This window comes from Streptomyces sp. Y2F8-2 (assembly GCF_014905555.1).
GTDB classification, from domain to species: domain Bacteria; phylum Actinomycetota; class Actinomycetes; order Streptomycetales; family Streptomycetaceae; genus Streptomyces; species Streptomyces cynarae.
Map to the genome: position 1 here is coordinate 1 of NZ_BNGS01000009.1, position 57403 is coordinate 57403.

Genomic DNA, 57403 nt, shown 5'->3' on the forward strand with positions numbered 1-57403 from the left:
CTGCTCTCCTTCTGGCAGGGCAAGCTCTTCGTCCTCACCCTGCTCGGCTTCGCCGCCACCGACTTCCTGATCACCATCACCCTCTCCGCCGCCGACGCCTCCACCCATCTGGTGGAGAACCCGCATCTGACGGGTCTGCTGCACGGGAAGGAGATGGTGATCACCCTCTTCCTCGTGGCACTGCTGGGCGCCGTCTTCCTCAAGGGCTTCCTGGAGGCGATCGGTGTCGCGGTCGCCCTGGTGGTGACCTATCTGGGCCTGAACGCCGTCGTGGTGGCCGTCGGCCTGTGGCACGTGGTCACCGCCGGACATGTGGTGACCGACTGGAGCAACGCCCTGACCGCCCAGCACGGCAACGTGCTCGCCATGGTCGGCGTGTCACTGATCGTCTTCCCGAAGCTGGCGCTCGGCCTGTCCGGCTTCGAGACCGGTGTCGCCGTCATGCCCCACGTCCAGGGCGACCCCGGCGACACCGAGGACAGGCCCGCAGGCCGGATCCGGGACACCAAGAAGCTGCTCACGGCCGCCGCGCTGATCATGAGCGTCTTCCTGATCGCCACCAGCTTCATCACCACCGTGCTGATCCCGGCGAAGGAGTTCGAGCCGGGCGGCCAGGCGAACGGCCGTGCGCTGGCGTACCTCGCCCACGAGTATCTGGGCGGCGGATTCGGCACCCTCTACGACATCTCGACGATCGCGATCCTGTGGTTCGCGGGCGCCTCCGCCATGGCCGGGCTGCTCAACCTGATGCCCCGCTACCTGCCCCGCTACGGCATGGCCCCGCACTGGGCCCGCGCGGTGCGCCCCATGGTCATCGTCTTCACCCTGATCGCCTTCCTGGTCACCTGGATCTTCGACGCCAACGTCGACGCCCAGGGCGGCGCCTACGCCACCGGCGTCCTGGTGCTGATGTCGTCCGCGGCGATCGCGGTGACCATCGCCGCGCGCAAGGCCCGTCAACGGGGCTGGACCATCGGCTTCGCGGTCGTCTCGGCGGTCCTGTTGTACGTCACCGTCGTCAACGTCATCGAGCGGCCGGACGGTGTGAAGATCGGCGCCTGCTTCATCGCCGGGATCATCCTCGTTTCGCTGCTGTCGCGGCTGGCCCGTGCCTTCGAGCTCCGTGTGACCAGCGTGACGCTCGACGACATGGCGGAACGTTTCGTCAGGGATACCGCCAGCCGACGCATCCGCTTCGTCGCCAATGAGCCGGACCGGCGCGACCTGGCGGAGTACCGCGAAAAGATCGAGCAGATCCGGGCGGACAACGACGTCACGGCCCAGGAGGACTTCGTCTTCGTGGAGGTGACCGTCGGCGACCCCTCGGAGTTCGAGGCGGGGCTGGTCGTGCGGGGAGAGGTGCTGCACGGCCGCTACCGCGTCCTGACGCTGGAGTCGTCCTCGATCCCCAACGCTCTGGCGGCGCTGCTGCTGCACGTCCGTGACACGACCGGCTGCATCCCGCACATCTACTTCGAGTGGACCGAGGGCGGCCCGTTCGCCAACTTCCTGCGCTTCTTCCTCTTCGGTCAGGGGGAGGTGGCCCCGGTCACCCGGGAGGTGCTCCGGGAGGCAGAGCCGGACCGCAAGCGGCGACCGCGGGTCCACGTCGGCTGAGCGGGGGCCCGTCGGTCCGAGGGCCGGGGCCTTCAGGGGGCGCGCCTGAGGCGGCGGACCGTTCTCGCGTTCGAGGAGTGGCCGTGCGCCACGGACCACCGCCGCATCCTCCGTCCCACCGAGCGGCATGAGGCCGATCGGGTGACGATGGACGTGTACTGACGTGACCACGCCGCTCCCAGAAGGAGGCAGGTGTCATGACATCTCCTTCCGATTCCCCGGGCCCCGTTCCCGCACGCGGCACAGAACCGCGAACGCAACAGACACCGCGAACACAAGAGACTCCCCTGGCCGAGGGCATGGCTGCCCTGGCGAACATGGGCTGGCAGATCCTGCTCACCATGGGCCTCGCCAGCATCGCCCTGGGCGTCGTCGCCCTGGTCTGGCCGGGCGCGACGCTGCGCGTCGCCGGCGTGCTCTTCGGCATCTATCTGCTGGTCACCGGCGTCTTCCAGCTCGCCGCCGCCTTCGGCACCCACGTCGCCCGGCACCTTCGTGTACTGCACTTCATCACCGGTGCGGCCTCCATCCTGCTGGGGTTGATCTCCTTCCGGGGCCCCCTGGAGTCGCTGCTGCTGCTCGCCCTGTGGATCGGCTTCAGCTGGCTGCTGCGCGGCACCACGGAGACGGCCGCGGCGGCATCCGTCCAGGACATGCCGGCGCGCGGCTGGCACGTGGCCTTCGGCATCATCGGCGCTCTGGCCGGCATCGTGATGATCATCATGCCGTTCGCCTCGATCGCAACACTCACCCTGGTCGTGGGCGTCATGGCCATAGTCCTGGGCCTGACCGAGGTGGTCCGCGCGATCAGGACGCGCATCGAGATCGGCCAACTCGCTGCGGGCACAACCACCCAGCGGCGCCCCCTCTTCCACGCCCGCCCGCACCCCCAGCACTGATCGGCGGGGCCGGTGACCAGTGGCTTTCATCGCGAGTCGGTCGCGTTCGGTGTGCGCGCCGTCGCCCGAGCACGACCGTACGGCGCCAGTCGACTCGTACCGGAGACCGACCCGGGTCGCGGGGCCGGGGCGGCGCAGGGCACGGCGCGCCGCCCAGTGGTCACAGTCCCAGGTCGCTCAGCCCCGGGTGGTCGTCGGGTCTGCGTCCCGGTGGCCAGTGGAACAGGCGGTCCTGCGCCTGGAGGGGGAGGTCGTTGATGGATGCGAGTCGCCGGCGCATCAGGCCGTTGTCGTCGAACTCCCAGTTCTCGTTGCCGTAGGAGCGGAACCAGTTGCCCGAGTCGTCGTGGCACTCGTAGGCGAACCGCACGGCGATGCGGTTGCCGTCGACGGCCCAGAGCTCCTTGATGAGCCGGTAGTCCAGCTCGCGGCGCCACTTGCGGGTGAGGAAGGCGACGATCTCGTCGCGGCCGGTCACGAACTCCGCCCGGTTGCGCCAGCGGGAGTCCACCGTGTAGGCGAGTGCGACCTTCTCCGGGTCGCGGGTGTTCCAGGCGTCTTCCGCGAGCCGCACCTTCTCCGTGGCGGTGTCGTGGGTGAACGGCGGGAACGGTGGACGGGGTGGGTGCGTCATATGACCTCCGCGAAGGTGAGAACGGTGGTCCCCACTCGGGCGACCACGGTACGAGACCGCTGGTTCTCCCGCAGCCGCGACAGTCCGGACGCGCGCAACACCCCGCCCCACCCTTCGCTCTCACACAAGCGGAATGGTCACCTCGTCCTCGACGGGCGGGTCGAGTTCCTCGCGCCGGTTGCCGGTCGCGGCGAAACAGCGCAGCCGGACCGCCTCCGGGGTGACGTCCAGGCGCAGGAAGCTCTTGAAGAACGGCGGGCTGTAAGTGGCCGAACTCGGCGAGAAGAGCTGGGTGTAGATCTTGCGGACGGGCAGCCGGAAACGGGAGGTCCGGTCGGGGCGCCCTCCGGCGCCCAGCAGACCGGCGACGAGGCGGGTGCGCCAGGTGACCCGCGCGGGTGTCGCCTGGCTGCGGGTCGGGGGGATGCCCAGGCGCTCGGCGATGACGGCGGTCGCCTCGGCCTCGGTGAGGGTGAAGAAGCGGCGCAGCCGCAGCCGGCGTCCGTAGAGCCTGCTGTAGAAGGCGAGGGAGTCGCCGCGCAGCGGGTAGCAGCGGAAGTCCTTCTCGGTGACGTTCGCGATGGACACGCGCGGGATGGTGTGGGTGGCGTGCATGAACGCGCCGCCGCCGCCGGAGACCACGTACTGGATGGTGCGGCCGTCCACCTCCACCGGGTAGCGCTGGTAGTTGTGGATGTCTCCGCCGATCGCCGCGACATAGCGGTGGTCCGGGTCGCGGACGATGTCGTCGACTGTGCCGCCGCCGTCGATGGGGCAGGGGTGGTGCTCGCCGTCCACGTACAGCGGCGAGCCGGTGATGAGGATCTTGGGGCGGGGGCCCCGGGAGACCTCCCGTAGCCAGCGGCCCTGTTCGGCGTCGATGGTGCCGAGCAGACCGGTGTCGATGCCGACGATACGGACGGGTCCGGCGTCGATGGCCCAGTACGGGCCGGGCTGCACGGCCTGCTGCTCGGGTGCGGAGCGCAACGCGCGTGCCTCGGCGAGGCGTTGTTCGTCCTGTGCCCCCGGGCGATGCCACAGCAGGGAGCGCAGCCGGGCGCGGAGCGACGGGCGGGAGGCCGGGTCGGGGGCGAGCGGCGGGGCGTCGCAGAAGACGCTCATGAACCCGTACAGGTCCTCGTACCAGTCGTGGTTGCCGGGTATGGCGTAGATGGGTGCCCGGTAGTCCTGGTAGGGGCGGAAGAACTTGGTCCCGTAGTCGGCGGTCGCGCCGACCGGGTAGATCACGTCGCTGGCCATGACGGCGAAACTGGTGTCCTGACCCACCTTCAGGAACCCCGGCACCACGGCGTACTGGGGGTCGTCCCCCTCGCCGGTGTCCCCGAGGACCATGAAGGAGAAGCGGTCCTGGTCGTCGCGCCGGATCACCCTGTCCGCGGGCGCGCCCGCCGCCTCGCACTGTTCCGCCCAGCGGCTCCGGGTACGGCCGGTGGGGTCGCCGAACCAGGAGGCCAGCACGCCGTTGCGTGCCGCCCAGAGAGTCCTCGGGTTCAGCCAGGAGAGCTTTTCGACATGACCGGGCATCAAGTCCCGGTAGCTGCCGCGTTCTACGGCGCCCCAGCCGGCGCCCTCGGCGGTATCGCGTGAGGATTCGGACACCGGTGCACCGTAGCAATGACCGCCGGCGCACCGGAGCGGCGAGGGTGCCTCAGAGGTGCGCGTGCGGGTCCGGTGGTGCGCGCTCCGGGATTCCGACGGCCCGCTGGGCGGCCAGGGCGAGGGCGCGGCGGTCCGGCGCGCCGCCCGGCGCCAGTACGGGCATCACCCGGACCTCGGCGACGAGGTCGCGTGCCGTGAGGACCCGCCACACGGAGGTGAGCAGGGAGTCGCTGCCCACGAACGCGGGGGCGGTGCTCGCCGGGCCTGAGTCGTACCGGTAGTGGAGCCGTACCGGCTGGACGGGCGCGGCCGCGTCCAGTGCCGCCTGGAAGGCGGCGCGCCGGAAGCGGCCCTGCGCCCTGCCGCACCAGGTGCTGCCCTCGGGGAACACCACGACCGCCGAACCACCGCGCAGACCGTCCGCGATGCGGGCGACCGTGTCGGGCAGCGCCCGCAGCCGGTTCCGGTCGATGAACAGGGCACCGCTGAGGGCGGTCAGCGCACCCGCCACCGGCCACTGCCGGATGTCGGACTTGGCGAGCATCCGGCCGGGCCGCACGGCGGCGAGCAGCGGGATGTCCAGCCAGGACACGTGGTTGGCGACCATCAGCAGGCCGCCGTACGGCGGGGCGGCCCCGGTGATCCGCACCCGGACGCCCGTGGCGCGCACGACCGTTCGGCACCAGGTCCGGACGGCCCGTTCGCGCGGTGCGACGGGTATCCGGCGGACGACCGGGAAGAGCGCGAGCCCGGCGACCATCAGCGTCAGGACTGCCGCGAACCGCAGGACGGCGCGCGGTACGGCGGCCGCCGACGCCACGGCCTCCACGCAGGACTGCGGCGAGCAGGGGGCGCTGGGCATCCAGGGGCTCGCCGGGGCGGGCGCCGGCACGTGCACCTCGACGCGCCGCGGCCTGGGCACCGCGACCGGGGCCGGCAGCGTCGTCGTGCTCGCGAGCACCGGGGTGCCGCGGCGCGGTCGCAGGGCGGAGCGGACACGGGACACGTTCGTCACTGCGGTCCGGGGGGTGTTCATCACGCCGGGACGAGCGAGAGGAAGTGCCGCAGATAGCGCGCGTTGATCCGGCGCATCGACAGCAGCACGTACAGGTCGGCGACGCCGAAGTCCGGGTCGTGGGCGGGCTCCCCGCAGACCCAGGCGCCCAGGCGGAGGTAACCGCGCAGCAGCGGGGGCAGCTCGGTGTGCCCTTCCGGGGCCGGCGTCCCGGGGCGCCAGGGCAGCAGCGGCCGTACCCGGTACTCCTCGGGCGCCAGGTACTTGGCCTGCACCCGCTCCCAGGTGGCCGCGGCGAGGGCACCGCCGTCGGCGAGCGGCAGGGAGCAGCAGCCGGCCAGCCACTCGTGGCCGCCGTCCACCATGTAGCGGGCTATGCCGGCCCAGATCAGCCCGATGACCGTGCCGTCGCGGTGGTCGGGGTGGACACAGGTGCGGCCCACCTCGACGAGCCCGGAGCGGATCGGCGCGAGCGGGCCGAGGTCGAACTCGCCCTCCGAGTACAGCCGCCCGGCGATCGCGGCCCGCTCGGGCGGCAGCAGCCGGTAGGTGCCCACGACCTGACCGGTCACCGTGTCCGTCACGAGCAGGTGGTCGCAGTACGCGTCGAAGGCGTCGATGTCCAGGCCGGGCTGCGGGGTGGACAGAAGGGCGCCCATCTCCCCGGCGAAGACGTCGTGGCGCAGCCGCTGCGCGGCCCGGACGTCGGCCTCGTCACGGGCGAGGGAGACGGTGTAGCGGGTGGGCGCCAGCGGCGGTGGGGGGCTGGCGAGGGCGGAAACGCCGGTCATGGCTCTCTCCTGGTCACGGGCCTTTTCGGCGGTGCGGACGCAGACCTGAGCGGTTCGGTCTGCGCGCTCCTGTTCTTCCGATGCCGATTGGCCTGCGCGTGACCCACGAAGGGAGAGCGGGTGTGAGGTTGTTGAATGCCAGGGGTGCCCGGACGGTGCCTGGCGGGACCGGGTCTTGAGCACCACACCCGGTCCCGCCCGTCCGCACCCTGCCGGCGAACGTTCCCATCTGGGCGGCTCTACCGCCTGCCCACTTTGCGGGCGGCCCGCAGCCACTCCTTGTTCATGTTCGTGATGGAGACCAGCGGGATGCCCTTGGGGCACGCGGTGGCGCACTCGCCGGTGAGGGTGCAGCCGCCGAAGCCCTCCTCGTCCATCTGGGCCACCATGTCCAGTACGCGGGTCTCGCGCTCGGGCGCGCCCTGCGGCAGGACGTTGAGGTGGTTGATCTTGGCCGAGGTGAACAGCATCGCCGCGCCGTTGGGGCAGGCGGCCACGCAGGCGCCGCAGCCGATGCACTCGGCGTGCTCGAAGGCGTAGTCGGCGTCCGCCTTGGGCACGGGGGTGGCGTGGGCCTCTGGCGCGGAGCCGGTCGGAGCGGTGATGTAGCCGCCGGCCTGGATGATCCGGTCGAAGGCCGAGCGGTCCACGACCAGGTCCTTGACCACGGGGAAGGCGGCGGCCCGCCACGGCTCGACGTCGATGGTGTCGCCGTCCTCGAAGGACCGCATGTGCAGCTGGCAGGTCGTGGTGCGCTCGGGGCCGTGCGCGTCACCGTTGATCACCAGGCTGCACGCGCCGCAGATACCCTCGCGGCAGTCGTGGTCGAAGGCGACGGGTTCCTCGCCGGAGAGGATGAGCTGTTCGTTGAGGACGTCCAGCATCTCCAGGAAGGACATGTCGGGCGAGATGCCGTCCACCTCGTAGGTGGACATGGCGCCGTCGGCGTCGGCGTTCTTCTGCCGCCAGACGCGCAGGGTGAGCTTCATGCGTAGCTCCGCTGGGTGGGGTGGACGTACTCGAAGACCAGGTCTTCCTTGTGGAGGGTCGGGGCCTCGCCCGTACCCGTGAACTCCCAGACGGCCGCGTAGGAGAACTCGTCGTCCTTGCGGGCGGCCTCGCCGTCCGGGGTCTGGGACTCCTCGCGGAAGTGGCCGCCGCAGGACTCGGTGCGGTGCAGCGCGTCGAGGCACATCAGCTCGGCGAGCTCCAGGTAGTCGACGATGCGGTTGGCCTTCTCCAGCGACTGGTTGAGCTCCTCGCCGGTGCCGGGCACCTTGATCCGCCGCCAGAACTCCTCACGGATCTGCGGGATCCGCTCCAGGGCCTTGCGCAGACCGGAGTCGCTGCGGGCCATGCCGCAGAACTCCCACATCAGCTCGCCGAGCTCGCGGTGGAAGGAGTCCGGGGTACGGTCGCCGTCGACGGAGAGCAGCAGGTTCAGCCGGTCCTCGGTCTCGGCCAGCACCTCCTGCACGGCGGGGTGCTCGGCGGTGACGGCGTCTTCATCGGCCCGGTGCGGGTTGCGGGCCAGGTAGTCGTTGATGGTCGCCGGGAGGACGAAGTAGCCGTCGGCCAGGCCCTGCATCAGCGCGGAGGCGCCGAGGCGGTTGGCGCCGTGGTCGGAGAAGTTGGCCTCGCCGATCGCGAACAGGCCCGGGACCGTCGTCTGCAGGTCGTAGTCGACCCACAGGCCGCCCATCGTGTAGTGCACGGCGGGGTAGATCCGCATCGGCACCTCGTACGGATCCTCGTCGGTGATCCGCCGGTACATGTCGAAGAGATTGCCGTACTTGGCCTCGACGGCCCCCCGGCCCATGCGCAGAATCGCGTCCGCGAAGTCGAGGTAGACGCCCTGGCCGCCGGGGCCGACGCCGCGGCCCTCGTCGCAGACGTTCTTCGCGGCGCGGGAGGCGATGTCCCGCGGGACCAGGTTGCCGAAGGACGGGTAGATGCGCTCCAGGTAGTAGTCGCGCTCGTCCTCGGGGATCTCGTTCGGCGGGCGGTTGTCGCCCTTGGCCTTGGGCACCCAGATCCGGCCGTCGTTGCGCAGCGACTCGCTCATCAGGGTGAGCTTGGACTGGTGGTCGCCGGTACGCGGGATGCAGGTCGGGTGGATCTGTGTGAAGCAGGGGTTGGCGAAGTAGGCGCCGCGCCGGTGCGCCCGCCAGATCGCGGTCGCGTTGGAGTTCATGGCGTTCGTCGACAGGTAGAAGACGTTGCCGTAGCCGCCGGAGGCCAGGACGACGGCGTCCGCGAAGTACGTGTCGATCCTGCCGGTGATCAGGTCGCGGGCGACGATGCCGCGGGCCCGGCCGTCGATGACGATCAGGTCGAGCATCTCGGTGCGCGGGTGCATCTCGACGTTCCCGGCGGCGATCTGCCGCGACAGCGCCTGGTAGGCGCCCAGCAGGAGCTGCTGGCCCGTCTGGCCGCGGGCGTAGAAGGTGCGGGAGACCTGGACGCCGCCGAAGGAGCGGGTGTCCAGCAGGCCGCCGTACTCGCGGGCGAAGGGCACGCCCTGCGCCACGCACTGGTCGATGATCTCCACCGAGATCTGGGCCAGGCGGTGGACGTTGGACTCGCGGGCGCGGAAGTCGCCGCCCTTGACGGTGTCGTAGAAGAGCCGGTGGATCGAGTCGCCGTCGTTGCGGTAGTTCTTCGCCGCGTTGATGCCGCCCTGCGCGGCGATCGAGTGGGCGCGGCGCGGGGAGTCCTGGTAGCAGAACTGGACGACGTGGTAGCCCTGTTCGGCGAGGGTGGCGCCCGCGGAGCCGCCGGCGAGGCCGGTGCCGACGACGATGATCGTGTGCTTGCGGCGGTTGGCGGGGTTGACCAGCTTGGCCTCGAAGCGGCGCTTGTCCCAGCGCTCGTGGATGGGGCCGGAGGGGGCCTTGCCGTCGACGACCGGGTCGCCGGTCGTGTAGTTCACGTAGTCGGTCATGTCAGCTCACCACTCCGGTCATGACGCCCACGGGTACGGCGATGAATCCGGCCGTGAGCAGCAGCGCGAGGACGTTGGCGACGGTCTTCAGGGCGCGGTCGCGCCTCCGGCTGCCGACGCCGAGGGTCTGGGCGGCGCTCCAGAAGCCGTGCCGGATGTGCAGGCCGAGCGCCAGCATCGCGACGATGTAGACGACGTTGCTGTACCAGTGGGAGAAGTCGTCGACGACGTTCTGGTACGGATGTCCGGGCTGGAAGCTGCCCGGGTGCACGGTGCCGGTGGTCAGGTCCAGGACGTGCCAGACGATGAACAGGCCGAGGATGATCCCGCCCCAGCGCATGGTGCGGGTGGCGTAGCTCGCCCGCGGCCTTTTGTGCACGTACTTGCTGGGCCGGGCCTTGATGTCGCGGCGGCTGAGCTGGTAGGCGGAGACGGCGTGGGCGACGACGGCCACGATCAGGACGATCCGGATGAGCCAGAGCGTCCACTCGTAGTGCATGAACGGCTCGCCGACGGTGCGCAGCCAGTGGGCGTAGTGGTTGAACTCGCCCGCCCCGAAGTAGATCTTCAGGTTTCCGATCATGTGGGCAACCAGGTACAGCAGCATGATCAGGCCGCTGACCGCCATCACGGTCTTCTTGCCGACGGTGGAGTCCCACACGGTGCGTGCCATGGACGGCCGTCGGTCCGTCCGCGTTGCCAGTGCCATGTCACAGCACGCTAGGGCCGAATGTCCTCATCGGTCCAAGACATGGTCCGGCTCGTTTCGATAGATGCTTCCTATGATGGATGAGTGCAGTTCCAGCAGCTCCAGTACTTCGTGGCCGTCGCCGAGACCCGACACTTCACCCGGGCCGCGGAGTTGGTCCATGTCGCCCAGCCCTCGCTGTCGCAGCAGATCAGGGCGCTGGAGCGGGAGCTGGGGGCGGATCTGTTCCTGCGGGCGCGCGGCAACATCACGCTCACCGACGCCGGGGAGGCGCTGCTGCCCCTGGCCCGCCGGATCCTGGCCGACGCGGACACGGCCCGGCACGAGGTGCAGGAGCTGGTGCAGCTGCGCAGCGGCCGGATCCGCCTGGGCGCCACCCCGAGCCTGTGCACCGGCCTGCTGCCGGATGTGCTGCGCGCCTTCCACGACCGCTACCCCGGCATCCGGCTGCTGATCGAGGAGGGCGGCTCCCACGACCTCGTACGGGAGCTCGCGCGCGGCGCCCTCGACCTGGCGCTGATCGTGCTGCCGCTGCCCACCCCCTCCCCCGCCCTGACCACGGTGGAGCTGCTGCGCGAGGACCTGGTGGTGGTGTCCTCCCCGGACGCGCCCCGACCCGGCGGCGGTCGCCGCACGGTCCGGATCGCGGATCTGGAGGGCGAGCGCCTGGTGATGTTCCGGCACGGCTACGACCTGAGGGAACTCACCGTGGCGGCGTGCCGCGCCGAGGGCTTCGAGCCGGTCTTCGCGGTGGAGGGCGGCGAGATGGACGCGGTGCTGGGCTTCGTGCGGGCGGGCCTGGGCGTGGCCGTGGTCCCGCGGATGGTCGCCACCCGTTCCGGGCGCGGGCTGCGGGTGACGCCGCTGGCCCGGCCCGGACTGCACCGGACGATCGCCCTGGCCCACCGCAGCGATGTGGCACCGCCGCGTGCGGCGCGGGAGCTGCAGCGGATGCTGCTGGAGCGGTGAAGCGGTCCCCGCTCAGCCGAGCACGGCCGGCTTGAGCACCTCCTCGCACCACGTGCGGAAGGCGGTGGGTGCGGTGTCGGGCGTGCTCGGCTCGGCGGCGCCGTAGAGGCCCTGGTCGTCGAGCGCTCGCACCATGTCGGCCAGGCCCTGCGCCCAGGATTCGGTCGCGCCGTGACGCACCAGCGTCGCCCTGTGGTCCTCGGCGCTGATCCGCTGGAAGCGCACCGGCCTGTCCAGCACCTCGGACACGACCCGGGCCATGCCTTCGGGGGTCAGGTCGTCGGGGCCGACCAGCGGCACATCGGCCTGGCCGGTCCAGGAGTCGTCGAGCAGCAGCCGCGCCGCGGTCGCGCCGATGTCACCGGTGGTACAGGTGCGCAGCACCCGGTCACCGTCCGCCGCCAGGAAGAAGACGCCTCCGCTGCGCATCGACTCGGCCTGGTGCAGCAGGTTCTCCATCAGGAACGGCGGGCACAGCGCCCGGTGGTGGACACCGGTGGCCCGGATGCGGTCGTCCGTGGCCAGCGAGGCGGAGATCTGCCCCGCGTTCGCCGCCACCCCGCGTCCCAGGGTGGAGACGCCGACGACGCGTTCGACCCCCTGGTTCCGGACCGCCTCGCACAGCGGCTCGGTGAAGTCGCGGAAGTGACCCTCGACGCTGTCGGCGCCGGGCGTCGGAGGCACCAGCCAGAACACCCGGTCGGCACCGGCACACGCCTTGGCGGTGACCTCGGGGTCCGCGTGCGATCCCCGGACGACCTCCACGCGGTCGCGTACGCGCGGTGTCAGGCGCGCGGGATCGCGGACGATCACCCTGATCGGCCCCACCCCGTCTCCGGCGTCGAGGAGGGCGTCGAGGACCCGGCTGCCGATCTGTCCGGTCGGGGTGGTGACGAGAATCATGGGAATCTCCGGGAAGTACGGGTTCGGAAGACGTGATCGAGACTGCTCCCCGGCCCACCGGAACTGAAGGATCGGTTCGCTCCCGGTTGTTACCCTCGAGGCAATACCGGGAGGGGGGACCGTGGAATCACGTCCGCTGCGCTACTTCGTCGCCGTCGCCGAGGAACTCAACTTCGCCCGCGCGGCCGAGCGGCTGGGCATCTCCCCTCCGCCCCTGTCCCGTGCGATCCGCCACCTGGAGGCGGAGCTCGGTGTCACCCTGTTCGAGCGGACCACGCACAGCGTGGCTCTGACCCCGGCCGGCGAGGTGCTCCTCGCGGAGGCGCGGATCGCGCTGGACGCCCTGCAGGCCGCCGCTCGACGGGCGCAGCGCGCGGCCGCCCGGGAGAGGAAACTGGTCCTGGCCGTCAAGGCCGACGGCGACGCGGGACTGCTGGAGCCGGTCCTGGAGCACTACGCCGCCGAGTCCGCTTCGGTCCCGGTGACGGTCCGTCTGTGCGGATGGCAGGAACAGCCTCGGCTGCTGCGCCTGGGTGAGGCCGATGCCGCCCTGGTCTACGAGCCGTTCGACCGCACCGGCCTGGACACCGAGACCCTGTTGGCCGAGCCGCGCGTCGCCGTCCTCGCCGCGACGCATCCACTCGCCTCCCGGGACCGGCTCGGCCTCGCCGACCTCGACCTGCGCCCCGGCGACCTGCATCAATTCATCGACGGGATGCGGCGGGAGGGCCGCGACCTCGCCCAGCTGCTCACGCTGATCGCGCTGGGCGACCTGGTCACCCTGCTGCCCGCCTCCGTCGCCGCCCGCTACCCGCGTCCGGGTGTCGCCTACCGCCCCGTCGACGACGCGCCGCCCGCGGTCCTGGCCATCGCCTGGCCGCAGCAGTCCCGTTCGACGGCCACCGCGGCGCTGGTCCGGGCGGCCGCCTCCGTGGCCGGGACCGTACGGGCACGGGCCGGGGGCGCACAGCCCGTACGGCCGTGACGGCTCAGCCCGTCGCGTCCACCAGGGCCAGTTCGTGCAGGCGCTCCGGGGGGCCGGGGCGGGCGTAGTACCAGCCCTGGGCCGTGTCACAGCCCATCATCCGCAGCTGTTCCGCCTGGGCGCCGGTCTCCACGCCCTCCACCGTGACCGCGAGGTCGAGGCTGTGGGCCAGGGAGACGATCCCCTCCACGATCTTCAGGTCGACCGGGTCCGCCGGATACTGCTGCATGCTCTGGGTGAAGGAACGGTCCAGCTTGAGGACCCGCACCGGCAGCCGGCGCAGGTTGGCGAGGTTCGAGTAGCCGGTGCCGAAGTCGTCGAGGGCGATGTCCACCCCCATCTCGGCCAGCCGGCGCAGCGGCTTGAGCAGATCGTCGTCCGCGCCGATGAGCGCCGACTCCGTGACCTCCAGGCAGAGCGCGTCCGGCTCGAGGCCGGCCCGCTCCAGGATCTCGACGGTGTCGGAGACCAGCCCCGGATGGGTGAGCTGGCAGGGCGAGAGGTTGACGTTGATGCGCAGCGGGCCGGGCTGGTCCTGCTTCTCCTGCCAGGCACGGGCCTGCCGTACCGCCTCCTGGAGCACCCAGCGGCCCAGCGGCACGATCAGCCCGGTGCGCTCGGCGAGCGGGATGAAACGGTCGGGGCCGAGCACCCCGTGCTGCGGGTGCAGCCAGCGCACCAGCGCCTCGGCGCCGTGCACCCTGCCGTCGCCGAGGTGCACCAGCGGCTGGTACTCGATGAAGAACTCGCCCCGGTTCAGGGCCGTGGGCAGCGCCGTGGTCAGCCCGTGCCGGGTGATGGCCCGGGCGTCGGCCTCGGGGTCGGCGAGCTCGTAGCGGTTGCCCCCCGCCGACTTCGCCCGGTACATGGTGATGTCCGCGCTGCGCAGCACCTCCGCCGGGCCGCGCTCCCCGACCGGGCCCTCGACGATGCCGATGCTGCCGCGCACGGTCAGCTCACGCCCGTCGACGCTGATCGGGGTGACCAGCGCGTTCATGATGCGCCCGGCGAGCTCGTCGACTCCGCGCTCGGTGTCGGGACCGGTGGTCAGCGCCACGAACTCGTCGCCGCCGAGGCGCGCGACCATCTCGCCGGGGCCGGTCGCGCAGGCCTGCAGCCGGTCGGCGACCTCGACGAGCAGCCGGTCCCCGGCCGCGTGTCCGAGACTGTCGTTGATGGTCTTGAAGCCGTCCAGGTCGAGGTAGCACAGGCCGAACCGCCGGCCCTCCCCCGCCGCCAGGGCCTTCTCCAACCGCTCGAAGAACAGGGTCCGGTTGGGCAGGCCGGTGAGCGCGTCGTGTGTGGCCTCGTACCGCAGCCGGAGGTTCAGCAGCCGCCGCTCGGTGGTGTCCTCCATGAGCGCGAGCTGGTACTGCGGATTGCCGTCGGCGTCGCGCAGCAGGGACACCGTGAGGTTGGTCCACAGGACCGTTCCGTCAGGCCGGTAGAAGGCCTTCTCCACGTGGTAGTGGTCCCGCTCACCGCGCACCAGCTCGTCGTACAGGCGCCAGACCTGCGGTGCGTCGTCGGGGTGGGTCCACTCGGCGACGTTGCGGCCGCGCATCAGTTGCTCGGAGCCGCCGAACATGCGCAGCAGGGCGCCGTTGACCTGGAGCACGTTGCCGTCGAGGTCGGCGATGCCGATGCCTATGGCGGCGCCCTCGAAGACCGCGCGGAAGCGGGCCTCTGTGGCGTGCAGGGCCTCGGCCACCTCGCCCTGGGCCGTGAGGGCGGCTTGGGCGATGGCCTCCTGTTCGGCCAGCGTGCGCTCCTTGAGCGCCGCCGCGAACCCGGCGGCCATCGCGTGCTGCAACCGTGAGCAGCGGGTGCGCTGGGCCTCCTGCGCCTCCGGGGAGGCGTCCGGGTCGCCGCAGTAGAGCACGAGGTAGGCGTCGACGCAGTCGAGGGTGCGGCTGAGGGCCTCCGGGTCGGTGCAGTGCGCGTCGATGAGCGCCGCGCCGATCCCCTTGGCCGCGGCGGCGTCGAACGCCCTGATCCGCAACGCCTCGCTCAACTGCCGGGCCAGCGGCAGCAGTCGCTCCTCGAACTCCGGCCGGGTCAGCGACGTCGAGGTCACCGGATAGACGGCCCGGCTCCAGATCGTCGCGAACCTGCGCAGTCTGTCCTCCGGTCCACCCGGTCCACCCGGTGCCGCCCTCACGCCGAGCGCCCCACGCCGGCGAACCCCGCGAACGAAAAGGGGTCCTCGTCCTCGGGTGCCGTGTCGGGCCGCCACTTCGGCATCGGCACCAGCCCGGGTTCCACCATGTCGTACCCCTCGAAGAACCGCGCGATCTCGTCGCGCGAGCGCATGATCAGCGGATTGCGGATGGTGTTGTACACGTCGACCGCGCCGTCGGCCCGCTCCTTCGGCAGCGGGATCCCCTCGTACGAGGCGTGCGTGAGAACGAGCAGGCTGCCCGGCGCGAGCGAGTCGCGCAGCTCGGCCACCGCACCGTACGGGTCGTCCGTGTCCTCCACGAAGTGCAGTATGGCAACGAGAAGGAGCGCGACTGGCCGGTTCCGGTCTATCAGTCGTTCCACCTGAGGGCTCGACAGGATCTCCTGGGGCTTGCGCAGGTCGGCCGCGACGACGTCCGCGTGCTCGTTGCCCTGGAGGACGGCCCGGCTGTGCGCGACCGCCACCGGGTCGTGGTCGACGTACACCACGCGCGCCCCCGGGTGCGCCTGCTGCGCCACCTCGTGGACGTTGCCGAAGGTCGGGATGCCGGAGCCGATGTCGAGGAACTGGGTGACGCCCTCCCCGGCGGCGAAGCGCACGGCGCGGCGCATGAAGGCCCGGTTCGCCTGCATGATCTTGGGAAGCCCCGGCATGTACTCGATGGCCCTGCGCGCCGCTTCGCGGTCGACCTCGAAGTTGTGGGAGCCGCCCAGGTAGAAGTCGTACATACGGGCGACACTCGGCACGGAGATGTCGATGCTCCGAGGGGCCCAGGCGGGGCGCTCCATGCAGCTCTCCAAGGCATTGGCGACGGTGTAGGCGATCCGGTGTTCGAGCAGAGGCTACTGATCGTCCGCCAACGGAGCGAGTAAAAACGGAAATTGACCGTCCGTTCCCGGTCACCACGTGGTGTTTCCGTGGAGAGCGGGGGCACGCGCCGCCGCCCGCGCCAAAGGGCCCACCCCCTCCGTGCGGTGCGGAGGGGGTGGACCGGTCGTGCGCGCCTGTGTCCCGTTCGTCCGGCTTGTGTGTCCACTCCCTTCCGCGTTCCGTCGCTGACTGGGTGAGGCGGTCGATCAACCTTGGGGAGGTGTGATCACTACTTCGGCGCGCCGACCGGCTTTCCGTCGGGCGAGACGGCGTACCAGGTGCCGCCCACACCCTGACCGTTGGTGTCTCCGGGGGCCTTGTCGCCGGAGAAGGTGTAGATGGGCCAGCAGTTGACGGTCATCTGCTTGGCGCCGTCGGGGCGGGTGAAGCCCATGAGGCCCTTCTTCTGGACGCCCTTGGTGTCGTCGGCCGAGACGGGGGCGACGACGGGCCACTTCTCCAGGCAGGCGCCGGTGCAGTTCGACACCGGCTCGGGCCAGGCCTTGTCCTTCAGGAAGCGGTAGACCGTCATGCCGTTCTTGTCGACGACGATCGGGCCGAGCTTGGGGTCGTTGCGGACCGACAGGCCGGGCAGGGCGGCGCCGGCCTTCTTGCCGGTGGGCGCGGTCGCGAACCAGGTGCCCTTGACTCCCTGGCCGTTGACGTCACCGGCCTTGGTGTCCTTGGCGTACCGGTACATCGGCCAGCCGGCGATGGTGAGCTGCTTGGTGCCGTCGGATCGGGTGACCTCCCCGAGCAGGGACGTGTCGATACCGGAGGCGACGGTGGCCCCTTCGGCGGGGACCGGCGGCCACGCCTTCGCGCAGTCGCCGTCGCAGGTGGACTTCGGCGGCTCGGCCGTGTCCTGGTCGAAGCGGTAGAGGGTGAAGCCGGCGCCGTCCGTGACGATCTTGCCGAGCTTCGCGTTGTCGACGACGGCGAGCTGACCCGCGGACTGCCCGCCCGCGGAGGCGGAGGCGCTCGGCGCGGCGGTGGAGTCGGCGCCGTAGCCGTTTCCGGGGAGGGAGGGGCTGGAACCCAGGCCGCCCGGGAAAGCGGTGGCCCCCACGTTCTGGCTGCCCGTCGACTGGGTGCCGCTCTGCGAACCGCACGCCGTCGTGAGCGCCAGCACGGCGGCAGCGGTCGCCACGAGGGAGGCGCTCCGCCAGGATGTCTTCATTCTCAACTCCCGCTGTCAGCTTCGGTGTTGCAGCGTCCTCTGTGCGCCGCTGTGTGGTCATGGGTACGGGCGGGAGTGCCCGGTGTGTTCAATCGGGCCGGGAATTTCTTTCCGGAACCTGTGACGCGCTTCCGGCCACCGCCCCGGCCCGCCCCCGGCACCCCTCGCACGGATGTGCCCAACTCGGCATGGAGCGGGCGTGGTTGCCCAAAACGCCTCGAAGGCGGATCTCCTTCCTTCGAGGCAATTCGCCGGGGCCCGGGCGTGCGGGGGCGCGGCGAAGCCGATGATCTCGGTCGTGCAACGACCCCAACGGCCCCGAACGGCCCTCGTCACCCGGGGGTTGGCCCTGGTGACGCTGGCGTGGTTCCTCGTGGGCGTTCCCGCCGGGGCGGCGTCGGCCGACGCGTGCGCGTACGCCTCGACCGGCCCGGGCGGCACGGAGGCGGTGGCGGTCGCGGGCGGCGACCTCTGGCCCACGCCGCCGTGCTCCGCACCGAGCCCGAGTCCCACGCCGCCACCCGGCCCCACGCCGACCCCGACTCCGACGCCCACCCCCAAGCCGCCGCCCGAGCCCCCGCCACCTCCGCGGCCGCATCCCACACCGAAGCCCGTGCCGCCGCCCCCGCCGCGCGCCCTTCCGCCGGCCCCGCGGCCGGTCCCGAGACCCGCCCCGACCCCCGTCCGCATCCCTCCGCCCGCACCGACGCCGTCGCCGACACCCCCGCCCGGGCCGAGCCCGCACCCCGCACCGACCCCGGTGCGCTATCCGGCCTACCACCCCGTGTCCCACCCGCGGCCGCCCCACGACGGGCCGTCGCCGCTCACGTTCACCCTGCTCATCGTCGCGCCCGCGGTGTTCGCCATCGCCGCGCTGCGTCCGCGCTGATCTCTGGAGGCACCTGTTGTCGGAATGGCTTGTTCTCACCCTCGCGATGGCGGCCGCGTGCGCCGTCGTGGTCGTGGTGACCCTGGTCCGGGCCCGTACGGCCGCCGTGGACGAGGACCCGTCCGAGACCCCGGACGTGATCGAGTACATGACGATGTGGATCGGCGTGGTGTACGCCATCGTGCTGGGCCTGGCCATCGCAGGGGTGTGGGAGGCCCGCAGCGCCGCCCAGGACCATGTGCAGGCCGAGGCGCAGGCGCTGCACGAGATCTCGCAGCGCGTCCGCGTCTATCCGGCCGACGTCCGCGACCGCGTCCGCGCCGACGTCAACGCGTATGTCGGCCATGTGGTCACCACCGAGTGGAAGGCCATGGCCGATCACGGCGAGGTGACCGCCCGCGGCCAGGAGCTGTTCCAGCGGATCCGTCAGGACGTCACCGACTACCACCCGAAGACGGACTACGAGGCGCAGGCGTACCAACCGCTCGTGGACCAGGTGACGGCGGCCGACGGGGCGCGCAACGCGCGCGCCGAGTCCACCGGCTCGACGATGCCGCCGGTGGTGTGGTTCGGGTTGATCGCGGGGGCGGTGGTCACCATCGGGATGGTGTTCGCGTTGCAGATCCGGCGCACGGCCCGCGAACTCCTCCTGGCGGGGCTCTTCTCGGCGCTGATCGCCTTCCTGCTCTTCCTGATCTGGGACTTCGACGCGCCCTACAGCCGGGGCGTCTCGGCCTCCTCGGAGCCGTTCCTGGCGCTGTTCCCACAGCTGCACGGCTGACGGGCCCCGTCCCCATACGGGGGCGGGCGGCCCCCGCCCTCCACGGCTCGGGCGGACCCACCGCGTCCTCAAGCGGGCGGCCACCCTCCGCGCCCGCCCCCCTTCACCGCCCCGCCTCCCCTGAGCGGCACATTCCCGTACCCCATTCGCTCTACTGGGATCGCGCCCGGCCGCCCCCTTTCTTAGCGTTTCGGGCAACGAGGTGCATTTCCTACGCAAGCGGAACAGGTCCGCGGCACGGCTCCTCGGAGACCTGGAGGCTCACCATGCGCGCGATTCGCCTCGCCTCGGCCGCAATGCTGGGCGTCAGTGCCCTGGCCCTCACGGCGTGTACGACGGCCGTCGCCCGAGGCGGGGAGGCCGGCGCGGGCCACTCGGGTTTCTCCTACAACCTGGAACCGGCCGCGGTCGCCCCCGGCGGGCGGGTCAACCTGCCGGTGCGGGGCTGCAACCAAGACGCCAAGGTCTTCTCGGGCGCCTTCGACGACGTCACCATCCCCCGCGGCCGGAACTCGGCCACGGTCACGGTCGGCCGGAACGCTCTGCCGGGCACCACGTTCGACGTGCTGTTCCAGTGCGGCCACCAGGCCGGCCACCGACAGCTCGTCATGACCGCCGGGCGCAACGACCGCGACGAGGAGTCGCAGGACGAGGGCTCGGGCCGTGAGAACGGACGGGGCGAGGCGGAGCGGCCACAGCACGGCGTGCACGCCGGTGAGGGTGGCAGCATCGGCGGCTTCGACCTGAAGAAGACCGGCCTCGGTGCCGCCCTCGTCCTGGTCTCGGTCGGCGCGGCCTGGCAGCTTACGCGCCGCCGTGGCCGCGGCAGCACCTCCTGACCGTCACAGCGTGAACGGCGCGCCGAGACGGCGGCGCCGGGAGGGGATGGCGAATGTCTGCTTCCGGGCCGGCCGAAGGAGGAGAGAGCGGGCACCAGCGCAAACGCGCCCCGTGGGGCGTGATCGCGCTGGTGCTGCTGACGGGTCTCGCCCTGGTGCGGAACGGTTCGGGCGAGTCCCCTGTGGGCCCGCCCCAGCCCGCGAAGGCGGCAGCCCCGGCCCCCGACTCCCGCTCGGGCCCCGGCTCGGCCTCGGGCTCGGGGTCGGGGTCGGGCTCGGGGGCCGGCGTCTCGGAGACGCCCGATCCGCTGCCGTACTCCGCGGTCGAACGTGTCCACATCCCGGCGCTCCAGATCGACGCCCCCGTCATACCCGTGGGCCTGGACACGTCCGGCTGGGTGGCCGCCCCGCCGCCCGAGGATCCGAACCTGGCGGGCTGGTTCACCGGCGCTGTCTCACCCGGTGAGAAGGGCACCGCCGTGATCGTCGGCCATGTCGACAACCGTGAGGGGCCGGCCGTCTTCTACGGGCTCGGTGCACTGGGCAAGGGCCATCACATCGAAGTCCGGCGCCAGGACGGCAGGACCGCCGTGTTCGAGGTCTACGGCAACGAGGTGGTCGACAAGGCCCACTTCCCGGGTGACCACGTCTACGGGAACAAGGGGGCGCCGGAACTGCGGGTCATCACCTGCGGGGGAGAGTTCGTCGACGGGAACTACGCGGGGAACGTGGTGGTGTTCGCCCGGATGGTGGCCGTGCGCTGAGCGGGGGCCGGCCGGGACCGGCGCACCTGCCCGGCAGGGTGTTCGGGTCGACCGCCTCCTCGGCACGGTGAGGTGGTGGCCGGCGTCCAGCAGGACCGGCGGATGGTCGCGAAGTGCCGCCGCGATCTGTGAGCGGTCGCCGCCGGCGTCGTGCGAGAGGACGACGACGCCGGGGGCGACGCCGCCCTCCAGTCCCCGGCCGCAGCGGACCGGACCTGCAGATTCCGATAGCCTCGCCCATGTGACGGAACAGCACTCGCACCAGTTCGAGCGGGGCACGGACGGGCCCAAGGTCATCCTCGTCGGGGTGGACGGCTCCGACTCGTCGCTGCGGGCCGCGGCCTACGCCGGCGGTCTCGCCCGGCGGCAGCACGCGCTGCTCGCGGTCGTGTACGTGCAGCCGGTGATGGCGGCCGGGGCGGCGCTCGGGGTTCCGGTGGCGGAGACGACCGACGAGATCGCCGAGGAACTGGTCGCCCAGATCCGTGAGGCCGCCGAGCGGGTGAAGGGCATATTCGACGTGCGCTGGGAGTTCCACACCTTCCGCGGCGACCCGTACAACGGCCTGGTCAAGGCCGCCGAGGAGCTGAAGGCGGACGCCGTCGTGGTCGGCGCGTCGGAGCAGGCCGGCCACCGCATCGTCGGCTCGGTGGCGATCCGCCTGGTGAAGGCGGGCCGCTGGCCCGTAACAGTCGTACCGTAGGGACGTCGCCGTCTTCCCTCCCCGGCGCAGCTGCGCCATCATGATCCGGCCAGTGCATTGCCGTCCGCGAAGAGGTCCGCGAAGAGGTGAGGCTCATGGCCGGACTCCGTAAGGGCGAGGGAATTCTCCGCCGCAAACCCATCGAGCACATCGACGAGACGGAGGTCGGCGAGGGCACCCGGCTCGAGCGCTCGCTCGGCCTGTGGCAGCTGACGGCGATCGGCGTCGGCGGGATCATCGGCGCCGGCATCTTCACCCTCGCCGGCACGGTCGCGAACGGCACCGCCGGACCCGCGGTCCTGGTGTCGTTCCTGATCGCGGGCCTGGCGAGCGCGACCGCCGCCCTGTCGTACGCCGAGTTCGCCGGGCTCATCCCGAAGGCGGGATCGGCCTACACGTACGGCTACGCGGTGCTCGGCGAGTACGCCGGCTGGTTCATCGGCTGGGACCTGCTGCTGGAGTACACGGCGATCGTGGCGGTGGTCGCCATCGGCATCTCCGGCTACTTCGGCTTCCTCGTCGGCGAGATGGGCGCGCACCTGCCGGCGTGGATGCTGGGAGCGCCGGGCACGGGCGCCGGACACCGGGTGGACCTGTTCGCGCTCGTGCTGTGCCTGCTGATCGCGTACCTGCTGAACCTCGGCATCCGCAACGCGGCCCGTTTCGAGACGTTCGTCGTGGCGCTGAAGATCCTCGTCGTGCTGCTGGTGATCGGTGTCGGCGTCTTCCACATCGACAGCGGCAACTACCACCCGTTCTTCCCCTACGGCGTCGGCGGCGCGTTCACGGGTGCGGCGACCGTGTTCTTCGCGGTCTTCGGCTACGACGCCATGTCGACGGCCGCGGAGGAGTCCAAGGACGCGCAGCGCCACATGCCGAAGGCGATCGTCTACTCGCTGGCGATCTCGATGGTGCTGTACGTGGCGGCCTGCCTGGTCCTGACGGGCATGCAGAAGTACCAGCACATCGACAAGGAGAGCGGCTTCTCCAGCGCGTTCAAGGCGGTCGGTCTCAGCGGGCTCGCGGACGTGATCGCGGTCGGGGCCGTCATCGGCATCCTCACCGTCATGTTCACGTTCATGCTGGGCGTCACCCGGGTGTGGTTCTCCATGTCGCGTGACGGACTGCTGCCCTCGTGGTTCGCCAAGACACATCCCACGCGTCACGTCCCGACCCGTGTGACATGGATCGTCGGGATCGCCTCGGCCCTCATCGCCGGGTTCCTGCCGATCGCCCAGGTGGCCGAACTGACCAACATCGGCATCCTGTTGGCGTTCGTCGTGGTGTGCACGGCGGTGATCGTGCTGCGCTACCGGCAGCCGGACCTGCCGCGCACCTTCCGCACGCCGTGGATGCCGTTCCTCCCCGCGGTGGGCGTGGTCTTCTCGCTCTGGCTGATCACGTTCCTGCGGTGGGAGACATGGGTGCGGTTCGCCGTGTGGTTCCTGATCGGCCAGATCGTGTACTTCGGTTACTCCTACCGGCGCTCCGAGCTGGCCAAGACCCCGCCGACCCCCTGATCAGACCCCCTGATCCGACCCCCTGGCCCGACACCCGGAAGCCCGGCGCGCCTCTCCGGTCGACCGCTCACCGCACCGTTCACCGACGAACAGCGACCGCCCACCGCACCGCGCCGTCCCGGCCCTGTCCCGGCGGGCGAAGGCGGGTTGCCATACGCCCATGACGGCCGGAAGCACCACCCCCACCACCGGGACGACCGCCGAGCACGAGCTGGCCGAGTTGCAGCGCGAGCACGGCCGTCCCCTCTTCGCGCTGCTGCTCAGGCTCTCGGACGGTGACCGTCAGCGCGCCGAGGACCTGTTGCAGGAGACGTTCGTACGCGCCTGGCAACACCCCGAAGCGCTGCGCGCGCCCGATTTCGACTCCGTGCGCCCCTGGCTGCTCACCGTCGGCCGGCGGCTCGCCATCGACGCCAAGCGGGCGCGTCAGGCCCGTCCCGCCGAGGTCGGGGACGCCGTCCCGGAGAACGCCCGCGTGATGGCCGACCACGCCGAACGGGCCGCCGCGACGCTCGACGTACGGCGGGCTGTGAAGACACTCACTCCCGAGCACAGGGAAGTCCTGGTGCAGGTGTACTTCCACGGGGCGAGTGTGGCGGAGGCCGCCCGAACCCTGGGGATTCCGCCCGGTACTGTGAAGTCCCGTGCGTACTACGCCCTGCGCGCCCTGCGCCGGGTCCTTCCGGGATACGCGGCGGACCTGCGGTGAAACCGAAGCCAGAGTCAAGCCTTCGCAAAGCGCCTTGCTGCGGACCATGGTTGAGCAATGGGCTTGCCTCATCCGTGTTGCGGACTGGGGCCCGAGTCTCGGGCGACGCGCACGCACCGGAGGAAGGCAGGAAGGGATGTTGCACAGAGGCCACGAGAGCACGGACGGCACCGACGGCGGTGAACTGACCGTTCCCATGGCATGGCTGTACGCCGAGTACATCGCGGACGAGCTGCTGCGGACCGGCGACCTGATGCCGCCGACGTCCTTCGAGTTCCGCGCCGGGCGCGACGCGCTGGCGTTGACGATCTTCCTGTCCGACACGGGTGGCGAGCTCTCCCGCATCCGCGTCGTCTCGCAACTGGAGACCTGGCTCTCGCTGACGGCGTACGACCAGCCCTGGCAGGACTGGGTGTGCGAGCGGATGGCGGAGCTGTCCGCGGAAGCGGCCCGGTCGGGCGGCCCGGCGCCGGACCTGGAGCTGGCCACGGCGGCCTGGCGCTGGCTGGAGGAGACCGAGCTGCTCGCCCCCGATCTGGACGCGGTGCCCGGCGGCGGCCCGGTGGTCGGCGAGGACGACGGCCCCAAGGTGTGGACGCCGGCCTGGCAGCTGGGACTCCCCCTGGGACATCTCGCCATCCATCTCTTCTGAAGAAGTTTTCCGGGACGACCAATCCGCCGGCCCGGCGGCTCCGAATGCCTTTCTTGGCCGCGATTCGGTAACGGCCTTGAGTGATTCGGCCGCCTGGTCCGTACCGGTGGGCAACAGCAGCACCACCCCCACCCCGCCCCCCGGCCTGAGGATTTGGTATGAGGTCCCTGGAACGCCACCGCGACGTCGGCGCCTACGCGCTGGGCGTGCTGGACGAGGCGGAAGCCTTCCGCTTCGAGGACCACCTCATGGAGTGCCCGACGTGCGCGGCGCACGTGACGGAGTTCCGCCCCGCCGCGCGTCAGTTGATGCTCTACCGGAGGGCGACCCCGCGGTCCGTGCACCCCTTCGCGGCGCCCGGGCCCCGGCTGCTTGAGCGGCTGCTCGACGAGGTGGCGACCAAGCACCGCAGCGGGCGCAGGCGGTGGCTGTACGCGGTCGCGGCGGCCGTGGTGTTCGCGGTCGGAGGGCCGACGACGGCGCTGGTCGCCGGGCACGGCTCGACGTCCACCACCGCGACGGCCATGACCGCGACCGACCCGGACACGGGCGTATGGGCGCGGATCACCGCGCACGACGAGGTCTGGGGCAGCCAGATCGACGTGACGGTCAAGGACCGGTCGGGGCCGCATCCCTGCCGGCTCGTCGCGGTCGGCAAGGACGGTTCGGAGCAGACGGTGGCGAGCTGGATGGATCCCGCGGAGGACGGTGAGCCGACCACGCTCCAGGGCGGCACGGGGATGCGGTCGGACCAGATCGACCACTTCGATGTGCGCACCAGGGACGGACAGCGCCTGGTCACGCTGAAGGCCCCCTGACGGGCGCCGCCCCCCTCTGCTCGAGCAGCCGGGAGAGTCTGCCTACTTGAGCAGCCGGGACAGTCTGCGGTCCGCCAGTGGCTTGCCGCCCGTCTGGCAGGTCGGGCAGTACTGCAGCGAGGAGTCGCTGAAGGAGACCTCACGGATGGTGTCGCCGCAGACCGGACAGGGCTCGCCGGTGCGGCCGTGGACCCGGAGTCCGGTCTTCTTCTCCGTCTTCAGACGTCCGGCGGCCACGCCGCGCGAACGCTCGACCGCCTCGGTCAGCGTCGTGCGCAGTGCGTCGTACAGGCGGTGCACATCCTCCGGCGACAGCGACGAGGCCAGCTTGAACGGGGACATCCGGGCGGCGTGCAGGATCTCGTCGCTGTAGGCGTTGCCGATGCCCGCGATCAGGCTCTGGTCGCGCAGCGCGCCCTTGATCTGACGCCGCTCCCCCGCGAGGAGCTCGGCGAGGCGCTGCTCGCCGAAGCCGTCGGCCAGCGGGTCCGGACCCAGGCGGGCGATGCCCGGCACCTGGAGCGGATCGCCGACGACGTACACCGCCAGCCGCTTCTGGGTGCCCGCCTCCGTCAGGTCGAAGCCCTCCCCGGTCTCCAGCGCGACCCGCAGCGCGAGCGGGCCCTTGCCGGGGCGGGGCACGCCGTCGGGCAGGCGGTCCTTCCACTGGAGCCAGCCGGCCCGGGCCAGGTGTGTCACGAAGTGCAGTCCGCCGGCGTCCAGGTCCAGGAACTTGCCGTACCGGGCTACGGCGGTGACCTCGCGGCCCTCGAGGGCGGTGACCGGTGGGTCGTACGTCTTCAGGACGCTGATCGCGACGGGCAGCACCCGGACCACCTCGTGGCCGACGAGACGGTCGGCGAGGAAGTCCCTGAGTGCTTCGACCTCGGGCAGTTCCGGCATGTGTCCAGGGTGCCACCCGCCACCGACGTCGCCACCCGTCGCGCCCGTCAGCCGCGTTCCTGGACCGTGAACTCGCCCCAGACGACCTTGCCGCCGCCGCGGGCCTCCACGCCCCACATGTCGGCGAGCCGGTCGACGAGCAGCAGGCCCCGGCCGGAGACCTCCGACTCGCCCGCGTCGCGGCGGCGGGGCAGGGCGCTGGAGGCGTCCTCGACCTCGACGCGGAAGCGGCGGGCGTGGCCGGTGAGGACCCGCAGGGTGACGACGGCGGTGCCTTCGGTGTGCACGAGGACGTTGGTGATCAGCTCGTCGGCGACCAGTTCGATCTCGTCGGAGCGCTCGCCGGCACCCCATGCGCGGACGGCGGCGCGGATCATGTGCCGGGCGGCGGTGAGGGCTTCCGGGTCACCGGGCGGGACGTGCCGGCGGAGGCGGTCGCCGGACCGCTGGGTGAGCCCCCGGCGCCGCAGGAGCAGCAGGGCCACGTCGTCGTCGCCGCCCCGCTCCTCGGCCACGTCGATGAGCCGGTCGGCGAGGTCGCACACATCGTCCGGGCCGGCGCAGACCAGCTCCTGAAGGGTGTGCACGCCCTCGTCGAGGTCGGCGCCCGGCTCTTCGATCAGGCCGTCGGTGCACAGCACCAGGGTCTGGCCGGGGTCCAGCTCCACCGTGGTGACCGGGTACTCCAGGCGGTCGAACTCGGCGGACAGCCCGAGCGGCAGACCGCCCTCGACGGGCAACCGCCGGCAGGTGCCCTCGGACAGCCTGAGCAGCGGGTCGATATGGCCGGCGCGGACCAGCTGCACCACTCCGGTGGCCAGGTCGGCCTCGGCGTACAGGCAGGTCGCGAAGCGTTCGGTGTCGAGTTCCTTGAGGAACACGGAGGCACGGGCCATCACGGTGGCGGGCGGGTGGCCCTCGGCGGCGTAGGCGCGCAGGACGATGCGCAGCTGACCCATGACGGCGGCCGCGTGGGTGTCGTGGCCCTGTACGTCACCGATGACGGCGCCGGCCCGGTCCCCGGGCAACGGGATCAGGTCGTACCAGTCGCCGCCGATGTCCCGGCCGAGGGCCGCCGAGCGGTAGCGGACGGCGACGTCGGCGCCGGGCACGCTGGGGATGGAGCGCGGCAGCATCGCCTGCTGGAGGCCCTGGGCGAGGTCCTTCTCCTGTTCGTAGAGCATGGCGCGTTGCAGGCTCTGCGCGATGCAGCTGCCGAGCGCGACGAGGACGTTGCGGTCGTCGGGGGTGAAGCCGCGCCGGTCGTCGTAGAGCAGGCCCATGGCGCCGATGGGGCGGGCCTGCGCGACGAGCGGCAGATAGGCGGCGGAGGTGATGCGCAGGTCCGTCAGGTGCGGCCACAGGACGGGGTAGCGCTCGGCGAACTCCTCCGGCGACTCGATGAACCGCGGGCGGAGGGTCCGTACCACCTCGCTCATCGGATAGGCATCGTCGACGCGCGTGACCCGGGTGCCGGGCACCGAGCTGCCCTCGGGGCCCTCGGCGACGATCCGGATGCGGCCCGCCTCCACCAGGCCCATGACGAGGCTGGCCGCACCCAGGTGGGTGAGGCCGTGGCTGTCCTTGAGGACGTCGATGACGTCCTGGACGGTGCGGGCGTGGGCGAGCGCGGCGGTGGTGGACTCGACGATGCTCGTCTGCCGGCGCAGCGCCTCGTCCTGGGCCAGCTGTTCCCTGCGGGCCAGGCCGTCGCGCAGCTCCTGGGTGGCGTCGCGCACGATGCCGATGATCCTGCGGGGGCGGCCCGTCTCGTCGCGCCGGATGTAGCCCTGGGTGTGGGTCCAGCGCAGGGTGCCGTCGCGGCAGCGGACGCGGAAGTAGGTGCCGTAGTTCTCGCTGCCGTCCTTGATGGCCCGGGCCACCAGGGCGTCGACGCGGCGGCCCTCGGACGGTGGAACGCGCGACCGCAGGCTCTCGGGGCGGCCGTCGTAGTCCTCGGGGCGTATGTCGAAGATCTCGTGGGCCCGGGCGTCCATGTGGAACAGCCCGGTGTCCAGGTCCCAGTCGAAGCTGCCCATGAGGTTGAGCACCAGGATCGGATCCGGGTGGGCGGGCCAGTCCTCCGGGAGTGGCAGAGTGCTCCCTCCCCGATCAACCATGGGGCCACCATGCCAGGGATTGCCGGATTCTTCGACTTCTGCCGACCAGGTCGCCCAGGGCCCCGGCCCGGCGGTCCCCGGCCCGGCGGTCCCCGGCCCGGCGGTCCCCGGGCCGGCGGTCCCCGGGCCGGCGGTCCGGTGCGGCCGTGTGGGCCGGGCCGCCGTCGTCGGGTTACGCAGGCCGAGCCGAGGTGTACACGGAGTGACGGGCTGACCGGTTCGGCCGGGGGTACCGGGTCACACTGGAGGGAGAGGAGCGGTTGCCGTGGACTGGTTCGTCGCACCGGAGTACTGGCTGAGCCGACTGGTCTTCCAGCGGGCCCTGGCGGTGGTGTACCTCGTCGCCTTCCTGACCGCCGCGCTGCAGTTCCGGGCGCTGATCGGGGAGCGCGGCATGCTGCCGGTGCCGCGGTACGTCGCCCGGGTGCCGTTCAGACTGGCGCCCAGCGTCTTCCACTTCCACTACTCGGACCGCTTCTTCGCCGCCTGGTCGTGGGCGGGGTGCGCGGTGTCGGCGGCGCTGGTCGCGGGGGCCGACTCGCTGGTGCCGTTGTGGGCGGGGATGGTGCTGTGGCTGATCCCGTGGCTGCTGTACCTGTCGATCGTCAACGTCGGCCAGACCTGGTACTCCTTCGGCTGGGAGTCGCTGCTGCTGGAGGTCGGCTTCCTGGCGGTGTTCCTGGGCAACGACGAGGTGGCGCCGCCGATCGTGGTGCTGTTCCTGTTGCGCTGGATCCTGTTCCGCCTGGAGTTCGGCGCCGGGCTGATCAAGATGCGCGGGGACGCCTGCTGGCGGAAGCTGACCTGCCTGGACTACCACCACGAGACGCAGCCGATGCCGGGCCCGCTGAGCTGGTTCTTCCACCATCTGCCGAAGCCGCTGCACCGGGTGGAGGTGGCGGCCAACCACGTCACCCAACTGGTCGTCCCGGTCCTGCTGTTCACCCCGCAGCCGGTCGCGACGGCCGCCGCGTCCCTGATGATCGTGACGCAGCTGTGGCTGGTCCTCTCGGGCAACTTCTCCTGGCTGAACTGGATCACGATCGTACTGGGCCTGTCGGCGGTCCTGTTCCCCACCACTGCCCCGAAGGTCTCCGCTGCTCCCCTGTGGTACGAGGTCCTGGTCCTGGCGGTCGGCGCGGGCCTGCTCGCCCTCAGCTACCAGCCGGTACGCAACATGATCTCCCGCGGCCAGATCATGAACCGCTCCTTCGACCCGCTGCACCTGGTCAACACCTACGGCGCGTTCGGCAGCGTCAGCCGGATCCGGTACGAGGTGGTGGTGGAGGGCACGGCGGACGACGTGCCGCGGGAGGACTCCGAGTGGCGGGAGTACGAGTTCAAGGGCAAACCGGGCGATCCACGGCACTGGCCGCGCCAGTTCGCCCCGTACCACCTGCGGCTCGACTGGCTGATGTGGTTCGCGGCGCTGTCCCCCGCGTACGCGGGGTCCTGGTTCGGCGGCCTGGTGGAACGTCTCCTGGAGAACGATCGCGACACCCTGAAGCTCCTGCGCCGCTCCCCCTTCCCCCCGGACGAGCCGCCGCGCTACATCCGGGCGCGCCTCTTCCACTACCGGTACACGACGTGGCGTGAACTGCGGGAGACGGGGGCCTGCTGGCACCGCATCTACGTCCGCGAGTTCATGCCACCGACCCGGCTGGCCGCGCCGGTGACTCAAAGGCGGTAGACGCGGGTGGCGGTGTCCTCGAAGATCTGGTGGCGCTCGTCGTCGCGGAGGCCCTGCGTCAGCACCGCCGCTGTGTCCGACACGTCCGCGTACGACGCCGCCAGCGTGCACACGGGCCAGTCCGAGCCGAACATCAGCCGGGACGGGCCGAAGGCGTCCAGGACCGTGTCGGTGCAGGGGCGCAGGTCCTCCACCCGCCAGGTCTTCCAGTCCGCCTCCGTCACCATGCCCGACAGTTTGCAGACCGTGTTCGGCAGAGCGGCGAGGGCGCGGATGCGGGACGCCCACGGCTCCAGGGTTCCGGAGGCGATCGGGGGTTTGCCCAAGTGGTCCAGGACGAAGGTGAGTGCGGGGAGCGACTGAGCCGCCTTGACGCACGCCGGGAGCTGGTGGGGCAGCACCAGCAGGTCGTAGACCAGGCCCGCGTCCGCGACGGCGGCGAGGCCTCGGCGTACGTCGGGGCGCAGCAGCCACTCGGGGTCCGCCTCGCCCTGGACCTGGTGGCGGATGCCGCGCAGATACGAGCCCCCGGGCAGCTCCCGCAGGCGGGCCAGCGTGTCCGCCACGTCGGGGCTCGTCAGGTCCGTCCAGCCGACGACGCCCGCGACGATCTCGTTCCGATCCGCCAGGGCCAGGAACTCCGGCGTCTCCTCGGCCACGGTGACCGTCTGCACCAGTACGGTGCGGTCCACGCCGACCGGGCGGGCCAGACGTTCCAGGTCCGCGATCGTGAAGCTGCGGCGGATCGGCTCGAGTTCCGGGCCCCTGATCCAGTCCTGGTCGCGGACGGAGAGGTCCCACACGTGGTGGTGCGCGTCCACGGTCACGGCAGCTCCCAGACCACCGGCAGGCCCGCGTCCGCACCCTCGGCCGAGTAGTCGTGCACCACGTCGAGCAGCTCCGCCATCCGTGCGTGCCAGGCGACGTTGACGGGCAGCTTCTCCAGCTCGGCCGGCAGACGCCCGTAGTCCCCGCACTCCAGCACGTGGAACAGGTCGGTCCCTCCCCCGAGCTCTCGGCTTCGCTCGAGCAGGGGGTACCCCCATCGCCAGATGGTCCAGGAGGTCGTTGCGGCGGCACGGATCGTGTCCGTGAGCTCCTTCGGCACCTCCCGGTGGGCGGCCTCGTACTCCTCGACGCGGTCGGCTCGGACCTTGGTGTGCAGGGCTACTCTCATCACGGCTCCTCAGTGGGCACGGGGGCGTGCGGGGGCAGGAGGCCGGCTTCTCTCAGCTCCTGCCAGAATCCGGCCGGTACGGTCGCCGCGAACTGCTCGGCGCAGTCGCGTACCTCGGCCGCCGAACGGGCGCCCACCAGTACGCTCGCCACGGCCGGGTGCGCGGAGCAGAACGCCAGGGCCGCGGCCCGCAGCGTGGTGCCGTGGCGTTCCGCCAGCGCCTTCAGGCGCAGAGCGCGGCCGAGCAGTTCCTCGGGGGCGGTCGCGTAGTTGAACGTGGCGCCCGGCCGCGGGTCGGCCAGCAGGCCGGAGTTGAAGGCGCCGCCGACGACGACCGACACCCCGCGTTCGGCCGCCGAGGGCAGCAGCCCGGTCAGGGCGCGCTGGTCGAGCAGGGTGTACCGGCCCGCGCACAGCACCACGTCCACGTCCGTCTCGCGCACGAACCGGGTCAGCATCTCGGCCTGGTTCATGCCCGCGCCGATCGCCCCCACCAGGCCCTCGGAGCGCAGTTTCTCCAGCGCCGGGTAGCCCTCGCGGAACGCCTGTTCGGCGTGGTCGTCCGGGTCGTGCAGGTAGACCACGTCGACCCGGTCCAGGCCGAGCCGTTCGAGGCTTGCTTCGAGACAGCGTCGTACGCCGTCCGCGCTGAAGTCCCAGACGCGGCGGTGGGTGGCGGGGACCGCGAAGCCGTTCGCGAGGTCGTCGCCGCCCTCGTCCGTGGGCTCAAGCAGGCGGCCCACCTTGGTGGAGACCGTGTACGCGGTGCGGGGGTGCTCGCGCAGGGCCGCGCCGAGGCGGCGTTCGGACAGGCCGAGGCCGTAGTGCGGGGCGGTGTCGAAGTAGCGGATCCCGCCGTGCCAGGCGGCTTGGACCGCGTCGTACGCCTGCTCCTCGCTCACCTCGCTGTAGAGGTTGCCGATGCCGGCGGCGCCGAAGGCCAGCGGGGTCACCTCGACTCCGCTCCCGCCGAGCGCGCTCACCGGCCCACCGGCCGCAGCCTGAGGCCCTGCATGCCGCCGTCCACGGCGAGCGCCGTGCCCGTGGTCGCGCCGGACAGGGGGCTCGCCAAGTAGGCGATGGCGCCCGCCACTTCGGTGGCCGTGACCAGCCGGCCGGTGGGCTGGCGGGCCTCCAGTGCCGCCCGTTCGGCGGCCGGGTCCGGGGCCGCGTCGAGGAGGCGGCCGACCCACGGCGTGTCGACCGTGCCGGGGTTGACGCAGTTGACGCGGATGCCCTCGCGGACGTGGTCGGCGGCCATGGCGAGGGTCAGCGAGTACACGGCACCCTTGCTGGCGCTGTACAGGGCCCGCTGCGGCAGGCCCGCCGTGGCGGCGATGGAGCACGTGTTGACGATCGCCGCGTGGGCGGACTTCCTCAGGTGCGGCAGCGCCGCTCGGGTCGTCCGGACGATGCCGAGCACGTTGACGTCCAACACCCGCCGCCACTGCTCGTCGTCGTTGTCCTCCACCGTGCCCTGGGCGCCGATGCCCGCGTTGTTGACCAGCACGTCCAGACCGCCGAGGCCGGCGACGGCGGCGGCGACGGCGGTCCGTACGGACGCGTCGTCGCCGACGTCCGCCCGGTGGGCGAGCAGCGGCTTCTCGACCTGCGAGGGGTCGAGGTCCAGGACGGCCACCTGGGCCCCGCGCTCCGCCAGCAGCTCCGCGGTGGCCCGCCCGATGCCGGAGGCCCCGCCGGTCACCAGGGCCCTGAGGCCCTCGAAGTCGCTCATGCGGCGTGCCCCTTCTTGCCCTCGATGTCGGCGGCCCAGAAGGCGCCGCCGGGGAACGTGTACTCCGCGATGGACTCGGGCCGCATCGCGGCGGAGAAGCCCGGCGTGGCGGGTGCCGTGTAGTGACCCTCCCGGATCACCACCGGGTCGAGGAAGTGCTCGTGCAGGTGGTCCACGTACTCGATCATCCGGTCCTCGGTCGTCCCGGAGAGCGCGACGAAGTCGAACATCGACAGGTGCTGGACCAGCTCGCACAGCCCGACGCCGCCCGCGTGCGGGCACACCGGCACCCCGAACTTGACCGCCAGCAGCAGGATCGCGAGGTTCTCGTTGACGCCGCCGACGCGGGCCGCGTCGATCTGGAGCACGTCGATCGCCCCGGCCTGGAGGAGCTGTTTGAAGATGATGCGGTTCTGCACGTGTTCGCCGGTGGCGACCCTCACCGGGGCCACGGCCCTGCGGATCGCCGCGTGGCCCAGGATGTCGTCGGGGCTGGTCGGCTCCTCGATCCAGTACGGGTCGAACTCGGCGAGCGCCTTGGTCCAGGTGATCGCCTCGTCCACGTCCCAGCGTTGGTTGGCGTCGATGGCGATCCGCACGTCCGGGCCGACGACGGAGCGGGCGACCCGGCAGCGGCGTACGTCGTCGGCGAGGTCCGCGCCGACCTTCAGTTTGATCTGCCGGAAGCCGTCGGCGACGGCCTGCGCGGCGAGTCGGGTGAGCTTGTCGTCGGAGTAACCGAGCCAGCCGGCGGAGGTGGTGTAGGCGGGGTAGCCCCGGGCCAGCAGGTGGGCGGTGCGCTCGTCGGCGCCCTGCTTGCCGCGCCGCAGCAGCTCCAGCGCCTCCTCGGGGGTGAGCGCGTCGGTGATGTGGCGGAAGTCGATCTGACGGACCAGCCACTCGGGGTCGGCCTCGGCGAGCAGCCTCCACAGCGGCTTGCCGGCGCGCTGGGCGGCCAGGTCCCAGACGGCGTTGACGACCGCGCCGATCGCCATGTGCATCACGCCCTTCTCCGGGCCCAGCCAGCGGAGCTGGCTGTCGCCGATCAGGGCGTGGAACACCGAGCCGGGGTCGGCGCACACCTCGTCCAGGCTCCGTCCGACCACGTGTCCGCGCAGCGCCTCGATCGCGGCGACCTGCACCTCGTTGCCCCGTCCGATGGTGAACGTGAGCCCGTGCCCCTCCAGGCCGTCGCCGGCGTCCGTGCGCAGCACCAGGTAGGCGGCCGAGTAGTCGGGGTCGGGGTTCATCGCGTCGGAGCCGTCGAGCTCGCGCGAGGTGGGGAAACGGATGTCGAAGGTGTCGATCCCTGTGATTCGGGCGGCAGTTGGGGACACGGGAGGCCTTTCGGTCCGGGACACAAGGTCGTACACGAGGGCGTACGTCGTACGGCGCTTTACGACAACGAAGCGGGTCAGTCCTGGGCACGGCCCGTCGTCACGCGGGCTATCACCAGGGCGACGAGGATGATTCCGCCGTAGATGGCCTGGATCCAGAACGACGGCACCTGGGCGAAGGTGAGCAGGTTCTGCACGACACCCAGGAGGAGCACACCGGTGAGGGCGCCGAGCATGGTGCCCTTGCCGCCGTCCAGGCTGATGCCGCCGATGACGGCCGCCGCGAACACCGTGAAGATCATGTTCTGGCCCTGGTTGGCGCTGATCGCGCCGACGTACCCGGTCTGCATGATCCCGCCGACGGAGGCGAGGAGGCCCGCGACCACGAAGACGCCGAGCATCACCCGCTCGACGCGGATACCGGCCGCGCGGGCCGCGTCCGCGTTGCCGCCGATCGGTAGTCGCACGCCTTCTCGCCGTACGCGACGTTGTCGGCGCGCACCACCATCGCGACCTTGCCCTTGTCGGGCGCCACGTCGACGGCCACCACGGGGACGCCCTTGCGTTCCGCCTGGTCGAGGCCCGCCTCGATGGCGGCGCTGTCCAGCGGGGCGACGACCAGGCCCTTGACGCCCTGGTTGAGCTCGTTGTTGATGTCGGTGATCTGCTGCGAGGGGTCGCTGTTGGAGTTGACGGTCTTGAGGGCGTCGACACCCTCGGACTTCGCCATCTTGGGCACGTAGTCGTTGTACGACTGCCAGAACGGCGAGGTCAGCAGGGGCAGGATCACCCCTACCTTGCCGGTGCCGTCGCCCCCGGCCCTCGCGGCGCCGGTGTCCTTGGTGCTCGCCGCATGCGGCGAGCAGGAGCGAGGCGCCGACGGCGAGGGCCGCCGCGCCGACGACCCGGGGCCTGTTCCGCTTCGTCAGTGTTCTGCCGGGCATCTGGCAGCTCCTCGTTGAGCGTGTTCGAGCAGATGCCCGCATACTTATCAGACCAATCCCCCGCCAGAACAGCCCTCGACGTACGTTTTCGCACCATCGGGCCGTAGTGGTCCGACCACCTTGGTGGTTAGACTGCGGCGCACCCGGTGACTGGAGAAGTGGCGTGGACGAGACAGCCCCGTACAAGGGCACCGTGACGCAGCGCGCCATCGAGCAGATCAAGGCGATGATCGCCGAGGGCCGGCTCGAGCCGGGCCAGCGCCTGCCGACGGAACGCGACCTCGCGGCACAGCTCGGGATCTCGCGCAGTTCGATGCGGGAGGCGATCCGCGCGCTCACGGTCCTCGGCGTGCTGGAGGCCCGGCACGGCTCGGGCATCTACGTCACCCGACTGGAGGCCGGGGACCTGTTGGAGACCTTCGGCGTGGTGGCCGATCTCTCGCGCGGGCAGCGCCTGGTGGAACTGCTGGAGGTGCGCCGGGTCCTGGAGTCGACGGCGACGGCGCTGGCGGCCGCCCGTATCACGGACGACCAACTCGCCGAGGTGGAGAAGCACTTGGCGGCGATGAACGCGACGGACGACCCGGAGGAGATCCTCGCGCACGACCTCGCCTTCCACCGGGAGATCGCTGTCGCGGCGGGCAACGAGACGATGGCGGCGATCCTGGAGGGCCTGTCCTCACGAACGTTCCGCGCCCGTGTGTGGCGCGGCTATGAGGAAGAGGGCGCCTTCGCACGCACCCGCCGCGAGCACGCGGCGATCCACCGCGCCCTGGCCGCGCGCGACCCGGAGGCGGCCAGGGCGGCGGCCGCCGCGCACGTCGGCGAGGTGGAGGAGTGGCTGCGCAGCCAGCTGCCCTCCTGAACGGCGGCTTTCCGGCAACGCCGGCTACCGGCGCGGCTCCGGCGGCTCGTTGTCCAGTGCCAGATCGGTCTCGACGTCGTAGCCGACCGGGCCATGACCCACTGTGGGGTGCGCCATGTCGGCCCCCAGGTCGAAGCCGGCGTCTTCCACCGCACGCTCCAGCTCTTCCTCCTCGCGACGCCGGGCGGCGTCCCTGTGGTGCTCGTTCATCCGTTGGACAAGACCCCGGACGCCGTGGTGGTGGTCCTCGGGGGCATCGGCTTCGCTCATGGCCCCCATGCTCGGCGCGCGCACGGCGTCCCGGCAACGGCCTGCGGACGGCGAGCGGTGAACTCTGCACGCTCAGGACAGGATTGTGCAGTCCTGGGCCACTGCCCCTGCCCGGAATCTGCGAGAAAGACAGCACGCACAGGGAAGGAGCGCACGTGGCCGACGCAGCGATGGGTGACGAGGTCTACCAGCCGGACGGTTCCGAGGTGCAGGACGACGCCGGACTGCTGGACGCGTCCGACACCCTGGACTACCGGGCCGGTGACCAGGCGCTGGACGAGGGGTACTCTCCCCCGGAGCGGCCCTGGGGCGTGCTGCACACCGGCGTCACCGCGGCGGAGCGGCAGCGGGGGGAGAGTCTGGACGAGCGCCTCGCCGAGGAGGTACCGGACATCGGTGTCCTGGACGGCGACGGCATCGGGGACGCCTGGGACACGGACGGCGAGCTCGTCGACGACGAGGTCGGCGATGTGCGCGCCGGACGGCTGCTCGCGCCCGACGAGGGCAGTCACGAGAACACCGAGTCCGATCTGGTCGCTTCCGACGTCGGGCTGGACGGCGCCGGCGCGTCGGCCGAGGAGGCCGCGATGCATGTGGTCCCCGACTCCGACACCTACTGACGCACGGAGGAGCCCGGGTCGCCTACTTGAGCGGGGCGAAGACGCGCTGGGCCGCGACCGCGGCACCGCCCCGGGCCCACTCCTCGAAGGGCAGCGGCCTGACCACGAGATCGCAGTCCGCGGCGGCGCCGAAGGCGTGATCGGCGAAGGTCTGCCGGATCTGGTCGGCGAACAGGTCGTAGGACGCCACGCCCTCACCGGAGATGATGATCCGTTCCGGGCCGATGAGGTTGGCGACCGAGGCCAGCGCCAGGCCCATGGCATGTCCGGCGCGGGCGAAGACGGCCCGGACGGCGGGGTCGCCGGCATGGGCGAGCCGGACCGCCTTCTCCATCGTCAACTCCGGGTCACCGGTGGCCTGGCGGGCCTGCTCGGTGATCGCGTGGGTGGAGGCGACCGCTTCGACGCAGCCGGTGTTGCCGCAGGTGCAGGTGCGGTCGGTGCCGCCCACCGGGAGGTGGCCGATCTCGCCCGCCACGCCGTGCGCCCCCGAGACCACGCGGCCGCCGATGGAGAGACCGGCGCCGATGCCGGCCCCGACGGTGACCACGGCGAACGACGACAGGCCGGCGCCGGCGCCGAACCACTGCTCGGCCACGGTCAGGGCACGGACGTCGTTCTCGATGACCGTCGGAGTGCCGGTGGCCGACTCGACCAGCTGAGCCAGCGGTACCCGGCGCCAGTTCAGGAAGGGTGAGTACTGCACGGTGCCGGTCTGGCCGTCCACGTCGCCGGAAATGGCGACCCCGATGCTGTGGATCCCCTCAGACCCCGCTGCGCCTGCCGCCGCCCGCAGCCGGTCCACCAGGCGGGCGATCGCCACCACCACGGTGCCCACATCCCGCGAGCCGAGAGCGGCCCGCCGGGACGCCAGCGGCTGAGCGGTCAGGTCGGCCAGCACGCCGATGAGTTCGTCCCCGGTGACCTTCACGCCGATGAACCGGGCACGTTCGGCCCGGACCGCGATCAGCGTCGCCGGACGGCCGTTGGCCCGCTCCACGGTGGGTCGGCCCACCTCGGCGATCCACCCGTCGTCGATCAGCGGAGTGGCCACCTTGGTGACGGCTCCCGGTGACAGCCCGGTCCGCCGCCCGACCTCGGCACGGCTCAGCGGGCCGTGCTGGAGCAGGGTCTGGAAGACCAGGGCGGCAGCGGGGGGCTGGTCGGCGAGGCTCATGGAGCGACCATACCTTTCCCAAGGAAACTAAATCAACGGGCCTGCTCATCCCGCCTGTGCACCCTCTACGCCTACCTGAGGTGCAACGGGGCACAGCGGCCTCGGACTTCCTTCCGATGACATCGGATTTCTATGAGGCAACTATGTTGACGCTGGAAGGAAACCGTGGCTACATTCGCCGCACTCCTCGTCGGAGCGGCCGGGACGGATCCGCGCCGGGGAGGGGCGTGGCCACACATTCCCCGCTGGTCCTCAGTTGTTCTCCCCTCGGTGGCGCTCCGGGACGACCACCACCGAGGGAGCTCCCACCACCCTCGATCCTCAGGCGGAAGACCGCTTGCGCTCGCGCCGAGATGGAGTACATCCATGGCTCGTCCAGCTCGACCCGTACGCCTCAGAACACTCACCTGTGCCACCGCGCTCGCGGTGGCCCTCGCCGCGCCCACCGCGTGGGCCACCACCCCGTCAGGTTCTTCCGGCACCCAGGCCTCCGAAACGACGACCGCCTCGGCCGTGGCCGCCAAGCCGTACATGGGCTACAGCACTTGGAGCCTCGAATCCACCAACTTCCCCGGCTACGGCGGGGAGAAGTGGCTCACCGAGTCCCATGTGCTTCAGCAGGCCGACGTCCTGGCCTCGAAGCTGAAGTCCCACGGCTACGAGTACGTCAACGTGGACGCCGGCTGGAACGTCGACAACGGCAAGAACGTCGCGGACGACTACGCCCGCCCGACCGCCGACCTGAAGAAGTTCCCGCACGGCATGAAGTACGTCGGGGACTACCTGCACCGCAAGGGGCTGAAGTTCGGTCTCTACCTCGCGGTCGGCCTCTACATGGACTACTACAACGACGGCAGGACGCCGATCCACAACGCGCCCGGCTGCACCACCAAGGACATCGTCTACCCGGACCTGCGCAAGACCAGCGGCTGGGACAACGTCTCCTACCAGCTGAACTTCGCCAGCCCCTGCACCACCCAGTACATCCAGTCCGTCGCCGACGAACTGGCCGGCTGGGGCGTGGACTTCCTCAAGATCGACGGAGTCGGCCCCGGTTCCTTCCAGGGCGACGACGCGCACGACAACGTCCCCGACATCCAGGCGTGGCACACCGCGCTGCAGAACACCGGCCGCCCCATCCAGTTCGTCCTGTCCTGGTCACTCAGCCACAACCAGGCCGACGTGTGGAAGGCCAACTCCAACGGGTGGCGGGTCGACACGGACGTCGAGTGCTACTGCGACACGCTGGTGACCTGGAACAACTCGGTCAAGCAGCGCTGGAACGACGTCGTCCAGTGGATACCCGACGCCGGTCCGGGCCACTGGAACAACCTCGACTCCCTCGACGTGGGCGTCGGCGCCATGGACGGCATCAACGATGTCGAGCGGCAGAGCTACATGACGCTGTGGGCCATCGAGTCCGCGCCGCTGTACATCGGTGACGACCTCACCAAGCTCGACTCCTACGGTCTGAAGCTGCTCACCAACGACGAGGTCATCGCGGTCGACCAGGCGGGCCACCCGGCCAAGCCGGTCAGCCAGGACACGCCCCAGCAGGTCTGGTACGCCCGCAACCCGGACGGCAGTTACACCGTGGCGCTGTTCAACCTCGGCAGCGGCTATGCGGACGTGACCGCGAACTGGAGCGACCTGGGCATCAGCGGCAAGGCCGCGGTCCGCGACCTGTGGAGCCACAAGAACCTGGGTTCGGTCGGCGGTTCCTTCACCGCCGACCTGCCGCCGCACGGCTCACGTCTGCTGCGTCTGACCCCGAGCAGCACCGGCACCCACCCCGGCGTCCCGCTCGCCGTGCACGGCACCGCGTCCACCGCCACCAGCGTCTCGCTCGCCTGGGACGCGGTGAACTCCGGTACCGCCACGACGGGTTACGACGTCTACGCGAACGGGACGAAGGCCGCCACCGTCACCGGCACCTCCGCCACCGTGAGCGGTCTGAGCGCGGCCACCGGCTACTCCTTCACCGTGGTCGCCCACGACGCCAGGGGCCGCGTCTCCGCACCGAGCAAGGCCGTGGCCGTCACCACGCCGGCGGCCGGCGGACCGGTCTCGTACGAGGCCGAGGCACCGGGCAACACCCTCAGCGGCAACGCGAGCGTCGCGGACTGTTCCGCGTGCTCCGGAGGCAAGAAGGTCGGCAACCTCGGCTACAGCGGATCGGTCGCCATCACCGATGTGACCGCGCCCAAGGACGGCACGTACCTGATGAAGCTCGACTACACCGACGGCTCCTCCGGCCGCACGGTCGTCGTCACCGCCGGCGGGACGTCCTTCCAGCTGCCGCTGCCCGGTACCAACGACAACAACTGGGGCCACCCGCAGTCGATCACCGTGCCGGTTCAGCTCAAGGCGGGCACGAACACGATCAGCTTCGGCAACCCCTCGGACTACGTGTCCGACCTGGACCGGATCACCCTCTGATCGTGTCCTGATCACCGTCTGATCCCCGTCCTCCGTCCGTCGGCGATCCACCCGCCCGAACACGTAAGGAGAGTGCCGTGGTGGTCACGTCACAGGGCAACCCCACGACGCCGGTCCCACCGCCGTCCGCCGCGGTGGCCACCACGGCCACCCGACCGGGCAGGCCCCGCACGGTCCGCAAGCCGGGCCGCCACACCCCGACCAGGTCGGCGGCGGCCCGCCGCCGGGACCTGCCGGCCGCCCTGCTGCTGATCCTCCCCGCCGTGGCCGGCTTCGCGGTCTTCTTCGCCTATCCGACCCTGCGCGGCATCTACCTCAGCTTCACCGACTTCCACGTCCTCACCCCGCCGCACTGGGTGGGACTGGCCAACTTCCGGGAGATGTCCGGTGACGACGTCTTCTGGCACTCCCTGCTCGTCACCGTCTACTTCGTCGTCCTGTCCGTGTGCTTCGGCACCTTGATCTCCCTGGTGACGGCGGTGGTGCTGCACCGGGTGGCCCGGTCGTCCGTCCTGCGCGGCGTGATCCTGCTGCCCTTCCTGATCTCCAACGTCATCGCCGCCCTGGTCTGGCAGTGGATGCTCGACCCGCAACTCGGCGTCGTCAACATCGTGCTCAGGCACCTGACCGGCCACTCGATCCTCTTCTTCGGCAGCGGGGGATGGGCGATCCCCTCACTCGCCGCGATCAGCGTCTGGAAGTGGATGGGCTACTACGCCCTGCTGATCTTCGCCGGTCTGCAGACCATCCCGCCGACCATCTACGAGGCGGGCCGGGTCGACGGCGCGAGCGAGGTGCAGATGTTCCGCCGGCTGACGGTGCCCCTGCTGCGACCGATCCTCGTCATGGTGGTCGTCCTGACCGTGATCAACTCCTTCCAGGTGTTCGACATCGTCCAGGTCACCACCAGGGGCGGCCCGGCGAACGCCTCGAACGTGCTTCAGATGTACATCTTCGACAAGGCCTTCCGGCAGTTCGACTTCGGCTACGCCGCCACCCTGTCACTGGCCCTGTTCGCCCTGCTCATCACGGTCACCTTCACCCAGCTGCGGCTCGCCCGCGCGGGCGAGTCCGACCTGAACTGAAGGAGGCCGACGTGGCTGTCACCCTCGCACCCGGCCGGACGGCCGTCCCGCGCCGGCCCCGCCAGGACACCCGCAGGTTCTCACCCGGCAGGATCGCGGCCTGGATCTACCTCGGCATCATCGTCGTGGCCACCCTCTTCCCGTTCTACTGGATCCTGCGCACCGCCCTGTCGAACAACTACAAGCTGGCCACCAACCCCTCCTCGCCGTTGCCGGTCGGCTTCACCTGGGGCGCGTTCGAGCGGGCCCTCGGCATCGCCTCCACCGCCGAGGCGCAGGCCCAGGGCGGCTCCGGAGCCTCCCTCGACATCGCGCTGTACCTGCGCAACTCGCTGATCTACGCGTCCGTGCAGACGGCGCTGATCGTGCTGTTCTCCGCGTGCGCCGCCTACGCCTTCTCCCGACTGCACTGGCGCGGCCGCGACCTGGTGTTCAACGTCCTGATCAGCGCCCTGATGGTCCCCGGGGTGTTCACGCTGCTGCCCAACTTCGTCCTGGTGAAGGACCTCGGCCTCACCAACACCTTCGCCGGGCTGATCCTGCCCGGTGGCCTCTTCCAGGCGTTCACGCTGTTCTTCCTGCGGCAGTTCATGCTGGGGCTGAGCAGCGAGGTCGAGGAGGCCGCCATCATCGACGGCGCCGGACCGCTGCGGATCTTCCTGCGGATCATCCTGCCGATGTCGTCCGCACCGCTCGCCACCGTGTCGCTGCTGATGTTCGTCAACGCCTGGAACGACTACTTCTGGCCGCTGCTGATCACCAACGGGCAGAACGTGCAGCCGCTGACCCTCGCGCTGGGGGTCTTCAAGCAGTCCTCGCCGCAGGCCGCACCGGACTGGGCGGGACTGATGGCCGCCGCGCTCATCGCGGCGCTGCCGATGCTGCTGCTCTTCATCGCCTTCGGCAAGCGCGTCGTCAACTCCATCGGCTTCTCCGGCCTGAAATGACCGGCTCCCCACCTCGATTGGACGACACAGCCATGCACTCCACCGATCTGGTGCTGCGATGGCCCGCGCCCGCGGCCGAGTGGACCGAGGCCGCGCCCGTCGGCAACGGCCGGCTCGGCGCGATGGTCTTCGGCGGCGCCCACCGGGCCCGGATCCAGCTCAACGACTCCACCGTGTGGTCCGGAACCCCCGGCGGACCGGCCACCGCCCTCGCCGCGGTCCGAGCGGCCGGCGCCGGACCGCGGCGGCTCGAGGAGGTCCGCGCCGCGCTCCGCTCCGGCGACCAGGACCGGGCCGAGGCGCTGCTGATGACCTTCGAGGGGCCGTACAGCCAGGAGTACCTGCCCTACGCCGACCTGTGGCTGACCGTTTCCGGCGGCGAGCGGGCCGCCTACGGCGGCCGGACCCTCAACCTCGACACCGCGGTGGCCGAGGAACGCTTCGACCTCGACGGTACGGCGGTGCACCGCCGGGTCTGGGCCGACGCCGTGACGGGCACCCTGTGCGCGACGGTGGACGCGGCGGGCGGCACCGTGGACCTGCGCGTCGAACTGTCCACCCCGCTGCGGGAGGTGCACCGATCGGCCACCGTCAGCGGGCTCACCCTGGGCGTGGAGATACCGGTGGACGGGGCGCCCGCCCACGAACCCGATGTCGCCGAACCCCTGCGGTATGCCGACGGACCCGTCGACGGCTACGACCCCTTCGGCGCGCTCGCCCTCGCCCTGAGCACCGACGGCGCAGTGACCGTCGCGGACGGCAGCCTGCTCGTCGCGGGCGCCTCGCACGTCCTGGTCACCCTCGCCAGTTCCACCAACGCCGCCCGCCACTGGCGCGGACAGCCCTTGGCGGACCGCGCCACCCACCTTGAGGCCGCGCCCCGTACGGCCGCGCACGCCGCCTTCCAGGGCGCCGAGGACCTGCTCGAGGCCCACGAAGCCGATCTGCGCGGCCTCCTCGGCGGCACCGCCCTGCGCATCGGCGGCCGGCGCGGCGGCACCCACGACGTGGCGCGCGACATCCTCAGCGGGGACGACGAACGCCTCACCGCCACCGTGCTGTTCCAGCTCGGCCGCTACCTGCTGGCCACCGCCTCCCGCCCGCACGCCGGTCCCCCGGCCAACCTCCAGGGCATCTGGAACGCCGACCTGCGCCCCGCCTGGTCGTCCAACTACACCCTCAACATCAACACGCAGATGAACTACTGGGGTGCGGAAGCCGCCGGACTCGCCGCCTGCCACGAGCCGCTGTTCGACCTGCTCGACCGGATCGCCGCCCAGGGCAGCGAGGTGGCGCGGCAGCTGTACGGCGCACGAGGCTGGGTGGCGCACCACAACAGCGACCCCTGGGGCTGGGCGCTGCCGGTCGGCATGGGGCACGGCAACCCCTCGTGGGCGATCTGGACGATGGGCGGCGCCTGGCTGTCCCAGCACCTGTGGGACCACTACGAGTTCACCCGCGACCTGGACTTCCTGCGGGAGCGGGCCTGGCCGCTGCTCAGCGGCTGCGCCGAGTTCCTGCTCGACTGGCTGGTCGACGACGGCGCCGGACACCTCGACACCCTCCCCTCGACCTCTCCCGAGAACCTGTTCCTGGATGCCGACGGCACCCCCAGGTCACTGACCCGTTCCTCGGCGATGGACATGGCGTTGACCCGGGCCACCTTCGAACGCGTTCTGAAAGCGGCCGACATCCTCGACCTGGACACCCCGTCGGCCGACGAGATCCGCGCCGCGCTGCCCAGGCTGCGCCCGCCGCGGATCTCCGCCGACGGCCGGCTCCAGGAGTGGGCCGAGGACCTGCCCGAGGCCGACCCGCACCACCGTCACCTCTCCCATCTGTCCGCCGTGCACCCGCTCGGCCTCATCGATCCCGACACCACCCCCGGGCCGGCCGAGGCCGCGCTGAGGTCCCTGGACCGCCGCGGCCCGGGCGCCATGGGCTGGTCCTGGGCGTGGAAGATCGCCCTGCGGGCCCGGCTGCGCGACGCCGCCACCGCACGCGGCCTTCTGCTTCAGGCGAGCCGCCCGCTCGACTGCGACCCCGGCGCCGACGCCCCGGTCGACGGATCCCGGTGGGGCGGACTGCTGCCCAACCTCTTCTCCACCCATCCGCCCTTCCAGATCGACGGCAACTACGGCTTCATGGCCGCCCTCACCGAGATGGTGCTGCAGAGCCACACCGGCACCCTCCACCTGCTGCCCGCCCTGCCCGCCGAGTGGCCGGAGGGCGAGGCGAGGGACCTGCGCTGCCGCGGCGGCCTCGCCGTCGACTTCGCCTGGAGCGGCGGCGCGCTCACCTCGGTCACGGTGCGTCGCCTCGCCGGCGACGACACCGAGCCGGTCCGGATCCGCCACCGGGACCGTGGCCTCGTCGTGCGCGTCCCGGCCAGGACGCAGGTCGCCTTCGACGCGGATCTGCGCCCGCGAGGGGAGCCGGTGCCGTGCTGAGCGAGCAGGATCTGCCCGAGTTGTTCTCCTACCGCAGCGCGTACCGGGAGCCCGCCGACTTCGACGTCTTCTGGAAGGACACCCTCGCCGAGGCACGTGCCCGGCAGGAGGCGACGCTGGATCTGACCCCGGTGGCCACCGGTCTGGAGACCGTGGACGTCTTCGACGCCGTCTTCCCGGGCTTCGACGGGCATCCGGTCCGCGGCTGGCTGCGCATGCCCCGGCGGCGGTCCGGACCCCTGCCCGCCGTGGTGCAGTTCCACGGCTACGGCAGCGGGCGCGGCGCACCCATCGACGACCTGCTGTGGGCGTCGGCCGGATACGCCCATCTGCTGGTGGACGCGCGCGGTCAGGGCGGCGCCTGGGCGGGCGGCGGCGGCACGCCCGACCCGGTCGGCAGCGGCCCGGCGTATCCCGGTTTCCTCACCCGCGGCATCGAGGACCGGACCACCTACGTCTACCGGCGCATCTTCACCGATGCCGTCCGCGCCGTGGAGGCGCTGCGGGGCCGCGCCGATCTGGTGGACCCGGCCAAGGTCGCCGTCGTCGGCCCCAGCCAGGGCGGCGGAATCGCACTCGCGGTCGCCGGACTCGTACCCGGCCTCGCGGCCGCGCACGTCCAGGCGCCGTTCCTGTGCGACATCCGGCAGGCCACCCGGCTCACCGACGCGGATCCCTACGCCGAGATCGTCGGCTATCTGGCCGCCCGCCGGAACCTGGTGGAGCAGACCTTCGAGACGCTCGGCTACTTCGACGGGCTCGCCTTCGCCCGCCGGGCCACCGCCCCCGCCTGGTTCTCCGCCGGGCTGCGCGACGAGGTGTGCCCGCCGGTCACGGCGATCGCCGCGTACCACGCCTACGCCGGGCCCAAGCGCTTGCGGCTGTGGGAGTTCAACGGCCATGACGCCGGCGGTCCCGAGGACCTGGCCACCGCACTGAGCGCGTTCGGCGCGCTCCTGAAGACGTCGTCCCGTCCGCCAGGGGTGCCGTCCCCCGCCCCTGCGTCCTGAAGGAAAGAAGGAACGATGAGAAAAGTGCTGCGACTGCACAAGGCCGTCGCGCTCGGCGCCACGGTCACCCTCGCCGCAGTGGTCTCCGCCTGCTCCTCCGGCTCCTCCGCCGGCGGCGGTTCCCAAACCGTCAACTGGTGGACCTGGGACGACAAGCAGGCCGCCGCGTACCAGGTGTGCGCCACGGACTTCGAGAAGGCCCATCCCGGTGTCACAGTGAAGATCAGCCAGTACAACGTGGCGGACTACTTCACCAAGCTGACCGCCGGGTTCGTGGCCGGCAGCGCGCCCGACGCCTTCCAGAACAGCGTCCAGTTCTTCCAGGCGTACGCGTCCCAGCACCAGCTGATGCCGTTGGACGACTTCATCGCCAAGGACAAGTTCGACCTGTCCCGCTTCTCGGTCGGCGTGGAGGCCTGGAAGTTCACCGACGGCAAGCAGTACGCGTTGCCGCTGGACTGGGCGGCGACCGGCATCTACTACAGCGCGGACGCGCTGGCCAAGGCCGGGTACAGCAAGAAGGACGTCGACTCGCTGACCTGGAACCCCGACGACGGAGGCACGCTGGGCAAGATGATCGCCCACATGACGATCGACGCCAAGGGACGCCGCGGCGACCAGCCGGGCTTCGACAAGGCGCACGTCAAGACGTACGGCTACGGACAGGTCGCAGCCAAGGACTTCATCGGCCAGACCACCTGGAGCCCGCTGGTGGACACCACGGGCTGGCGCCTGGGCGACAAGCCCACCTGGCCGACGGTGTTCAACTACACCGACCCGCGGTTCGTGAAGACCATGGACTGGATCCGCACGCTGACGAACAAGGGCTACGCACCGAAGATCGGTGACTTCGCCAACAGCGTCAGCGACGTGGACCTGCTGGCGTCCGGCAAGGTCGCCATGGAGAGCGCCGGCTCCTGGGAGGCCGCGACCTTCGTGAAGATCCCGAACCTGAAGGTCGGCATCGCCCCCACTCCCTACGGCCCCGACGGCCGGACGAGGGCCGTGCTCAGCAACTCCAACGGCAACAACATCTGGGCCGGCACCAAGAACCCGGACCTGGCCTGGCAGTGGGTTTCCTACATGGGCTCCGAGTCGTGCCAGTCCAAGGCTTCGCAGACGGGTACATTCTTCCCGTCGATCCCGGCCGCCATGGACTCCTCGGCCAAGGCGCTGGCCGCCAAGGGTGTGGACCTGTCCGTCTTCACCGACATGCTGAAGAACAAGGTCCTCTACCCCTCCCCGGTCTACGGCAACGGCGCCGCCCTGCAGGACGCGCTGGAGCCGTTGTTCGAGGCGTACTTCGCCGGTCAGAAGGACGACTCCGTGTTCACGGACATGCGGGACAAGAGCAGGACGCTGCTCGCGAAGAGCTGAACCACCGAAGGCAACCGGTTGTCCGGGCGCCGGACGCGGCCCACGAGCAGGGTCCGTCCGGCGGGCCGGATCCATGAAAGGACTCTGCATGCCTGACACCACCGCGCGAATCGTGACCCTGCGCGCGGCCGGCACCTCACTCGTCGTCGAGCTCGCCGAGCCGGTGCCCAGAGTCCTGCACTGGGGAGCCGACCTGGGCGAGCTGACGGAGGACGGCCTGGCGGCGCTCGCCCTGACCGGTGAGCCCGCCGTGCTGAACAACTCCATCGACATCCCGCGCCGGTTCACCGTCTGGCCCACCGAGGCGGACGGCTGGTCCGGCACCCCGGCCCACCAGGGCCACCTGGCCGGCACCGCCGCCGCACCGCGGCTCAGCCTGGCCGGGACGTCGTACCACCCGCAGGCCGAGGGCGGGGAGCTTTCCCTGGACCTCACCGACGCCGGAGCCGGGCTCGACGTCACCGTCACCTACCGCCTGGAGCCCTCCGGCGTCCTGGGCGTGCAGACGCGGATCGGCCGCCGACCGGACGCCGCCCCGGAGCCGTACGACCTCGCGCAGGTCACCACCATGCTGCCGCTGCCGCGCCGGGCCGCGGAGATCCTGGACTTCACCGGCAAGTGGAGTCGGGAGCGCTCCCCGCAGCGCCGCCCGCTGGGATTCGGCACCTACTCCCGAGAGGTGCGGCGCGGCAAACCCGGCCTGGACTCGCCCTACCTGGTGACGGTCGGCGTGCCGGGGTTCGGTTTCCGCCACGGCGAGGTGTGGGGTGTGCACCTCTCCTGGAGCGGCGACCAGCGGTATCTCGTCGAGCAGCTGCCGGAGGGCGCGGGCACCCATGCCGCGGTGCTCGGCGGCGGAGAGCTGCTGCGGCCCGGGGAGATCCGGCTCGCCCCCGGTGAGTCGTACACCACGCCGGTGTGTCACTTCACCTGGTCCGACCAGGGCCTCGACGGGCTCGCGGACCGTTTCCACACCCTGCTGCGGGCCCGTCCCGCCCATCCGCGCACCCCCCGCCCGCTGATCCTCAACAGCTGGGAGGCGGTGTACTTCGACCACGATCTGGACCGGCTGCTGCGGCTCGCCGACAAGGCCGCCGAGGTCGGTGTCGAGCGTTTCGTGCTCGACGACGGCTGGTTCCGCGGGCGCCGCTCGGACCACGCCGGGCTGGGGGACTGGACGGTGGACCCGGTGGTGTGGCCCGAGGGCCTGACGCCGCTGGTGGACCATGTGCGCTCGCTCGGCATGGAGTTCGGGCTGTGGGTCGAGCCCGAGATGGTCAACCTGGATTCCGACCTGGCCAGGGAACACCCCGACTGGGTCCTCGGCCCGGCGCGCGGCGTCGGACCGTCCTCCCGGCACCAGCACGTCCTGGATCTGGCCAACCCGCAGGTGTGGGACTACCTGCTGGGCGCGCTGGACGCCCTGGTGGACAAGTACGGCATCGCCTACCTGAAGTGGGACCACAACCGGGAGCTCCACGAGGCCGTGCACGGCGGCGCCGACCGCCCGGTCGCGCACGCCCAGGTCCTCGCGCTGTACCGGCTGATCGACGCCCTCAAGGAGCGCCACCCCGGGCTGGAGATCGAGAGCTGCGCCAGCGGCGGCGGCCGGATCGACCTCGGCATCCTGGCCCGCACCGACCGGGTCTGGGCCTCGGACTGCAACGATCCGGTGGAGCGTCAAATGATCCAGCGGTGGACGGCCCAACTGCTGCCGCCCGAGCTGATCGGCGCCCACGTCGGCTCCGGCACCAGTCACACCACCGCCCGGGTCAGCTCGGATGCCTTCCGGCTGACCACGGCCCTGTTCGGGCATGCAGGCATCGAACAGGACATCACCCGGTGCGCCCCCGAGGAACTCGCGCGGCTCACCGCCTGGGCCGCGCTCTACCGGGAACTGCGCCCCCTGCTGCACGGCGGCCGCACGGTCCGCGCCGACCTGGCCGGCGACGCGACCCTGCTGCACGGGGTCGTGGCGCACGACGGTGCCGCCGCGCTCTACTGCTGGGCCCGGGTGGCCACCTCGCCCGAGGGGCAGTCCGGACGGGTGCAGCTGCCCGGCCTCGCCCCCGAGGCCACCTACCGGGTACGGGTCCGTACCGAACTGGGGCTGCCGTCCTTCCACCAGACCTCGGGCCCGGCGTGGCTGACCACCGCACTCGACGACTGGCTCGCGCTCCCCGGTCCGGTGCTCACGGTGGCCGGACTGCCCATGCCCAACCTCAACCCGGACCAGGCACTGCTGCTGGAGGTGCGGCGGAACGACTAGGGAAAGGGCGGGTCGTTGGAGGGTGACCCTGGTGACAGGTCTCCCCCGGGCTCTCGACGTGGCGCCGCCGGCACGGCAGAGTGCTGCTCGTACTCGCCAGTACGCCCATGCGCCAACCACGCCGAGCACCGACAGGGAGCGCCCGTGACCAGCTGGGTCGGCCGGACCGCCGCCGAGATCGCAGCCGCCGTACGGGAGAAGCGGGTCACCCCGCGGGAGGTGGCGGCGGAGCACCTCTCGCGGATCGAGGAGCTGGACGGCCGCGTCGGCGCCTTCCGCCGGGTCCGCACGGAGGCGGCGCTCGCCGAGGCCGACGAGGTCGCGGCACGCGCGGACCTGGCCGATCTGCCGCTGGCCGGCGTTCCCCTGGCGGTCAAGGACAATCTGGCGGTGCGCGGCGAGTCGGCGCGCAACGGCTCGGCCGCGACCCCCGACACGCCCGCCGAGCGGGACCATGTCACGGTGGCCCGGCTGCGCGCGGCGGGCGCGGTGGTGGTCGGTCTGACCAACGTGCCGGAGCTGTGCGTCTTCGGCACCACGGAAGGGGTGCACGGGACCGCCCGGAACCCGTGGGACCTGACGCGCACGGCGGGCGGCTCCTCCGGCGGCAGCGCGGCGGCGGTGGCCGCCGGGATGGTGCCGGTCGCGCTCGGCAACGACGGGATGGGGTCGCTGCGCATCCCGGCCGCGAACTGCGGCCTCGTCACCATCAAGCCCGGCCACGGCGTGATCCCCGCGGGCATCGGCAACGGCGACTGGTTCGGCATGTCCGAGAACGGGCCGCTGGCGACGACGGTCGAGGACGCACGGCTGATGTTCGACGTCCTGGCGGGGACAGGACAGGATCACGCGCCCAGGACCGCGCCACGCAGGGTCGCGCTCTCCCTGCGCAGCCCCCTGCTCGGCGTCACGGTGAGCCGCCCGTACGCGGACGCGGCCCGGGCGGCGGGGGCACTGCTGTCGAGGGCCGGTCACGACGTGCGGCCGGACGAGCCGCCGTACCCCTGGTGGCTGGGCACGACGTCGCTGGCGCACTGGACGGCGGGTACCTCGGTGGACGCGGAGGACCTCGATCCGCGGCGGCTGGCCCGGCGCACCCGGGTGCACGCGGCGGTGGGGCGGCGTTTCGTCGGGAGCGTGCGGTCCGGTGACCGGCGCGAGCAACTGCGTCGGCTCCTCGAACCGTTCTTCGCCGCGCACGACGTGCTGCTCACCCCGGCGCTCGCCCGTCGCGGCCCGGTCGCCGATGCCTGGCACGAGCGCGGCTGGCTGCGCAACGTGCTGACGAACACCGCCTACTCCCCCATAACCCCGCCCTGGAACCTCACGGGCTGGCCGGCGATGTCGGTCCCGTTCGGCACCCTCCCGAACGGCGCGCCCTGCGCGGTGCAACTGGTGGGACGGCCGGGCTCGGAGCGGGAACTGCTGGCGGTGGCGGGCCAGTTGGAGTCCCTGGGGCCCTGGCGGCGCACCGCCCCGCTGGGCCGGGGCGGTGCCACACGCTCCGAACCGGCCGGTTGACACCCGTCCTACCGGTTGGACTTCGCGACGCTGATGTCACCGAGCGCCGACTCCGGGTCCCGCTCGATGGCCAGGTCGCCGAGGGACACGATACCCACGGGCTCCCCGTTCTCGACGACCGGGACACGGCGCACGGAGTGCTCGCGCATCAGCCGTAGCGCGCGGTCCAGTTCGTCCTCGGGGCTCACGGTGACCAGGTCGCCGCTGCACGCGCGATCCACCGTGGTCTCCCGCGGGTCCGCTCCCTCCGCGACCGTGCGGACCACCAGGTCGCGGTCGCTGACCAGCCCGCGCAGCCGGTCGCCCTCCGTCACGAGGACCGCGCCGATGTTCTGGTCGCGCATCACCTGGGCCACGGTCGCCACCGGGGTCTGCGGTCCGACCGTCACGGGTGCGGCGGTCATGATGTCGCGTACGTGCTGGGCCATCATGTCTCCCTTCGCGCAACGCTGCGGTGCCGGTCACCGCGCTCGGCCGCCGGGTACCCGGCGAACCCGACGCCTCACCCGGCCGTTTCGGGCGATGCGCACGGGGCGTTCCGCAGAAAGGCTGCGCACCTCACGGCGGCCCGTTTCCGCGCGCCGTCCCTGGGGACTCGGTCAGCAAGCGCCGTGAGGCCCCGGTGAGATGAGGTCCGGCGCTCGAGGATGCAGAAGGAAGATGAACTGCCGTGACCGCACAGCCAAGTGAGAAGCCCGCCGTCCGCTCGCCCGAGACCGGTTGGGCGCAGGCCCGCCGCCTGCGCGACAACCGCCTGCGCACCTGTGTGCCGGCTGTCGACGACGGGAAGAGGCCCTGGCCGCGCCGCGACCCCGAGGGAAACATCGTCCGGGGCGAGGACTGAGGCCGGAGAACAGCCGGGCCATTTGGCTGCCGCGTACACGCTTCACCGACGAGGGCGTGGGTACCCAGGCGGGGCAAGCGAACGCGAGCGCGCGGCGCTTCCCCATGGGCACGGGAGGGCGTCCCCCTCCGCGGCCCGTTTCGCCGCGTGGACGAGACGCCCGGAAGGCGGCAACCACATGAGCGAGAACCCGGTCAAAGGCATCAAGGACAAGGTGGTCGACGCGCTGAGTGGCGACGGGCAGGCGGAGGGCGGCATCCCCGGCAGGCCCGGCGCCGAGCCGCCCGAGGTGGCGGAGCCCACCGAGCCAAGGCCGCCGCTGCCGCCCAAGCCCGACCAGGAGGCCCCGGCCGCGATCAGCCCGACCGGCCGCCCCACGGAAGCGGACCCGACGGCGCGGGCCCAGGGCGGCCCCTACCTCACCACCGCGCAGGGCAACCGCCTGTACGACACGGACCACTCCCTGAAGGCCGGTGAGCGCGGGCCCGTCCTGCTCCAGGATCACCATCTGCGCGAGAAGATCACCCACTTCGACCACGAGCGCATCCCCGAGCGCGTCGTCCACGCCCGCGGCGCCGCGGCCCACGGCGTGTTCCAGAGCTACGGCACCGCCGCGAACGTCACCAAGGCGGCCTTCCTCCAGCGGGACGCCGAGACACCGGTGTTCGTACGGTTCTCCACGGTGCTCGGCTCCCGGGGGTCGGCCGACACGGTGCGCGACACCCGGGGCTTCGCGACCAAGTTCTACACCGGTGAAGGTGTCTTCGACCTGGTCGGCAACAACATCCCGGTGTTCTTCATCCAGGACGCGATCAAGTTCCCGGACGTCGTCCACGCCGCGAAGCCGCACCCCGACCGGGAGATCCCGCAGGCACAGAGCGCGCACGACACGTTCTGGGACTTCGTCACCCTGCACACCGAGGCCACGTTCCACACGATGTGGAACATGTCCGACCGGGGCATTCCGCGCTCGTTCCGCATGATGGAGGGCTTCGGCGTCCACACCTTCCGGCTGGTCGACGCCGAGGGCGCCACCACACTGGTGAAGTTCCACTGGAAGCCGAAGCTCGGCGTGCACTCCCTGGTGTGGGAGGAGGCCCAGCTCATCGGCGGCACGGACCCTGACTTCCACCGGCGCGACCTGGCCGACGCGATCGAGGCGGGCGCGTATCCGCAGTGGGAGCTGGGCATCCAGACCTTCCCGGACACTCCCGAACAGACCTTCGAGGGTATCGATCTGCTGGACCCGACGAACATCGTCCCCGAGGAACTGGCACCGGTGCAGCCGGTCGGTCTGCTCACGCTGAACGCCAACCCGTCGAACTTCTTCGCCGAGACCGAGCAGGTCGCCTTCCACCCCGGTCATCTCGTGCCCGGCATCGACATCACCGACGACCCGCTGCTGGCCGGCCGCCTCTTCTCCTACCTGGACACCCAGATCACCCGCCTGGGCGGACCCAACTTCGCGCAGATCCCGGTGAACCGCCCGCACGCCCCGGTGAACGACATGCTGCGCGACGGCATGCACCAGACCGCCGTGCACACCGGGGTGGCCCCCTACCGGCCCAACTCCCTCGACGGCGGCTGCCCGTTCGTTGCCGGCACGGACGGCTCTGCGGGCACGGGCGACCACGCGTACGTCGAGGCCCCGGTGCGGATCCCCGAGGCGACGAAGTCCCGCACGGCGCCGGCGTCCTTCGCGGACCACTTCACCCAGCCGAGGATGTTCTGGCTGAGCCTGAGCCCGGTGGAACGGGAGCACCTGGTGGCCGCCTACACCTTCGAACTCGGCAAATGCTACGAACAGGCCGTCAAGGAACGAGGGCTGCGGGTACTCGCCAACATCGACCCCGAGCTGTGCGCACAGGTCGCCGCCGGCCTCGGCCTGCCCGCGCCCGAGGCCACCGTGCCGATCGTCGCGGTCGACCCCAGCCCCGCCCTGTCGCAGGTGGGCGAGACCTGGCCGCTGGACGGGCGCGTCATCGGCGTCGTCACCGACGGCAGCACCGACCTGGACGGTCTGCGCACGGTGCGGGACGCGGTGTTCACCGCGGGCATGGTGCCGCTGGTCATCGCTCCCACCGGCGGCAAGCTCGACCCGGACGGCGAGCCCATCTCCGTCCAGCGCAGCTTCGCCACCGCCCGGTCCGTCGAGTACGACGCCGTGCTGGTGGTCGGCGCTCCGGCGCCCGCCCCCGACGCGTACGGCGCACGCGACGCGAAGGCCGGGGAGCCCGGAGCCGACGGCAGCGTCGATCCCCGGGTGCTGCTGATGCTGGCGGAGGCCTTCCGGCACGGCAAGGCGATCGGTGGCTGGGCCGGCGCCGAGGCCGCGCTCCAGGCGGCCGGTGTGCCCACGGACGCTCCCGGAGTGGTGACCGCCCAGACCGGTTCCGGCGCGCTCCAGCAGATCTCCGGGCTGCTGACGAAGCACCGCGTGTGGGAGCGGTTCGCCTCCCGGGTGTGACCGTCGCCGGCCCCCACGTCGGTGTGTCGAACCGGGCGCCCCGGGGACTCGGACCGGGAGCCCGGTACTCGGAAGACCGGTGCGATCCCGCCATGCGGTGAGACCGGAGGAGCAGAACATGCGAGCACTGACCTGGCAGGGCCGACGCGACGTCCGCGTGGAGACCGTCCCCGACCCCCGGATCGAGAAGCCCGACGACATCATCGTCAGGGTCACGTCCAGCGGCATCTGCGGTTCCGACCTCCACCTGTACGAGCTCTTCGGTCCGTACATCGACCAGGGTGACGTCCTGGGCCACGAACCCATGGGCATCGTCGAGGAGGTCGGGCCGCAGGTTCGCACGCTCAAGCCGGGCGACCGGGTGGTCATCCCGTTCAACGTCTCATGCCGTGACTGTTTCATGTGCAACCAGGGCCTGCACTCGCAGTGCGAGACGACCCAGGTCCGCGAGCGCGGCACCGGCGCCTCCCTGTTCGGGTACACCAAGCTGTACGGACAGGTGCCGGGCGGGCAGGCGGAGCTGATGCGGGTGCCGTTCGGCGACAGGCTGCCCATCAAGGTGCCCGAGGGGCCGCCCGGACGACCGCTATGTGTACCTGTCCGACGTGCTGCCGACCGCCTGGCAGGCGGTGGAGTACGCGGCGGTGCCGGAGGGCGGCAGCGTGGCCGTCCTCGGCCTCGGGCCCATCGGCGACATGTGCACCAGGATCGCCCGGCACCGGGGCGCCGGTCTGGTCATCGGCGTGGACCTGGTGGACGAGCGGCTGGAGCGCGCCGCGGCGCACGGAGTCACCTGCTTCGACCTCCGCCGGCACAGCGGAAAGGACCTGACCGAGGCCGTGCGGGAGCTGACCGACGGGCGGGGGCCGGACTCCGTGATCGACGCCGTCGGCATGGAGGCGCACGGCGCGCCGTTCGCCAAGGCCGCGCAGTGGCTCACCGGTCATCTGCCCGACGCGGTGGCGCAACCACTGATGGAACACGCGGGAGTGGACCGGCTGGGGGCCCTGCACACGGCCATCGACCTGGTACGCCGCGGCGGCACCCTGTCGATCTCCGGGGTGTACGGCGGGGCCGCGAGCCCCGTGCCCCTGCTGACCATGTTCGACAAGCAGGTCCAGGTGCGCATGGGCCAGGCGAACGTCTGGAACTGGGTGGAGGACATCCTGCCCCTGCTCACGGACGAGGACCCCCTCGGCGTGGACGGCTTCAAGACGCACGCCATGCCGCTGGAGGACGCCCCCAAGGCGTACGCGATGTTCCAGGCCAAGGAAGACGGCATGATCAAGACCCTGCTCAAGCCGTGACCGCCCCGAGGACGGAACCCGAGGTGACGTACCCATGCCGACGACGGAACTGTCGACCGACGACCTGCGTGACATCGCCGAGCGGCTGACCGCCGAGGCGGACGCGCTGCGCGTGGAGCTCGCGGCGGCCGAGGCGCAGATGTCCGCCCTGTCCGCGGACTGCGACCTGGACGCGGGCGACGCGAGCGCGAAGACGGCCGCCCTCGAAAGCCTGCGCACGGACACCGAGCGCGCCCGGACGTTGCTGGACCGGATCCTCACCACCCTGTCCCGGGTGGGGGCGCCCGACTTCGGCCGGTGCACGGCCTGCGGCGGCGAGATCGGCCGCGACCGACTGCTGGCGGTGCCCCACACGGACCGCTGCATCGCCTGCGCACGGACGGGGACGGACGCCGGCATGTGAAGCCTGCGTCCGTCCCCGTCCGTGCGTCCCTGTCCCGCCCGTCCCCGTCCCGTGCGTCCCCGTCCGACGCCCGAACCGCGGCCGGCGTGCGCCCGGTACCCCAGGGGCGTCGTCAGACGTCCCGCTGCTCCAGCGGCCGTACGGCCGGGCCCTGCAGGACGCGTCCGTCGGTGTCGAAGCGGGAACCGTGGCAGGGGCACTCCCACGCCTGCTCGGCGCGGTTGAAGGCGACGAGGCAGCCCAGGTGGGTGCAGCGCGCCGACACGGCGTGCAGCTGCCCCGAGTCGTCCCGGGACACGGCGCACACATGGCCGCCGACGCGCAGTACCGCGCCGTCTCCCGGGGCGACGTCGTCGACCGAGCCGCCGCCGATGAACGGCGCCACACGATCACCCACGAAGTGCTGGGCGACCTTCGCCTGGTATTTGAGGAAGGCGGGCGCCTCCCTCAGGACCGTGCCGACCCGGCGCGGGTCGTACAACTGCGCCCACGGCGGCTCGCGCCCGTCGATCAGCGCGGACAGCAGGAGCCCCGCCATGACACCGCCGCTGAGCCCCCAGCCGCCGAAGCCCGTGGCGACGTAGGTGTGGCGGCTCGCCGGGTGCAGGAGCCCGACCAGCGGCACGGTGTCCGAGGAGTCGTTGTCCTGGGTGGCCCAGCGGTGCCTGAACTCCAGGGGCCCGAAGTGCTCGGTGGCCCAGTCGGCCAGTCGGGTGAGGTGTTCCCCTGTGTCGGAGGTGCCCGGGGTGAAGTGCTCGCCGGTGACGATCAGCAGACGCGTGCCGTCCTGGTAGGGGGTGGTGCGGATCGACCGCGTGTTCTCCTCGGGGGTGATGTACATGCCCCGCGGCGCGCGTCCGGCGTCGATCGGTGCCGTCAGCACGACCTCGCGGCGCGGCGAGAGCCGGGCGAAGAGCATCGCGCGGTCGAAGATCGGGTAATGGGTGGCCACCACGACGTCCCGTGCGGTGACCGTGTGCCCGGCCTCGGTGGTCAGACGGCAGGGCTCGCCTTCGTGGAGTCCGACCACGCGGGTGTGCTCGTACAGCTGCCCGCCGCCGCGCGCCAGCTCCTCGGCGAGCGCGAGGAGGTACTTGCGCGGGTGGAACTGCACCTGGTCGGCCACCCTGACCGCGCCCGCCACGGGAAACGGCAGATCCATGTCGGTGACGAACTCGGCGGGCAGCCCCGCCTCCCGCGCGGCCTCCGCCTCGGCGCGCAGCTCGGACACACGGTCGTGGTCCGTCGCGTAGGTGAACGCCGGTGCGGTCTCCCAGTCGCAGTCGATGCCGAGTTCGTCCACCAGCTCGGCGGCGCGGCCGATCGCCTCCAGTTGGGAACGGCCGTACAGGCGTGCGCCGTCCGCGCCCCGGGTGCGGCGCAGTCGCTGGTAGACGAGGGAGTGCAGCGCGGAGAGCTTGGCGGTCGTGTACCCGGTGACGCCCTCGGCGAG

49 protein-coding genes and 4 pseudogenes (1 of these 53 cut by a window edge) are annotated in these 57403 nt (G+C 71.5%); 28 read left to right on the forward strand and 25 right to left on the reverse strand.

Annotated features, from left to right (window positions below):
* Positions 1–1617: APC family permease (locus SY2F82_RS27535; RefSeq protein WP_200421848.1), on the forward strand; the 1617-nt coding region annotated here is incomplete at its 5' end.
* A gap of 197 nt (positions 1618–1814) precedes the next feature.
* A complete protein-coding gene (locus SY2F82_RS27540; protein WP_200421849.1) occupies positions 1815–2516 on the forward strand; it encodes an HdeD family acid-resistance protein in 702 nt (233 codons plus the stop codon).
* 160 nt (positions 2517–2676) lie between these two features.
* On the opposite strand, the gene SY2F82_RS27545 is transcribed toward SY2F82_RS27540, so the two are convergent.
* The 7 genes from SY2F82_RS27545 to SY2F82_RS27575 all read right to left on the reverse strand — a co-directional run bounded on the left by SY2F82_RS27545 (position 2677) and on the right by SY2F82_RS27575 (position 10193).
* Positions 2677–3150 carry a nuclear transport factor 2 family protein gene (locus tag SY2F82_RS27545; RefSeq protein WP_200421850.1) on the reverse strand — a complete coding sequence of 158 codons (474 nt, stop codon included), beginning with the start codon at positions 3148–3150 and terminating at the stop codon, positions 2677–2679.
* Between the two features lie 120 nt (positions 3151–3270).
* Complete coding sequence (locus tag SY2F82_RS27550) at positions 3271–4770, reverse strand: metallophosphoesterase (protein WP_200421851.1); 1500 nt, start codon at positions 4768–4770, stop codon at positions 3271–3273.
* A gap of 49 nt (positions 4771–4819) precedes the next feature.
* Positions 4820–5632 (reverse strand): 1-acyl-sn-glycerol-3-phosphate acyltransferase, encoded by an 813-nt coding sequence (locus SY2F82_RS27555; RefSeq protein WP_200422142.1) that lies wholly within the window; start codon positions 5630–5632, stop codon positions 4820–4822.
* Between the two features lie 173 nt (positions 5633–5805).
* A complete protein-coding gene (locus SY2F82_RS27560; RefSeq protein ID WP_200421852.1) occupies positions 5806–6576 on the reverse strand; it encodes a GNAT family N-acetyltransferase in 771 nt (256 codons plus the stop codon).
* 239 nt (positions 6577–6815) lie between these two features.
* Positions 6816–7565, reverse strand: coding sequence for a succinate dehydrogenase/fumarate reductase iron-sulfur subunit (locus SY2F82_RS27565; RefSeq protein WP_200421853.1), 750 nt, complete (start codon positions 7563–7565; stop codon positions 6816–6818).
* Positions 7562–9520 (reverse strand): fumarate reductase/succinate dehydrogenase flavoprotein subunit, encoded by a 1959-nt coding sequence (locus SY2F82_RS27570; protein ID WP_200421854.1) that lies wholly within the window; start codon positions 9518–9520, stop codon positions 7562–7564. Before SY2F82_RS27570 ends, SY2F82_RS27565 begins: the two co-directional genes overlap by 4 nt.
* A 1-nt stretch (position 9521) precedes the next feature.
* On the reverse strand, positions 9522–10193 hold the full coding sequence (locus SY2F82_RS27575) for a succinate dehydrogenase (RefSeq protein ID WP_200422143.1): 672 nt from the start codon (positions 10191–10193) through the stop codon (positions 9522–9524).
* A 120-nt stretch (positions 10194–10313) separates the two neighbouring features.
* Here SY2F82_RS27575 and SY2F82_RS27580 point away from each other — a divergent pair, with 120 nt between their 5' ends.
* Positions 10314–11198: a LysR family transcriptional regulator gene (locus tag SY2F82_RS27580; protein WP_200421855.1), complete on the forward strand. Its 885-nt coding sequence runs from the start codon at positions 10314–10316 to the stop codon at positions 11196–11198.
* A 12-nt stretch (positions 11199–11210) separates the two neighbouring features.
* On the opposite strand, the gene SY2F82_RS27585 is transcribed toward SY2F82_RS27580, so the two are convergent.
* Positions 11211–12101 carry an NAD(P)H-binding protein gene (locus tag SY2F82_RS27585; RefSeq protein ID WP_200421856.1) on the reverse strand — a complete coding sequence of 297 codons (891 nt, stop codon included), beginning with the start codon at positions 12099–12101 and terminating at the stop codon, positions 11211–11213.
* Between the two features lie 121 nt (positions 12102–12222).
* Here SY2F82_RS27585 and SY2F82_RS27590 point away from each other — a divergent pair, with 121 nt between their 5' ends.
* Positions 12223–13086 (forward strand): LysR family transcriptional regulator, encoded by an 864-nt coding sequence (locus tag SY2F82_RS27590; protein WP_200421857.1) that lies wholly within the window; start codon positions 12223–12225, stop codon positions 13084–13086.
* Between the two features lie 4 nt (positions 13087–13090).
* Here the strand turns inward: SY2F82_RS27590 and SY2F82_RS27595 are convergent, their stop codons facing one another.
* The 3 genes from SY2F82_RS27595 to SY2F82_RS27605 form a co-directional block, all read right to left on the reverse strand.
* Positions 13091–15247: a bifunctional diguanylate cyclase/phosphodiesterase gene (locus SY2F82_RS27595; protein WP_200421858.1), complete on the reverse strand. Its 2157-nt coding sequence runs from the start codon at positions 15245–15247 to the stop codon at positions 13091–13093.
* Positions 15244–16056, reverse strand: coding sequence for an SAM-dependent methyltransferase (locus tag SY2F82_RS27600; RefSeq protein WP_200421859.1), 813 nt, complete (start codon positions 16054–16056; stop codon positions 15244–15246). The genes SY2F82_RS27595 and SY2F82_RS27600 overlap by 4 nt, the downstream gene beginning before the upstream one ends.
* A 311-nt stretch (positions 16057–16367) precedes the next feature.
* Positions 16368–17318, reverse strand: coding sequence for an SCO0930 family lipoprotein (locus SY2F82_RS27605; RefSeq protein ID WP_200421860.1), 951 nt, complete (start codon positions 17316–17318; stop codon positions 16368–16370).
* 298 nt (positions 17319–17616) lie between these two features.
* Between SY2F82_RS27605 and SY2F82_RS27610 the strand changes: the two genes are divergently transcribed.
* The 4 genes from SY2F82_RS27610 (at position 17617) to SY2F82_RS27625 (ending at position 20591) form a co-directional block, all read left to right on the forward strand.
* Entirely contained in the window at positions 17617–18207 is a 591-nt protein-coding gene (locus SY2F82_RS27610; RefSeq protein ID WP_236041831.1) for a hypothetical protein, read from the forward strand.
* Positions 18208–18223: 16 nt separating this feature from the next.
* Positions 18224–18988 (forward strand): DUF4239 domain-containing protein, encoded by a 765-nt coding sequence (locus SY2F82_RS27615; protein ID WP_200421862.1) that lies wholly within the window; start codon positions 18224–18226, stop codon positions 18986–18988.
* 266 nt (positions 18989–19254) lie between these two features.
* Positions 19255–19827, forward strand: coding sequence for a hypothetical protein (locus tag SY2F82_RS27620; protein ID WP_200421863.1), 573 nt, complete (start codon positions 19255–19257; stop codon positions 19825–19827).
* Positions 19828–19880: 53 nt separating this feature from the next.
* Positions 19881–20591, forward strand: a complete 711-nt coding sequence (locus SY2F82_RS27625; protein WP_200421864.1) for a class F sortase — start codon at positions 19881–19883, stop codon at positions 20589–20591.
* A 48-nt stretch (positions 20592–20639) separates the two neighbouring features.
* Here the strand turns inward: SY2F82_RS27625 and SY2F82_RS39150 are convergent.
* Positions 20640–20783, reverse strand: a pseudogene (locus tag SY2F82_RS39150) (polysaccharide deacetylase family protein); the annotation flags it as partial.
* 49 nt (positions 20784–20832) lie between these two features.
* Here SY2F82_RS39150 and SY2F82_RS27630 point away from each other — a divergent pair.
* The 5 genes from SY2F82_RS27630 (at position 20833) to SY2F82_RS27650 (ending at position 24993) form a co-directional block, all read left to right on the forward strand.
* Complete coding sequence (locus SY2F82_RS27630; protein ID WP_200421865.1) at positions 20833–21294, forward strand: universal stress protein; 462 nt, start codon at positions 20833–20835, stop codon at positions 21292–21294.
* Positions 21295–21389: 95 nt separating this feature from the next.
* Complete coding sequence (locus SY2F82_RS27635; RefSeq protein WP_200421866.1) at positions 21390–22814, forward strand: amino acid permease; 1425 nt, start codon at positions 21390–21392, stop codon at positions 22812–22814.
* 160 nt (positions 22815–22974) lie between these two features.
* A complete protein-coding gene (locus tag SY2F82_RS27640) occupies positions 22975–23523 on the forward strand; it encodes a sigma-70 family RNA polymerase sigma factor (protein ID WP_200421867.1) in 549 nt (182 codons plus the stop codon).
* A 136-nt stretch (positions 23524–23659) separates the two neighbouring features.
* The gene (locus tag SY2F82_RS27645; protein WP_200421868.1) at positions 23660–24175 is read left to right on the forward strand and encodes a hypothetical protein; all 516 of its coding nucleotides are present in this window, start codon (positions 23660–23662) and stop codon (positions 24173–24175) included.
* A 158-nt stretch (positions 24176–24333) separates the two neighbouring features.
* Positions 24334–24993: a zf-HC2 domain-containing protein gene (locus tag SY2F82_RS27650; RefSeq protein WP_200421869.1), complete on the forward strand. Its 660-nt coding sequence runs from the start codon at positions 24334–24336 to the stop codon at positions 24991–24993.
* A gap of 42 nt (positions 24994–25035) precedes the next feature.
* Here SY2F82_RS27650 and SY2F82_RS27655 read toward each other — a convergent pair whose 3' ends face one another.
* Together SY2F82_RS27655 and SY2F82_RS27660 are read right to left on the reverse strand one after the other, a co-directional pair.
* Positions 25036–25896 carry an Fpg/Nei family DNA glycosylase gene (locus tag SY2F82_RS27655; protein WP_200421870.1) on the reverse strand — a complete coding sequence of 287 codons (861 nt, stop codon included), beginning with the start codon at positions 25894–25896 and terminating at the stop codon, positions 25036–25038.
* 47 nt (positions 25897–25943) lie between these two features.
* A complete protein-coding gene (locus tag SY2F82_RS27660) occupies positions 25944–28016 on the reverse strand; it encodes a SpoIIE family protein phosphatase (RefSeq protein ID WP_200421871.1) in 2073 nt (690 codons plus the stop codon).
* Between the two features lie 265 nt (positions 28017–28281).
* Between SY2F82_RS27660 and SY2F82_RS27665 the strand changes: the two genes are divergently transcribed.
* Positions 28282–29706 carry a lipase maturation factor family protein gene (locus SY2F82_RS27665; protein ID WP_200421872.1) on the forward strand — a complete coding sequence of 475 codons (1425 nt, stop codon included), beginning with the start codon at positions 28282–28284 and terminating at the stop codon, positions 29704–29706.
* Here the strand turns inward: SY2F82_RS27665 and SY2F82_RS27670 are convergent.
* From SY2F82_RS27670 to SY2F82_RS27700, 7 genes and pseudogenes are all read right to left on the reverse strand, one after another.
* A complete protein-coding gene (locus SY2F82_RS27670) occupies positions 29694–30533 on the reverse strand; it encodes an amidohydrolase (protein WP_200421873.1) in 840 nt (279 codons plus the stop codon). The genes SY2F82_RS27665 and SY2F82_RS27670 overlap by 13 nt on opposite strands.
* Entirely contained in the window at positions 30530–30883 is a 354-nt protein-coding gene (locus tag SY2F82_RS27675; protein WP_200421874.1) for an L-rhamnose mutarotase, read from the reverse strand. Before SY2F82_RS27675 ends, SY2F82_RS27670 begins: the two co-directional genes overlap by 4 nt.
* Complete coding sequence (locus SY2F82_RS27680; RefSeq protein ID WP_200421875.1) at positions 30883–31866, reverse strand: aldo/keto reductase; 984 nt, start codon at positions 31864–31866, stop codon at positions 30883–30885. The genes SY2F82_RS27675 and SY2F82_RS27680 overlap by 1 nt, the downstream gene beginning before the upstream one ends.
* On the reverse strand, positions 31863–32618 hold the full coding sequence (locus SY2F82_RS27685; RefSeq protein ID WP_200421876.1) for an SDR family NAD(P)-dependent oxidoreductase: 756 nt from the start codon (positions 32616–32618) through the stop codon (positions 31863–31865). The genes SY2F82_RS27680 and SY2F82_RS27685 overlap by 4 nt, the downstream gene beginning before the upstream one ends.
* Positions 32615–33955, reverse strand: coding sequence for an L-fuconate dehydratase (locus SY2F82_RS27690; protein ID WP_200421877.1), 1341 nt, complete (start codon positions 33953–33955; stop codon positions 32615–32617). Before SY2F82_RS27690 ends, SY2F82_RS27685 begins: the two co-directional genes overlap by 4 nt.
* A gap of 77 nt (positions 33956–34032) precedes the next feature.
* Positions 34033–34410 (reverse strand): annotated as a pseudogene (locus SY2F82_RS27695) (ABC transporter permease); the annotation flags it as partial.
* A 2-nt stretch (positions 34411–34412) separates the two neighbouring features.
* Positions 34413–34899: pseudogene (locus SY2F82_RS27700) on the reverse strand (substrate-binding domain-containing protein); the annotation flags it as partial.
* 163 nt (positions 34900–35062) lie between these two features.
* Here SY2F82_RS27700 and SY2F82_RS27705 point away from each other — a divergent pair.
* Positions 35063–35764, forward strand: a complete 702-nt coding sequence (locus SY2F82_RS27705; RefSeq protein WP_200421878.1) for a FadR/GntR family transcriptional regulator — start codon at positions 35063–35065, stop codon at positions 35762–35764.
* A gap of 24 nt (positions 35765–35788) precedes the next feature.
* On the opposite strand, the gene SY2F82_RS27710 is transcribed toward SY2F82_RS27705, so the two are convergent.
* The gene (locus tag SY2F82_RS27710; RefSeq protein WP_200421879.1) at positions 35789–36034 is read right to left on the reverse strand and encodes a hypothetical protein; all 246 of its coding nucleotides are present in this window, start codon (positions 36032–36034) and stop codon (positions 35789–35791) included.
* 170 nt (positions 36035–36204) lie between these two features.
* Here SY2F82_RS27710 and SY2F82_RS27715 point away from each other — a divergent pair, with 170 nt between their 5' ends.
* A complete protein-coding gene (locus SY2F82_RS27715) occupies positions 36205–36654 on the forward strand; it encodes a DUF5709 domain-containing protein (RefSeq protein WP_200422144.1) in 450 nt (149 codons plus the stop codon).
* 22 nt (positions 36655–36676) lie between these two features.
* Here the strand turns inward: SY2F82_RS27715 and SY2F82_RS27720 are convergent, their stop codons facing one another.
* Positions 36677–37831: an ROK family transcriptional regulator gene (locus tag SY2F82_RS27720; protein WP_200421880.1), complete on the reverse strand. Its 1155-nt coding sequence runs from the start codon at positions 37829–37831 to the stop codon at positions 36677–36679.
* Between the two features lie 366 nt (positions 37832–38197).
* On the opposite strand from SY2F82_RS27720, the gene SY2F82_RS27725 reads away from it, so the two are divergent.
* From SY2F82_RS27725 to SY2F82_RS27760, 8 genes are all read left to right on the forward strand, one after another.
* Positions 38198–40270: a fibronectin type III domain-containing protein gene (locus tag SY2F82_RS27725; protein WP_200421881.1), complete on the forward strand. Its 2073-nt coding sequence runs from the start codon at positions 38198–38200 to the stop codon at positions 40268–40270.
* 77 nt (positions 40271–40347) lie between these two features.
* Positions 40348–41355: a carbohydrate ABC transporter permease gene (locus SY2F82_RS27730; RefSeq protein WP_200421882.1), complete on the forward strand. Its 1008-nt coding sequence runs from the start codon at positions 40348–40350 to the stop codon at positions 41353–41355.
* Positions 41356–41366: 11 nt separating this feature from the next.
* On the forward strand, positions 41367–42302 hold the full coding sequence (locus tag SY2F82_RS27735) for a carbohydrate ABC transporter permease (protein WP_200421883.1): 936 nt from the start codon (positions 41367–41369) through the stop codon (positions 42300–42302).
* 32 nt (positions 42303–42334) lie between these two features.
* On the forward strand, positions 42335–44752 hold the full coding sequence (locus SY2F82_RS27740) for a glycoside hydrolase N-terminal domain-containing protein (RefSeq protein ID WP_200421884.1): 2418 nt from the start codon (positions 42335–42337) through the stop codon (positions 44750–44752).
* Positions 44746–45762, forward strand: coding sequence for an acetylxylan esterase (locus SY2F82_RS27745; protein WP_200421885.1), 1017 nt, complete (start codon positions 44746–44748; stop codon positions 45760–45762). The genes SY2F82_RS27740 and SY2F82_RS27745 overlap by 7 nt, the downstream gene beginning before the upstream one ends.
* Before the next feature lie 15 nt (positions 45763–45777).
* The gene (locus SY2F82_RS27750; protein ID WP_200421886.1) at positions 45778–47139 is read left to right on the forward strand and encodes a sugar ABC transporter substrate-binding protein; all 1362 of its coding nucleotides are present in this window, start codon (positions 45778–45780) and stop codon (positions 47137–47139) included.
* Positions 47140–47227: 88 nt separating this feature from the next.
* On the forward strand, positions 47228–49408 hold the full coding sequence (locus SY2F82_RS27755) for an alpha-galactosidase (RefSeq protein WP_200421887.1): 2181 nt from the start codon (positions 47228–47230) through the stop codon (positions 49406–49408).
* Positions 49409–49552: 144 nt separating this feature from the next.
* Entirely contained in the window at positions 49553–50929 is a 1377-nt protein-coding gene (locus SY2F82_RS27760) for an amidase (protein ID WP_200421888.1), read from the forward strand.
* Between the two features lie 8 nt (positions 50930–50937).
* Here SY2F82_RS27760 and SY2F82_RS27765 read toward each other — a convergent pair whose 3' ends face one another.
* Positions 50938–51357 carry a CBS domain-containing protein gene (locus tag SY2F82_RS27765; RefSeq protein WP_200422145.1) on the reverse strand — a complete coding sequence of 140 codons (420 nt, stop codon included), beginning with the start codon at positions 51355–51357 and terminating at the stop codon, positions 50938–50940.
* 242 nt (positions 51358–51599) lie between these two features.
* On the opposite strand from SY2F82_RS27765, the gene SY2F82_RS27770 reads away from it, so the two are divergent.
* The 4 genes and pseudogenes from SY2F82_RS27770 (at position 51600) to SY2F82_RS27785 (ending at position 55950) form a co-directional block, all read left to right on the forward strand.
* Entirely contained in the window at positions 51600–51773 is a 174-nt protein-coding gene (locus SY2F82_RS27770) for a hypothetical protein (RefSeq protein ID WP_200421889.1), read from the forward strand.
* A gap of 178 nt (positions 51774–51951) precedes the next feature.
* Positions 51952–54240, forward strand: a complete 2289-nt coding sequence (locus SY2F82_RS27775; protein WP_200421890.1) for a catalase — start codon at positions 51952–51954, stop codon at positions 54238–54240.
* A gap of 118 nt (positions 54241–54358) precedes the next feature.
* Positions 54359–55547 (forward strand): annotated as a pseudogene (locus SY2F82_RS27780) (alcohol dehydrogenase catalytic domain-containing protein).
* A gap of 34 nt (positions 55548–55581) precedes the next feature.
* Positions 55582–55950, forward strand: a complete 369-nt coding sequence (locus SY2F82_RS27785; protein ID WP_200421891.1) for a TraR/DksA C4-type zinc finger protein — start codon at positions 55582–55584, stop codon at positions 55948–55950.
* 112 nt (positions 55951–56062) lie between these two features.
* Here the strand turns inward: SY2F82_RS27785 and SY2F82_RS27790 are convergent, their stop codons facing one another.
* Positions 56063–57403 carry the 3' portion of an FAD-dependent oxidoreductase gene (locus tag SY2F82_RS27790; protein ID WP_200421892.1) on the reverse strand. Its footprint extends 186 nt past the window's final position, so the window shows 1341 of its 1527 coding nt (coding positions 187–1527); its start codon lies beyond the right edge, outside the window; the stop codon is at positions 56063–56065.

Bases quoted from the DNA above. Each gene is read 5' to 3' on its own strand.
- SY2F82_RS27675 (WP_200421874.1), bottom strand. From the start codon at position 30,883: ATGAGAGTAGCCCTGCACACCAAGGTCCGAGCCGACCGCGTCGAGGAG.
- SY2F82_RS27560 (WP_200421852.1), bottom strand. From the start codon at position 6,576: ATGACCGGCGTTTCCGCCCTCGCCAGCCCCCCACCGCCGCTGGCGCCC.
- SY2F82_RS27710 (WP_200421879.1), bottom strand. From the start codon at position 36,034: ATGAGCGAAGCCGATGCCCCCGAGGACCACCACCACGGCGTCCGGGGT.
- SY2F82_RS27755 (WP_200421887.1), top strand. From the start codon at position 47,228: ATGCCTGACACCACCGCGCGAATCGTGACCCTGCGCGCGGCCGGCACC.
- SY2F82_RS27660 (WP_200421871.1), bottom strand. From the start codon at position 28,016: ATGGTTGATCGGGGAGGGAGCACTCTGCCACTCCCGGAGGACTGGCCC.
- SY2F82_RS27765 (WP_200422145.1), bottom strand. From the start codon at position 51,357: ATGGCCCAGCACGTACGCGACATCATGACCGCCGCACCCGTGACGGTC.
- SY2F82_RS27655 (WP_200421870.1), bottom strand. From the start codon at position 25,896: ATGCCGGAACTGCCCGAGGTCGAAGCACTCAGGGACTTCCTCGCCGAC.
- SY2F82_RS27575 (WP_200422143.1), bottom strand. From the start codon at position 10,193: ATGGCACGCACCGTGTGGGACTCCACCGTCGGCAAGAAGACCGTGATG.
- SY2F82_RS27650 (WP_200421869.1), top strand. From the start codon at position 24,334: ATGAGGTCCCTGGAACGCCACCGCGACGTCGGCGCCTACGCGCTGGGC.
- SY2F82_RS27740 (WP_200421884.1), top strand. From the start codon at position 42,335: ATGCACTCCACCGATCTGGTGCTGCGATGGCCCGCGCCCGCGGCCGAG.
- SY2F82_RS27685 (WP_200421876.1), bottom strand. From the start codon at position 32,618: ATGAGCGACTTCGAGGGCCTCAGGGCCCTGGTGACCGGCGGGGCCTCC.
- SY2F82_RS27645 (WP_200421868.1), top strand. From the start codon at position 23,660: ATGTTGCACAGAGGCCACGAGAGCACGGACGGCACCGACGGCGGTGAA.
- SY2F82_RS27725 (WP_200421881.1), top strand. From the start codon at position 38,198: ATGGCTCGTCCAGCTCGACCCGTACGCCTCAGAACACTCACCTGTGCC.
- SY2F82_RS27555 (WP_200422142.1), bottom strand. From the start codon at position 5,632: ATGCCCAGCGCCCCCTGCTCGCCGCAGTCCTGCGTGGAGGCCGTGGCG.
- SY2F82_RS27715 (WP_200422144.1), top strand. From the start codon at position 36,205: ATGGGTGACGAGGTCTACCAGCCGGACGGTTCCGAGGTGCAGGACGAC.
- SY2F82_RS27625 (WP_200421864.1), top strand. From the start codon at position 19,881: ATGTCTGCTTCCGGGCCGGCCGAAGGAGGAGAGAGCGGGCACCAGCGC.
- SY2F82_RS27540 (WP_200421849.1), top strand. From the start codon at position 1,815: ATGACATCTCCTTCCGATTCCCCGGGCCCCGTTCCCGCACGCGGCACA.
- SY2F82_RS27545 (WP_200421850.1), bottom strand. From the start codon at position 3,150: ATGACGCACCCACCCCGTCCACCGTTCCCGCCGTTCACCCACGACACC.
- SY2F82_RS27640 (WP_200421867.1), top strand. From the start codon at position 22,975: ATGACGGCCGGAAGCACCACCCCCACCACCGGGACGACCGCCGAGCAC.
- SY2F82_RS27635 (WP_200421866.1), top strand. From the start codon at position 21,390: ATGGCCGGACTCCGTAAGGGCGAGGGAATTCTCCGCCGCAAACCCATC.
- SY2F82_RS27600 (WP_200421859.1), bottom strand. From the start codon at position 16,056: ATGGAGCGCCCCGCCTGGGCCCCTCGGAGCATCGACATCTCCGTGCCG.
- SY2F82_RS27750 (WP_200421886.1), top strand. From the start codon at position 45,778: ATGAGAAAAGTGCTGCGACTGCACAAGGCCGTCGCGCTCGGCGCCACG.
- SY2F82_RS27585 (WP_200421856.1), bottom strand. From the start codon at position 12,101: ATGATTCTCGTCACCACCCCGACCGGACAGATCGGCAGCCGGGTCCTC.
- SY2F82_RS27605 (WP_200421860.1), bottom strand. From the start codon at position 17,318: ATGAAGACATCCTGGCGGAGCGCCTCCCTCGTGGCGACCGCTGCCGCC.
- SY2F82_RS27570 (WP_200421854.1), bottom strand. From the start codon at position 9,520: ATGACCGACTACGTGAACTACACGACCGGCGACCCGGTCGTCGACGGC.
- SY2F82_RS27775 (WP_200421890.1), top strand. From the start codon at position 51,952: ATGAGCGAGAACCCGGTCAAAGGCATCAAGGACAAGGTGGTCGACGCG.
- SY2F82_RS27620 (WP_200421863.1), top strand. From the start codon at position 19,255: ATGCGCGCGATTCGCCTCGCCTCGGCCGCAATGCTGGGCGTCAGTGCC.
- SY2F82_RS27720 (WP_200421880.1), bottom strand. From the start codon at position 37,831: ATGAGCCTCGCCGACCAGCCCCCCGCTGCCGCCCTGGTCTTCCAGACC.
- SY2F82_RS27785 (WP_200421891.1), top strand. From the start codon at position 55,582: ATGCCGACGACGGAACTGTCGACCGACGACCTGCGTGACATCGCCGAG.
- SY2F82_RS27565 (WP_200421853.1), bottom strand. From the start codon at position 7,565: ATGAAGCTCACCCTGCGCGTCTGGCGGCAGAAGAACGCCGACGCCGAC.